Source organism: Nostoc sp., assembly GCF_036917455.1.
In the GTDB taxonomy this organism is placed as follows: Bacteria; Cyanobacteriota; Cyanobacteriia; order Cyanobacteriales; family Nostocaceae; genus Nostoc.
In genome coordinates this window covers 1-53900 of sequence record NZ_JBALDK010000124.1, presented here as the reverse complement: position 1 = coordinate 53900, position 53900 = coordinate 1, and the positions used below count along the sequence as shown (strand labels likewise).

The following is a 53900-nucleotide window of genomic DNA, read 5'->3' as shown; positions in this document are numbered from 1 at the left end:
TTGCATAAAGTATTAAAATTAACTATTGTAATTATATTTGATTTATGAAAATTGAAAGTGACAGATCCCCTACTTTTTAAAGAAGTCGAGGATCTTATCCCTCAGTAACGATCTAGGATTGCTATAGCAAAATCTAGTTTGAAACTCGCTATTCAGAATAAGAAGATTTGATGAAACAAAATGTTTTCTCCGGTTATGAAAAACCATACTAAGAAATTGTATTTATACAAAGATAGTTCTACTTTTTCCGTAGAACTCTAAGGTAAAATTATTTCTTCTTGAGGTCAAGTAATGCAGGTGGTGTCAACTAGAGATATTACAGAGCAAAAGTACGCCCAAGAGGCTTTACAAATTAGAGAAAATAGTCGGCGAAAACAAAGCAAAACACTGGTGCAACTGGCAAGAAGCAAGACTTTTCAACAAGGAAATCTTAATGCAGTATTAAGAGAGATTACAGAAACTGCTGCTCAGACACTCTTAGTAAAGCGAGTCGGGGTGTGGTTATATAATGAAGAACGCTCAAAAATTGAATGTATTGACTTATACGACACAAGCACCAAAGAGCATAGCTTTGGTAACTCGCTTTCACAAGAAAATTATCCAGCTTATTTCCAGGCTTTAGAAGAGGAACGCACTATTGCCGCAGATGATGCCAGAAACGATACAAGAACCCAAGAATTATCCAAGTCTTATCTTTCTGTTTTGGGCATCACATCCGTGCTAAATGCAGCGATTTGGCTAGAGGGTCTTTTAGTAGGCGTAGTCTGCCACGAACATATAGGCGAAAGTCGCCAATGGACTTCAGAAGAAGAGACTTTTGCTGGCTCAATAGCAGATTTCGTGACTTTGGCTATAGAAGCAAGCGAGCGAAATATTGTACAGGAAGCATTGCGACAGAGTGAGGCGCAATTCCGAGCGATTTTTGAGCGTTCTTCTATCGGTATTGGACTTATAGATATGAAAGCCCAGATAGTTGATACCAATCCGGTACTGTGTGAGATTTTAGGATACAGCCGGGAAGAACTATATGGCAAGCGCTTTACAGATTACATTTCTATACAAAAGGGGGATTTAAAACTTTACAAACAACTAATGTCAGGAATTCGTACAAACTCAGCGAAAACTTCCAAGTTAGGCTTCCAATCCTCCAAACATCAAGAACAGTTTGTCGAAAGACATCACATTGAGATGGAAAGACGCTGCTTGCATCAAAATGGTAGCTTAGTTTGGACTCATATCTCTGTTTCTGTTATACCAGACAGCAATGGTGAACCTGAGTTTTTTCTAGCGATGATTGAGGATATTACTGAACGCAAGGAAACAGAGTTGAAACTGCGTGCCTCTCAAGAAGTAGCAGAAGCTGCTAGTCGGGCAAAAAGTGAATTTTTAGCAACTATGAGCCATGAGTTGCGGACACCTCTGAATGCGATTATGGGCTTGTCACAACTACTGCAACAAGAAATAGTTGGCTCTCTCAATGAAAAACAGAACGAATATGTAAGTTGTATATATAGTAGTGGTGAGCATTTGCTGGCAATGATTAACGATATCCTTGATTTATCTAAGGTAGAAGCAGGTAAAGAGGAATTGTTACTATCACCTTTGCCAGTGTCAGATTTATGTAATTATGCCATCTGGACAGTGCGCGATCGCGCCGCAGAAAAGGGGTTACAACTTACCTGTAAAATTGATCTCCCAGAGAATATTTGTATTGCTGATGAGCGGCGCAGCAAGCAAATGCTACTAAATTTGCTCACCAATGCGATTAAATTCACTCCCGTCGGCAATATATCGCTAGTAGTGAAAAAAGTCCCATCAGGAATAACCTTTACAGTTTCAGATACTGGAATTGGTATAGAACCAAGTCAGTTTAAATTTATATTTGAACCATTTAAACAGCTTGACAGTAGCTTAAATCGGCAGTACGAAGGCACTGGTTTGGGTTTAGCTTTAACACGCAAATTAGCGCGTTTGCATGGTGGCGATGTGACCTTTACATCTATTTTGGGAAAGGGTAGTCAGTTCACTCTATTTCTACCAAATCCAGTGCTTTCAGAAGCTGGGGAGGATGAAGAAGATGAAGAATTTCAAATCAACCAAACACCACTTTCGATGTTAAGCGATCTGTAAAGCTGCGCCAATTTCTTCATCTGTCCATTTTCCTATCAGCTTGTTTCCCTTCATCACACATCAGAAAAATACGAGCGTGTAGGATTTTTTTGGCACTTGCATAACCATTACGACTGATTTGTTCTAGGTTTTCTCTTTGTGCCACTGTTAGATGAACTTTCTCTAGCCGACCTCTTCCCATGTAGATGTCCTCATCTGGGCTGTTCTATTGCCCTATTTTAGCTGAAACACTCCAGTAGGTGCGTTAGCCAGAGGTATAACACAGCATCTAATGGTTATGGTGCGTTATGCTACGCGATAACACACCCTACACATACTTGATTTTTTCATAAATCAAATCGGATTCCTATATTTTATTTCCAAATTAGAACTTACTGTAACCGATAAGAGTTACCAACATACACGTAATTAAACTGAAATTAGTACTCGTTTATCTAACGTGAACTATCAACAAAAAGAATTTGTTGGGCCTTAAAAAACTATAAATTTAGGTATAAAATATTACAATTAATATGTAAATACTTGAACAAATATCATGTTTTAGTTTGCGATCGCTAAAATTCAGTACCCAGAAGTTTATTAACACGAGATAATAATAAACTCACACCACCCTTAGCTGTTGTCCCATCAACCATTACAGAACTTGTTCTGGCTTGGTTTAGAGTCACAGGCTCGAATTTTGCAACTAGTTCTGAACCAAATCATGAAAACATCTACCGAATTGCTAGCTCGTCTGGACTATTACTACCAGCAAATCAAGACAATTATCCTGACTCGGCAGAATCCGATTACGGGTTTACTACCTGCAAGTACTGCGATTACAGCCCACGGCGATTATACTGATGCCTGGGTGCGAGATAACGTTTACAGCATTTTGGCAGTTTGGGGTTTAGGACTGGCATACCGCAAGATTGACAACGATGAAGGACGCACTTATGAACTAGAACACAGTGTCATCAAATTGATGCGCGGGTTGTTGTTTGCGATGATGCGACAGGCTCATAAAGTAGAGACATTTAAACATACTCAGTCGCTACTAGATGGACTGCACGCCAAATATAATACCGCAACTGGCGACATTGTTGTTGGTGATGACGAATGGGGACATTTGCAACTTGATGCCACATCTATATTTTTGTTGATGTTGGGGCAAATGACGGCTGGGGGATTGCAAATCATTTATACCATTGATGAAGTGAATTTCGTCCAAAATTTGGTTTACTACATTGGACGAGCTTACCGCACACCAGATTACGGCATTTGGGAACGTGGTAATAAAATTAATCGTGGTAGTGCTGAATTAAATGCCAGTTCTGTAGGCATGGCAAAAGCGGCTTTAGAAGCTATCAACGGACTAGATTTGTTTGGTGTGCATGGTAGTCAAGCATCGGTAATTCACGTATTACCAGATGAAATCGCCCGCGCCCGGATTACTTTAGAATCTCTATTACCGAGAGAATCTGGTTCCAAAGAAATTGATGCGGCATTGTTGAGTATTATTAGTTATCCTGCCTTTGCAGTGGAAGATTTGGAGTTACGCGATCGCACTTTAAACGATATCATCAACAAACTCGCAGGTAAATACGGCTGCAAACGCTTCCTGCGTGATGGACACCAAACCGTTTCAGAAGATAATCATCGCTTACACTACGAACCGTGGGAACTCAAGCAATTTGAGCATATTGAATGCGAATGGCCGTTATTTTTCACTTATTTAGTTCTAGATGGATTATTTCGCGGCGAACAAGAACAAGTTGAAAAATACCAACAACTTTTAGAATCATTACTTATAGAACAAGATGGTTTGCATTTACTGCCAGAACTTTATTACGTCCCAGCCGAAAACATAGAAGCCGAAAAGTTAGCACCTCAAACCCAACTCCGTTTGCCTAATGAAAATATTCCCTTGGTGTGGGCGCAAAGTTTATACTTTCTCAGTCAAATGTTGAGTGAAAGGTTACTGGCGGTTGGTGATATCGACCCTTTAGGAAGACATTTGTGTGTAGGAAAACAGCGTGAATCGTTAGTACAAATTGCTTTATTAGCAGAAGATGAAGATTTACAGAAAAAACTAGAAGTTCACGGTATTGAAACACAAACGCCTACCCAAGTCGAACCGATTCAGGTGAGAAAAGCGGGAGAATTCTCAGCTATTTATACCCAAATTGGACGTAATGACAAACTTAGTTTAACTGGGCGGCCTGTGCGACGGCTGCGAAGTTTAACAACATCGAGAATCTTTCGGATTCGCGGTGAAACAATTGTGTTTTTACCTTCATTCTCCGACTCTCAACAGTTTTACTTAACCCTTGATTACCATTTTCTGCTGGATCAAATTAGAAGCGAACTAGCTTACATTCAAAAATATTGGAGCGATTTAGGCCGTCCGACTTTGACTTTAATGTTGACGCACACCATGTTAGAAGTCGGTTCGGAAGCATTACTAGAATTGATGCAAGAACTGAAAGATGGTGTTTGTAACGGAGTGCGGGTAAAATTAGGGCGGCTAAATCAATTAATGCTGACGGCTGGAATCCAAAGAATTGATTTTCTCCCAAATGCAGAATTTTTGCGATCGCCAGTCAAAAATGCTAGCCCACGTTGCTATTATTTGGCTCATCATCCTGAGAAAAACTGGCGCTTAGGACATACTCAAGAATTTCAGATGGAGTATGAAACCAACTTTGGGTTATTACTTTCTTATTTGCGTGGATCAGAGAATATTTACGAGCAAATTGAGTTATTGCAAACTTTAACTCGCTTGCAGGGAATGAAATTTGATACTGGGTATGGTGGTCCAGGATATCCTGTCACTGTAGGCGATTTACTCGATGAAGTTTACACAAAAGCTGGAGATTTAGGTATTTGGGCGGTAGTGCGTCGGGCTGCGGGGTTACGCCAAATGGTTGATATCAGCCTATCAGATGCAGTAACGAGTATTTTGGTGCGGGGTAAGCAAATTGCTGTAGGTAAAGCTTACAGTGAAGCGTCCTTGATTACCGTACCCATGTCTCACGATGAAATTGCCGATAAAATTAATCACTTTTGTCGTGAGGATATCCGCGATCGCGTCCTCACTCAAGAGATTTTAATCTATGTTGGCATCTTAATTCACTCGGAACCCGAACTATTTCAAGGACTACTAACGTTGAGAGTCGGCTATCTCATCTTATTAATAACCAGCGAACTAGCGCGGGATTTACACGTCACTCAAGATGAAGCTTATGATCACTTAATGCAACTTTCACCCTTTGAAGTCAAAATGCGCTTGCGTCAAGTATTAACTGGATATACTGGCATGAGTAACCTGTTACGCCAGCAAGAATCACTGCACGTCAAACAAAAAGAAAGTGATATTGCTTGGGTGGTTTTACCAGGAATCGCCGAAGGAATAGAAGTCCCACCAGACGGTTGGCGGCGGTTTCGCCAAGCTGAGGGTGTGACGGGGCGCGTACCAAAAGAATTTTTTAAGCAGGTTTGGCTATTAATGCAACATTGCAAAGGTCTAGTAATTGGCGATAAACTAGAGCGGCGCAATCGTTTAGATAGTGAAGTTATGCTGTCAGAAATGACAGCCGGGGAAAGAAATTTTGCTCTGTTGGTTGAGCATTTGCTGAATAAAATCGAAGCCTCAGAATACCGCCAAGTTAATATTGAAGCATTAATCGAATTAGGAGCGATCGCAGCTAATAATCCCAAGCTGCAAATCGAAGAGTATATCGTGTTGGATGTGTTAATCGGCCATGCAGTCCGATTGGCGTGGTTAGAGAATCATACTCATCGCAGCGATCGCTATGATGAAGATAAGGCGAGTGCGTGGCGATCGTTTTACAACACTTCTCCTAGAGATTGTGCTAGTTATATTTTGAAGGCATTTAGATTCTTGACGGAATTTGTGAAAGATTTTTAACCGCAGATGCGCTACACCTTCCCACAGGGTAGAAACGCAGACAATGAGAGAATGCATACTGCTTTGGGCCTGCTTTATTGGAGTCGGCCCATTCTTGTACGTGGTTATTCCAGTTAGCGAATAAATAGCGATCGGGTTTCGCACCGTAGGGACAAATTCATAAATTTCCCCTACCACATAATAAGGGTTTAGGCTATTTTTTGGCGGAAGTTCTGTTAAAAAGAAAAATGGGAATCATAACATAATACAAATACTTGTAGAGATGGCAATTCATAGCATCTCAAAAGCCCAAATCTCAATAAATATCACAAATCAGATGGCACAACCAAAATATGAAGGTTATTGCGAATGCACTCCTACCAAATTAGTCCGAGAAAAGTTTGGAGATGTCAATGTTTATGCACAAAATGCTAAATCACTCTTAACAAAAGCTACAGGCTTTATTGCTGCTTATGATTTTACTCTGAATCCTTATCGCGGTTGTCAATACGGTTGTAGTTATTGCTATGCGGCAGCATTTAGCCCTAATTCGCAAATGCGCCAAGATTGGGGTAAATGGGTAATTTTTAAAGAAAATGCTACTGAAATTTTAGTTAAAGAGTTAGATAAATGGTATCAAAAAAATCCTCATCAGCCTCCTAGAATTTACATGAGTAGCGTTACAGATCCTTATCAACCACTAGAGTCTAAACATCAACTAACTCGTAGCTTGTTAGAAGTCATGATTGATTATCGTCCAACATTAGTAATTCAAACTCGTAGCCCAATTATTGTTAGAGATATTGATTATTTACAACGATTTCAGCGATTGCGAATTAATATGAGCATTCCCACTGGTAGCGAATTAGTGAGAACAGATTTTGAACCGCGATCGCCTAGTATTAAAGCCAGACTAAATGCCATCGCTAAGATTAAACAAAGTATCGATCGTCTCAAAGGTTTTCTTCCTAAAATTTCTATCACTGTTACCCCTCTTCTTCCTACTTTCCCAACTGATGAAGCTGCTTTTATTAAAAAACTAGCCATCGCCGATAGAGTTGTAATTCAAGCTTTCCATTCTACGAGTCAGAATCGTTCTTTTGTAGCATCAACTCGTCAAGAAGCCGAAGAAATTAAGCAAAAATACGCTTGGTGGTATGAGGATGAGAAATTAAGCTATATGAAATTTAAGGAAAAATTAGTTTCTCAGCTTCCCGGTGTAGAAATTATGGAAGGCAAAGAAGGATTTGGTTATGAATAATCCTATCAAAAATTGGTGGCGAAGTCAGCAGTTAAAATTATCTTTAAAACGTGGTGATATCCAACGTGCAGTCCAATTATTACAAGAGATTCAAAAATCAGGTGCAAGATTCTCATGGTTAGAAAAACTATTTAGAGATAAACTTCAACTTGAACGTTATTCCCAAGAATATAAACGGCAAACAGAAACGTTAAGTCAACAACTAACCGAAAAATCCAAGCAAAAAGATAATTTAGTCTTAATGCCAGATGAGGCATTTGTTAAATATATCTATAAATTTTTTAATTTAATCCAGCACGATGAATACAAACTACAATCTACTGGAATTGATGAACGTATATTTGATGACTTTGAATCAAGCCTAGTTGAATATCTCAAAGAAGAATTTAGTAGAATTTCTGACAAAGAGTTATTTATTAAGTTAGAAGATGCTCTTGAGGATATTAATAACTTAAAAATTGGACAAGATCCAGACTATCGTTTTAGTCTAACTCCTCATGTCTATTTTATGAAGTATTTTTTAGAAAATGTATATTGCACATATTTAGCTTGGTTTCTGATTTACCAGGATGCTTTACTACTAAGCAAGGTTAATATCCTTGATATTGCAGCAGGCCCAGGAACTATTGCTTATGGTTTAGCTTTATTTCTCCAAAGTAGTAGCGGTTTTTTTGATATCCCGCAAATGCACATATCATACTACTCTTTAGAAAAACAAGATGCCTTCCAGTTTCGTGGACTTCAGTTTTGGCGACGATATATAGAGTCGCGCCTAACTACAGTGAATGCTTATTTCCGTTTTGTAACTACTGATATTTTTAATTGGAAAAATCAATCAAATAATTTACCTAAAGACTTTTTCGACTTTATCGTAATTTCCCACTGCTTATTTGCAGATCCAGCTAAGAGGTTTGAAGCTAATAATACTTACAAACAAATATTTGCTACTAGCTTAAAAAGCTCAGGTTATATTCTGCTAATTGTGCAAGATAAAAAGTTATTCAAAACTTACGATGTTCACCAAGTTGAAAACCAAGAGCAGGAAGAAAATGTAGTGCATAAAATTCTGGCGGAATTGGGGTTGGAGTTAGTCTGGTATAAATATCTAACTTCAACAGGTTCAAGAAAACCTTTGGCTGTTGCTGAATTTGGTAAGTTTGCTCGAGATAAATTACCAAAACAACTATATATGAGTCCAATAGTCCAACAGTATTTGGGTAAGAAACATCAATTACATTATACATTAGATGATTATGTAATCTTGGCAAAAAAATCATGATAAATTGCAGATAAAGTAGCAAAGAATGCATTAAATACATATAAGGTATCTGAACTTTCATCTTGAATTCATAAATGACCTGCAACTCACAAATAGCAGAAGGTTGGCACGGCAAACTTGATTTAGTCTATGCCAATCACCAAGGTGTAACCCAATTAATTTACGATCGCCACCAAGCGCCCCTGAAGGTACAGCGCCCATTCTATCCAGAAGGGGAAAAAGTTTGTCATAGCGTCATTTTACACACGGCTGGGGGAATGGTAGGAGGCGATCGCTTATCCTCTAACATCCACCTCCAACCCCAAACCCAAGCCTTAATCACTACAGCTGCTGCAAGCAAGATATATCGCAGTAATGGCTTGCAAGCTAGACAAAGCATCCAGATGCAAGTTGATGCTGGTGCTTGTTTAGAATGGTTGCCGCAAGAGACAATTTTATTTAACGGTGCGATTTATCGGCAAGATTTACGGGTAGAATTAGCAACCGGGGGCAGTTGGTTAGGCTGGGAAATTACCCGATTTGGTCGCAGTGCTAGGGGAGAAAAATTCTTACAAGGAGAATGGCGATCGCACACCGAAATTTGGCAAGAAGGTATTCCTTTGTGGATCGATCGGCAATGGTTATGGGGTAGCGAAGACATTTTCTATAGTCCCCACGGCTTGGCTGGAAAACCAATAGTAGGTAGTTTCGTTTGGATTGGTGGTACAGTTTCAGCAGAAATTGTCGAAAAAACGCGCAATTTATGGGATGGGGAAGGGGAAGCCGGTGTTAGTCGATTACAACATGGATTATTGTGTCGATATCGCGGTTCTTCTACATCTGAGGTGAGAAACTGGTTTATTGATGTTTGGCAATTGCTGCGAGTTTATTTTTTGAATCGTGGTAATTGTATACCAAGAGTGTGGCAGGTTTGAATGAACCGCAGAGGCGCAGAGAACACAGAGGAGATAGGAATGCAACTTACGCCCCAGGAAAAAGATAAGCTATTGATTTTTACAGCTGCTTTATTAGCAGAAAGACGTAAGGAAAGGGGTTTAAAACTGAATTATCCCGAAGCAGTTGCTTATATTTCTGCTGCTATTTTAGAAGGGGCGAGAGATGGGCAAACTGTAGCTGACTTAATGAGTTATGGTACAACATTATTAAAGCGGGATGATGTAATGGAGGGGATATCAGAAATGGTGCATGATGTGCAAGTTGAAGCTACTTTTCCTGATGGTACAAAGTTAGTTACAGTACATAATCCAATTCGTTAATTTTTTAATTTATTATGATTCCTGGGGAAATTATCACACCAACAGGTGAAATTGAACTAAATGTTGGTCGTCCAACTGTAAAATTGCAAGTTTCAAATACAGGCGATCGCCCCATACAAGTCGGTTCTCATTATCACTTTTATGAAGTTAACACCGCCTTAAATTTTGACAGAGAACAAGCGCGAGGAATGCGCCTCGATATCCCCGCAGGAACGGCAGTTAGATTTGAACCAGGCGACGAAAAAGAAGTAACTTTAGTCCCCTTAGTTGGTACTCGCCAAATCTACGGCTTCAACGCCCAAATTAACGGAAACTTGCCAATAATCTAAAATAGACTCAGACATTGATTGAGGATTTTATATGTTAACAGCAGAACAACGACGCATCAGCCGTGATTTTAAAACTATATTGAAATCAATGGTGTGTCTGTTTAGAGAACCAACTAATCTAGACTATGTTTATAATCTGGAAGATGAGTTGCGTTACACTCAGGCAAGCTTATTAGCTGTTGAGTGGTTAAAAACTCAACCGCAAGTATCACTGTTGATTAAAGAACGTTATATTGCACCATCTCCTAATATCGAAGTATTACTGCAATATCCTGAAGACTCATTAGGATATACTTACGCATCTTATATTAAAAAATCTGGTTTTGACCCCGCTTTTTATCGTCAAATGCAAGTAGAAGACGATGTGAGTTATGTGCTGTTACGCAGCCGTTAGACTCATGATATTTGGCATGTAGTTACAGGTTTTAAAACTGATGGACTGGGAGAACTAGGTCTTAAAGCTTTTGAATTAGCCCAAACCCGGAGAAATTTAGCTGTTTTCTTAGTAGGAGGTGGGTTATTATCCATCCTCGTAAAAGCGCCAGATGTTCTCCCTAATTTATTAGAACAGATAGCTGTCGGTTACACAATGGGTTCAAAAGCAAAACCATTATTAGCGCAAAAGTGGGAAGAACATTGGGATAAACCTTTATTAGAATGGAGAACTGAATTAGGAATTGATTCAGATATTTTAAATTAAAAGGAATGAGATAATGAGTTACAGAATGGATCGCCGCGCCTATGCCGAAACTTATGGACCAACAGTAGGCGATCGCATCCGACTTGCAGACACAGAATTATTTATTGAAGTTGAACAAGATTTCACCACCTACGGCGATGAAGTAAAATTCGGCGGCGGTAAAGTTATCCGAGATGGAATGGGACAATCCCCCATTTCTAACGCCGATGGTGCTGTAGATTTAGTAATTACTAATGCCTTAATTCTCGATTGGTGGGGTATTGTCAAAGCAGATATCGGCATTAAAGATGGCAAGATTTTCAAAATTGGTAAAGCCGGAAATCCTTATATTCAAAATAATGTAGATATTATTATCGGCCCCGGAACCGAAGCTTTAGCTGGTGAAGGAATGATTCTCACTGCTGGCGGTATCGATGCCCATATTCATTTTATTTGTCCCCAACAAATTGAAGTTGCGATCGCTTCTGGTATTACCACCACGATCGGCGGTGGTACTGGCCCCGCCACAGGTACAAATGCCACTACCTGCACCCCCGGCCCTTGGAATATTTACCGAATGCTGCAAGCTGCTGATGCTTTTCCTGTCAACTTAGGATTTCTGGGCAAAGGTAACACCAGTCAACCCCAAGGACTTGTAGAACAAGTAAATGCCGGTGTAATGGGGTTAAAACTTCATGAAGATTGGGGAACCACACCCGCAGCAATTGATACTTGCCTCAGTGTTGCTGATGATTATGATGTGCAAGTAGCCATTCATACTGATACCCTGAACGAAGCCGGATTTGTCGAAGATACGATCGCAGCATTCAAGAATCGTGTCATCCACACTTACCACACCGAAGGCGCAGGGGGTGGACACGCACCAGATATTATCAAAGTTTGCGGCCAAGCCAACGTTCTACCATCTTCCACCAATCCCACACGCCCTTACACCCTCAACACTTTAGATGAACACCTGGATATGTTGATGGTATGCCATCACCTCGATCCTGCGATCGCTGAAGATGTTGCTTTTGCCGAATCTCGCATCCGCCGAGAAACCATTGCTGCTGAAGACATTTTGCACGACTTAGGCGCATTTAGCATGATTTCTTCCGATTCCCAGGCAATGGGGAGGGTAGGCGAAGTGATAATTCGCACCTGGCAGACATCTCACAAAATGAAGGTACAGCGAGGAACCCTTAACCCACAAGGAAATGAGCAAAAAGCAGACAATTTTCGGGCAAAAAGATATGTTGCTAAATATACTATAAATCCTGCGATCGCTCACGGAATTGCTCAATATGTGGGTTCAGTGGAAGAGGGAAAATTAGCAGATTTATGTTTGTGGCGATCGGCGTTTTTTGGCGTGAAACCAGAGATAGTGATTAAAGGCGGGATGATTGCATGGGCGCAAATGGGCGATGCTAACGCCAGTATTCCCACACCGCAACCAGTGTATATGCGATCGATGTTTGGTAGTTTTGCAGGGGCACGTCATGCCACATCATTAACTTTTGTTTCCCAAGCAGCTTTAGAGAAAGAAATTCCCAGCCAGCTAGGTTTACAAAAGTCAGCAGTTGCAGTTTCTGGGACACGCCAATTGAGTAAGCGGGATATGAAGCTGAATGATGCATTACCTCACATTGAAGTTGATCCAGAAACATATCAAGTCAGGGCTGATGGTGAATTGCTAATTTGTGAACCTGCGACAGTTTTACCAATGGCACAGAGGTACTTTTTGTTTTAATTCATGACCGAGCAACTTACTGATTACGATAGTCCTTGGAAAGAAGTCATTGAGCTATATTTTCCCCGCTTTTTAGAATTCTTTTTCATCCAAGCTTATGCCGAAATCGACTGGGTGCGACCTTATGAATTTCTGGACACAGAACTGCAACAGCTAGAACCAGATGCAGAAATTGGGCGGCGTTTGGTTGATAAAGTCGCAAAAGTTTTGCTACTGGATGGAGAAGAAGCTTGGGTATTGGTTCATGTGGAAGTCCAAGGGCAATATGACAGCCAATTTGCCGAACGGATATACACATATAATTACCGCTTATTTGACCGTCATAAAAAGCGAGTCATTAGTTTAGCAGTGTCTCAATAGTTTGTCTGCTTTGAAGCTGACATTCTTTACTCCAAAACCTGACAATTGTTGAGCAACATATTTCAACACATCTGGCTGTTTGGGTGCTTCTGAGAAATTCTTAAGGGTGATAAATAAGGGAACTCGGTTTGTTAAATACTCTCCTTCAATGCACTGCATCGCCAAATACTTTGAAAATGTCGTCTTACCTGCTCCGGGTTTTCCCAAAACCATCAGCTTATTGTAGCGTTGCACCACTTCCAGCCCCGATATTCGCTTCTCTGTTACTCGGATGAGTCCAAAGTGATCAAAGTGTTCTGGATTAAAGTTTTGCAATAGTTCAGGGATATCTAGTCGCCTACGTCCTGTAATTTTCTCTAGAATGTTGACGTTGGTATAGATACCTCGCTCTCCAGTTAACTCAATCAGTTGAGGCATATCCAACACGCGCATGGTTCCACATTTTTCTTTAATGCTGGGTTTAACCTTTTCGCAGATTTCTTGAACTACAGCATCAATATCATTTTCTGAAATCTCAGCAGTTGAGCTACCAGAAGGTTTCTGCTGAGAATATCGCTTTTGTAGATACTCCCGCAAACGGGTTTCTTTCACAGGCCCGCTGCCACTGATACTGAATTTTTTGTAAATACCTGTCAAGCAACTACTTAGATTGCTCTCAGAGATGTGAAACGCTTGTGTAACTTCAACTCGGCTCTTGCTATTACCAAATATTTCCAGAAAAACTGCCTTTTCTCTATTTGACAATTCGCTGTATTGCTCTAGTTGTGTAAAGAAGTCTTTTGGTAGCGACATATACCTATTGTAAAATCGGCTTCAAGTTCAGTTTAGCGTGCCCTGTGTTTCAAGCGAATTACGGCAAGTCATGAGATGTCAAGACAAGTCACTACAAGTCAAATAAATAACTACAAAACAAAATTGCGACATTGAATTCAGTCAAGCAACTGAGGCGATCGCAATGTTAGAAATATTAATCACTCTGATTCTCAAGAAATCTATTGAAGTTATCCTAGTGCTATTGCTGAAAAAAAATTTGGGCATGGCTGCTGAGGGATGAAAGCTTTCAATGTCTCAACCACTTTCTGAAAATGCAGATTCTCATACTCTATCTTGATTGGATTTTGCTCAAAACATCTCTAAAGTCTCGGACTGAGCCAACAAAAGAGAAGGATTCACACACATATAGCTAGACAAATTGTTACAAATACAGCTAGCCTTATCAAAAATTTACTTTTACCCCGTACCTTGCATCTATATGACTTCACAATCTTCTCGCTCTGACAAAATTCTGGTTGTTGATGACTCTCCTGATAATGTGTTTTTGATTAAAACTATTTTGGAAGAAGAAGGTTACACGATTAGCACCGCAGAAAATGGTATTTCGGCTTTAGCAGAATTGAAAGCTTCTCCTTGTGATTTGGTTCTGCTGGATCTAATGATGCCAGGTATGGACGGGTACGAAGTCACTAAACATATTCGTGGAGAGATGAAATTGCCGCAATACATCCCCATATTGCTAATAACTGCCCACGATGCGCCCAACGTCGCCCACGGATTAGACTTGGGGGCTGATGATTTTATCCGCAAACCTGTAACAGTAGATGAATTGCTGGCACGAGTGCGATCGCTCTTACGTTTGAAGCATAGTATGGATGAACGTGATAAAATTGCCCGTCAGCGAGAAGATTTTGTCTCCCGTCTCACCCATGATTTACGCACTCCCTTAGTGGCGGCCGATCGCATGTTGATGCTATTTCAACAAGGTGCATTGGGGACATTATCACCGCAAATGCACGAAGTAATCACCATCATGGCCCGTAGTAATATCAACCTGCTTACTATGGTCAATACCTTATTAGAAGTTTATCGTTTTGAAGCTGGTCGCAAAAGCTTGGCATTTCAACCAGTTAATCTGGGACGTTTGCTAGAGGAGGTGACTGGAGAATTAGCACCTCTTGCTCAAGATAAAAAACTGTCGCTAAATTTAGATTTTACTGAAGAGTCAAACACAGTGATGGGCGATCGCTTAGAATTACATCGTCTATTTACAAACCTTATCGGCAATGCAATCAAATTTACCGATTCCGGGTCTGTGACTATTCGTTTCACTTCTCAACATCAGTTCACATCTGAAAAACCCAATTCCGTTGAATATATTAGCATTGAGATCGCGGATACTGGCCCAGGTATTCCCAGTGAAGAACAAGCCACCATATTTGAACGATTTCGTCAAGGTAGTCACAAGAGTTCTGGTAGTGGCTTAGGACTCTACCTTGCTCGTCGAATTGTCGAAGCACATCAAGGCATTATTTTGCTGAATTCTGAGTTGGGCAAAGGTAGTGCATTTATTGTCCTTTTACCCACCACAACATGAGAAAATTAGCAATTATAATTTATGAATTACGGAGTATTTTATCCTGATATTTCATAAATTATAACTTTACTAATATCTACCAAGAATTGAAAGTAAATACTCCAATTAGCAAGTCAAACACTAAAAATTGACGGATTCAATCCTCTGAGATAGCAGCACTACATTAAAAAAATAGTTTTTTAGGGTACAAAACAATGATTACCACTGAATTATCTAAGATTGGCGATATTATCCAGAATCAGCGAGAGTTTTTTGAAACAGGTAAAACTAAAGATGTCGCTTTTCGCATTGAACAACTTAAAAATCTCAAGAAAGCAATAATTGAGCATGAACAAGCAATAGTAGAGGCATTGCACGCAGATTTACATAAACCACAATTGGAGACTTACCTTACAGAAATAGGCGTAGTTAAAGAAATTGATTATGCTATAAAACATCTCAATACCTGGACTAAGCCTAAAAAAGCAGCCGTTTCCTTTGATTTTTTTTCTTACTCAGCGATGATTTATCCAGAACCGTTAGGGGTTGTTTTAATCATTGGCCCTTGGAACTATCCATTTCAGTTAATTATCTCACCGTTAGTAGGTGCGATCGCAGCCGGAAATTGTGCAATTATCAAACCTTCAGAAATTGCTTCTCACACGTCTGATGTCATTGCTAAAATTATTGCCAAACATTTTGACCCAGCTTATCTTGCAGTGGTTAAAGGAGGCGTGGAAGCAAGTCAAAAACTACTTGCAGAAAAGTTTGACCATATCTTTTTTACTGGTGGCACAGCCGTCGGCAAAATCATCATGGCAGCAGCAGCAAAATATCTCACACCAGTTACTTTAGAATTGGGTGGCAAAAGTCCTTGTATCGTCGATAGTGATATTAATCTTGAACACACTGTCAGACGAATTACTTGGGGCAAATTTATTAATGCTGGACAAACTTGTATCGCCCCTGACTATCTTTTAGTTAATCAAAAAATAAAAAAAGATTTAATAGATAGACTGAAAAAATGCCTAAAAGAGTTTTATGGTGATAATCCTGTAAGCAGTCCTGATTATGCTAGGATTATCAGTCAAAAACACTTTGATAGATTAGTTAATTTTCTCAAAGATGGTGAAGTTATCATCGGTGGAAAAAATCAACCTTCAGAGCTTTATATCGCTCCCACTGTGATTGATAATGTCTCTTTGAAAGATTCTGTAATGCAGGAAGAGATTTTTGGCCCCATTTTACCCATTATTGAATATACTGACATTGCCGAAGCGATCGCCTTGATTAACTCTAGACCTAAACCCTTGGCGTTATACTTATTTTCTCAAAATAAAAGCCTGCAAAAGCGAGTTTTGCAGGAAACTTCATCTGGTGGAGTCTGTATCAATGACACAGTGATGCAGGTTGGTGTCTCGTCTTTACCATTTGGTGGAGTCGGAGATAGCGGTATTGGCAACTATCACGGAAAAGCTAGTTTTGACACTTTTTCCCATAACAAAAGTGTATTACAAAACTCCTTCTGGCTCGATTTAAAATGGCGATACGCTCCTTATGAGGGCAAATTGCCGCTAATCAAGAAACTTCTGGGTTAAAAAATTTAGGAAGTTAGGAATAAAAATTTATAATTCCTAACTATGCCAATTTTAGATTTTGGGTCGCACCTTTGGTGTGCTTCTAGCGCAATTTGGATTGAAGGAAAAATCTAAAATTTAAAATCAAAAATTGAATAACTCCTAAATCTTAAAATCCAAAGGCATTGCTGTAACGCTCCTCAGCCCAGGGTTCACCACGGCGATGGTAGCCATTGCGCTCCCAAAAACCAAGTTCTTCACCAGCTAAAAACTCTAAACCATTAATCCACTTAGCACTTTTCCAAGCGTAGAGGTGGGGAACAACTAGCCGCATCGGGCCACCGTGTTCAGATAGAAGGTCTTCACCAAAGACTTTAAAGGCAAAGAAGTTTTCTTCACGGACAAAATCTTCTACAGAAATATTGGTAGTGTAGCCGCCATAGCAGTGTTCCATAATGTGGGCTACTTTCGGGTCTAGCTCAATCAGACCTATGAAATCTGTAACTTTAATGCCAGTCCATTTGACATCAAGCTTAGACCAGCGCGTTACACAGTGGAAGTCTGCTGTGAATTCGTGTTGAGGTAGCGCCATAAAGTCTGACCAACTAAAGGTAGCAGGTTTTGACAGACCCCAAACTCGAAACTCCCATTCTTCAGTGCTGACTTGGGGAGTTGCACCGTAAGTTAATACGGGGAAACCTTTAGCCAAGTGTTGACCAGGAGGGACACGTTCCCCCTCTTCTTTCCCTGGTTTGTGAAAAAATTTTCCTTGCATAGTTGGAGAAAACTTATTTTTCTCAAGGTATTTACAAGCTTTTTTGCTGAGTTGCCTACAGTACTAGATGTTTTACTTTTTATATGGTTACTTTATTATCACTCACTAACATAATTACTAATTCGTAATTCGTAATTCGTAATTAAAAACCGGGTTCGAGTCCCTGACTTCTATGGGTTCTAAATTTTCATCCATAACCTAATTACGAATTAGTAATTATGAATTATTAGGTAATGGGTAATGGATCTTCCCAATTACTCACTACCAATTTTTATTGATTTAATGAGCTTGTGTAGAGTATCTATAATTCAAAATGCAATCAGGAAAGCTAATAAAAAGCGTTTATCCAGTGGTAAGAAGATTGGTGCTGTTTATGCTTTACCTGACTGGGAAATTATGATTCTTCTTCCTCTTCTTCAGCCGCTGGATACACAAATGTAGAACGTCCAGTCAAAATTGACTTACCCAGAGAGAGGGCTTTCTGAGCTTCGACGACGGCTTTGTGCCTCCAGGTAGCTCGACGTTTATCTCGTTTTGATTTGGAAGTTTTCTTCTTAGGAACAGCCATGTCAGCAGATATCGTGATTCTTGACAACCTTCTTATTCTAGGCCATTCACTGACGCGAAGAACAACAGGTAAATTGAATTGATCGGTTGAGACTGAAGTAGGACACGAGAACAGAGGGAATTTTTTGAGTATTTCACTCTTTGCGTCTCCGTGCCTAGCTCAACCCGTCATTTTTTGGTTGACACACCGCTAGCTGCTGTAGAGGTATTGTCAAAGAAAAGTAGCGATCGCGCCGTTTTAAAGTAAGTAGCCCAATTTTGAGCATCGGGACGCGATCGCCATTGGGGACGACTCACATCTAACGCCAGAACTGGTGCGATCGCTCCATAATTTTGTACGGAGATAATTATTGAAACATCTGTCACCAAGATATCTTGATCGAAACTCCTCTGAGCAGCTGCCCTAGCGGCCGCTTCCGCCCTCCTGAGAACGGTTTCATAGTTTTCTTCTGGTAGGCGGTCAATAGCTAGATCGACTCTAGCGGTGTAAGCTCGCACAACCTGGGGTGCGATCGCTTCTGTCAAAAACCACGCAGGAATAGTAGATCCAAGCAAAATTAATAAAGGAATTATCCGGATTTGTCTGGTAATTTGGCTAATAACTGAAAAGGGAGCGATCGATGATGGTAGGTGAGCAGCAATCTTGCTCATGACCTTCTATCTCCTTAGTAACGATCTGTTATTGAAATTAGGTAAAAGGTATTTTCCGACTAACTAACGTAATAAAAATTACATTTTAACTTAAGATTCGCTGAGAATCACCTAGACTACAAGACATAGGTTAGCTTTGTTTTTTTGGCAAAGCCAACCGCAATTTTAAGACCACTTACAATAACTGACAAAGAGCGGGATGGCAAATTACTGGGCGATCGCGATTGGCATCAATCACTATCAGTTATTTCAACCTTTAAGTTGTGCCCAAGCGGATGCTGAGGCACTAGAGGATTTTTTGGTGACAGAGGCAGGCTTTATCCCCAAACATTGCCTGCTAATGACGGATACTTCGCCGCCAATTGGAGATAGATCGACTTATCCGACTAAAGAGAATATTCTGCTGCTACTTGAGGATTTGGCAGCGACAAGTTGGCAACCAGAAGACTATCTGTGGTTATTCTTCAGCGGTTATGGAGTCAACTACAAGGGCAAAGATTACTTAATGCCAGCAGAGGGCAATCCCGAACTGGTACAAGAGACTGGCATAGAATTGCGATCGCTAATGCAAAGTCTCCAAATTGCTGATTTGAATGTATTGCTACTACTTGATATCAACCGCGCTTTTGGCACTCAAGCGGATGCTCCTGTTGGTGAAGAAACAATAGAACTAGCTCAAGAACTACAACTTGCGACAATTCTTTCTTGTCAACCAGAGCAATTTTCCCACGAAAGTAGCGAATTAGGTCACGGATTCTTTACAGCAGCGTTGTTAGAAGCTTTGCGTTCTGGTAATGGCAGCAACTTGTCAGATTTAGAAAGCTATCTAAGCCTGATCGTGCCAAAATTATGTCACCACCACTGGCGGCCTGTCCAAAACCCTGCCGCAATCATCCCATCCAGGGTGCAGGTAATCTTGCCAGAATTGGCAATAGAAAGTGTTTTTGAACCAGAATCGGTGATTTATCCAGAAGAATCTTTTGCTGTCGCCCTTGCAGCCCCTGCTCTCGATGATTACCCTAGAACTTCCGCAGAACGGGGCAGATGGGGAGAAGCTACTGTAAACTCCTCCCAGCAAGTAAAGGCTCACAAGGTTGAGAAGCCTAAAAGTCAACCAGTCCAGGAGTCAGCTACTAGCTTAGTTTCCCAGCCAATGGCGGAAACTTCTTTAGGAGGGAATCCGAGGGGAAGATTTATCCCCAATTCTGCCAAAGGTTACGTCTCTCGATTGCCATCGAATCAGCCAAGTATCCCTTTTTGGAAACAGTTTATCTTGTGGGGCGGAGGCAGCTTGCTGGTAGCAGGTTTAATTGCTGTAGTTTTTCTCCGCAATCAAGAAACTTTTAGAATTAAGCAAATATCAAGCACATCGCCAAATGCTGACGATCGCCAGATTATCGAGAATTTACCAAACGATCGCACCCCAATAGTTAGACTTAACAACCAATCTAGCGCCCAAATAACCTCTAATTCCGAGTCTAAAAAGCGGAATCAAGCAGTATTAGACCTAGCAAAAATGTCGCTCAGACAAACTCAGGCTAGCGATTTGAGCGTGGCGATCGCTACAGCCCGGAAAATTAAACCCGGTGAACCACTATACGAACAAGCTCAGGAGAATATTAAGATTTGGAGTCGAATGATTTTAGATTTAGCAGAGGGTCGTGCTAAACAGAGACAGTATGCTGCTGCTATTGCTGCCGCTCGATTAATCGCCAAAGATGAAGCCCCCTACGCCAAAGCACAAGCAGCAATTAACCTGTGGCGGTTAGAGGGCAAGCAGTATGTGAGTAACAAAACTCTTTTAGATGCAGCTAATGGCTTAATTAAGTCTGGACAGGCATCTACCTACAATCGGGCGATCGAAGTTGCCAAGAAAGTACCCGCAGGTCAACCAGGCTTTGATAGTGCCCAAAAATCGATCAATAAATGGAGTGAGAAAATTTTAGACCTGGCCAAGCGTCGCGCCACCGAAGGTGATCGCAATGCGGCGATTGCGACTGCTACTTTAGTGCCAGAAGAAACAGGCGCTTACGAAGACGCTCAAGATGCCATCCAAAAATGGCAAAAGAAATAATAAAAAAATAGTAAAAAATAGCAGGGAGCTAGGAGTTAGGAGTTATATTATTGATCCCTGAACCATTACTCCTAATTCCTAACTTTTCCTTCAACAGTACTGTGATACATCTTCGCCGCATTCATCGGCTAGATAGCACAGCGCTCGGAAACGTAAACCAACCACTTCGTCATATAAGGGGTTGAGTTTGCACATTGGCGGAATGTGAAACAAGGTTTTCCCAAATACTTTGACATCTCGCTCAAAGGGGCACTGAGATGGGATTAGTTTACATAAACGGTGAGCTAGTTGGCGATCGCTGACTTGAATGTTTTCTACACGCTGCCGTAAAGGTCGGAGAATATCCCAGCAAGGCTTAGAAATGGAACGGTTTAGCTGGGTTACTTTGTGTTGACTAGTCTCTGCTTGATTGATTGATACCCAGCTAGCCAGAAAAATCTTTTTTGTGGTATTGTCGAATACCTTCATGGTTTATCCTCTGTATTATTGAGGTTATTCACCTTTTTGATGAATATATACAACGTGGCAACGAACTTTCCCGGAAAAATCGCGTCCTGACTGCGATATAATGTAATACCTGATTAGCCACTTAAGTCAGAACCTAATTTATTACTACGTCAAGTTAATCGCAATTTTCTGGGGATCGGTAGTGTAATATTACGATCTTGTTCATAACTTGACATAATTTAGATTTTAGTAAAGACATCAGTCATTGGATAGGTTTTAGTGTAACATTTACAGAACTTAATATAGGGTCTCTCTAAAAGTTTTTTTGCTAAGTATAAACATCAGTAATACCCTAGAAGGCATTTTTCCGCTCAGTGTTCCCACTTTCTCACGTAAGTGTGTCTTGTTCATTGCTGACTAAATACGGTAGAAATAGTGATTTTTGATCGAGTAGAATCGATTGCATTTCACAAAACTTAGGTTAGTAGTAGTGATTTTAGAATGATAGAGTCTAAAGTATTAAAATCAGATGAACTTGCTTATGGGTGTTTCCGTACTCTACAGCGCAATTCCTCCTTCTAGTCCGCTGTACGCACGCCTTCAACGTGAAAAGGCACTCAGCATCCTTGTAGTTTATCTTTTCCCCTATGGCTGCGGTATTTTCCGCTTTTTTGAGATTGATCCTGAAGAGATTAATGAAATCCTTGCAGATGTTATCGAAACACACCAAGAGACTTTTGGATCTGAGCTAGAAGCAGATCGGGTAATCGCTGAATTACGGTCTGAGTTAAGGCTGACTCGTCAAGCCTATCCAGGGATTGAAGATAGAAGAGCATCACTAGAAAAAACATCTGTTGAGATTGAGAAACGTTTCTCACAGGAGCTATCGAGAAGAAAGTTTGCGAATGCTGATGAGATTATTGAAAAGCTCATGTTTGGAGATCAAACCCTTGCTCCAACTCTGTTGTCAACAGAGGAGTCATTGGGACTTATATCCCGTGAGCTAGTCAGTGAAGGGGCCAGCATTTTTCAACAGATCGATCCTGAAACACTGTTTACAAGAAATGAATGGTGTTTTGAAGACTTTGAGCGGTGGAGAAATCTGTATCTTTTAACAGCCGAGAAAAATGAGGAGATATTGGTTGCAGTTGCTTGAGGCGACAGCAACCTAACAAGTTAGATTCCTATGCCGTGTTGAATATTGCAAGATTTAGGCGATCGCCTCCAATAACTATAGGCAAATACTATACCCATAATAAAAGACCCTATCTCACGCCAAAGCGCAAAGACGTTTAGAAAAACTCTGCGTCTTTGCGCCTCTTTGTTAAATTATTATCTTGCCCTATGATGCTACTTGAGCAGCAGTCCGAGTCCGTCGTCTTCTGCCATCGGCAACTTTTACAGGTGGCTCATCAGGAATTTGCATCAACAAAGTCACAGATGGCTGACATTGCAATTCCCGCCGGATGGAACGTTGCAATTCTCGTTCTAAAGTTCCTTGCAATCCACCCCAGTCAATATCTGCTGCTTCACCTTGCTCAGGAGCAAATTCTGTCCAGCGCACAGTGAGGATTTCTTCAATCCGTTGTTTTACCCAAGTTTGTAGCAGCGATCGCTCTACACTTGTAACTACACCCCGGAGGTGAGTTTCTGGTTTGGCTAACAGTTTACCATTCCAATCAATGGCAGCTGCAATGGTAATAATGCCTTCTGAAGCCATGCGTTGCCGTTCTTGTAAAACTTTGGAACTTACCATACCCGAACTGGTAGTATCCACCAATTCAATACCAGATGGCACTTTACCAGCGACGCGAATGGCATCTTCAGTCAGTTCGACAATATCACCATTCTGGATAATAATCATATTTTCTGCGGGAATGCCCATACTCTGAGCCGTTTCTGCGTGCTTCACTAGCATCCGATGTTCGCCGTGAAATGGCACAAAGAATTTGGGTCGAGTTAAGGCAATCATCAACTTTTGTTCTTCCTGACAGCCGTGACCGGAGACGTGAATCCCTTTATCCCTTCCATAGACCACTTTTGCACCTTGAATCATTAATTTATCAATGGTGTTGACTACAGCGATCGTATTTCCGGGAATTGGGTTAGCAGAGAATACTACCGTATCTCCTTCGCGGATTTTGATGTGAGGGTGTTCTTTGTTGGCGATGCGGGTCATTGCTGCCATCGTTTCACCCTGAGAACCTGTAGTTAAAATTAGTACTCTTTCATCAGGTAGATTGCGGACTGCGTGCAATGGTTGCAGCAGATTATCTTCACACTTGATGTAACCTAAATTACGGGCATGAGCAATCAAATTCAGCATGGATCGCCCCACAATCGTCACTACACGGTTTTGCTTTTTGGCGATATCCAAAATCATGTTGATGCGATGGACGCTAGAAGCAAAGGTTGTGACGAATAATCGTCCAGTGGCTTGACTAAATACTCTCTCCAGATTGGGATAAACTGAACGTTCTGAAGGTGTAAATCCTGGTGTCTCGGCGTTAGTGGAATCACTTAGCAAACAAAGAACACCTTTTTCACCATGTTCTGCTAAACGTTGCAAATCAAATTTTTCCCCATCTACTGGGGTATGATCGATTTTAAAATCCCCTGTGTGAATGACTACACCAAGGGGAGTATGAATGGCAACAGTGAAACTATCAGCAATGGAGTGGGTGTTACGGATATATTCCACTAAAAAGTTTTTGCCAATTCGGACTACATCACGTGGTAGAACTGTTCTAATTTCTGTGCGATCGCGGACTCCTGCTTCTTCTAATTTACCCTCTAACATTGCCATTGCTAGTCTGGGGCCATAAATCACCGGGATATCAAATTGCTTGAGATGAAAAGCAATTCCACCGATATGGTCTTCATGACCATGAGTCACGATCATTCCTTTAATTTTGTGGCGATTTTCCCGCAGATAGGTCGTATCTGGTAAAACAATATTTACTCCATGCATCGCCTCTGTGGGAAAAGCCAATCCTGCATCTAACAGGATAATTTCATCGTCATACTCAAAAAGACAGGTATTTTTCCCAATTTCGTGTAAACCGCCCAAAGGAATAATTTTCAAGGCGGAATTATTAGCTTCGTTTTTAGCCATTTTCTCCTGAGATTGTTACTTGTGGTTAATTAAGTTGATAGTTAACTTTCCTTGTATTTAAGACAGCATCATCTGTCTTTTAAGTCAGTCTGAAAGCAATCAAGTTTTAATTGAAATTCTCAATTTTTTATTCAATAAAATCGACTGTATACTCAAGGATTCATAGTATATATATCAGTCCTAGCACAGGTTTTTAAATTACAACTTATGAACAATTATGGTCATTGTTTATATGTATCTTTAAAAAGTAGTAGTTCGGCAACGCTTAACCAGATGGTGGCTAGATTAAACTAAGTTCTTTCAGAACCGCTTCTAGCTTTTGACTTACTTCTAAATCAGCTTCACATAGCGGCGGACGAGTTGAACCAACTTCCCAACCTTGAAGTTTCAGTGCTTTTTTCACTGGAATGGGATTTGAAGTCAGAAATAAAGCTTTAAACAACGGGAAGAGTTGGAGATGAATGTCGCTTGCTATCTCAATTTTTCCTGCAATAAAAGCTTGGATCATCTGCTGTAGTTGGTTTCCTACAAGATGAGAAGCCACACTAACCACACCCTTTGCCCCGATCGCTAACAAGGGCAAAGTCATGTAATCATCACCAGAATAGATGTGGAATTCTTTTGGTGTCAAGCGACGAATTTCGCTTGCCTGATCTATGTTACCAGTGGATTCTTTAATCCCAACAATATTACTAACCTTCGCTAACCGGGCAACTGTTTCTGGCTGAAGGTTTTGTCCGGTACGACCTGGGACATTGTATAACAACAATGGTAAGTCGGGACAGGCTTGTGCTATTGCCTGAAAGTGCGCTTCCAATCCCGCTTGTGGCGGTTTGTTGTAATAAGGAACAACTTGTAAGGAACCATGTACTCCTATCTTAGACGCTTTTTGAGTGGCAGCGATCGCTTCTTTGGTGGAATTTGAACCACAACCTGCGATTACCTTGGCTTTTCCTGCCACGGACTGCAATACCTCGACAAACAACTGGTATTCCTCATCCCAAGTCAGGGTAGGGGATTCTCCGGTTGTGCCGCACACCACCAATGTATCTGTACCGTTGTTAGCTAGATGCGCTGCCAATTTTGCCGCTACACCATAATCTACACTACCGTCTGCTTTAAACGGCGTAATCATAGCGGTTAAAACATTACCAAAATCTCCCACCCCGTTTTCACTCCTGATTACCCATGTTTTTGTATCTTGGTGGTTTCTTATTTGTAATAACCTATCTGCAAATTGCTTTCAACAGTGATTTGCACATTTGGTCTTTTTCATTAGTTATTTCTTCTTACTAATGACTAGCTTGAAACGTAAGCTTTAGCAGATGTGAGTAGATTTTTTTCTACCAGTAACTCGGCGATTTGTATTGCATTCAGTGCTGCGCCTTTGCGGATTTGGTCGCCGCATAACCATAATTCCAAGCCACAAGGATGAGAAATATCCTGACGGATTCTTCCCACTAATACTTCATCTTTACCAGTTGCTTCAATTGGCATCGGAAAATGATTAGTTTCCCAATCTTCTACCAATTTCACTCCAGGGGAGGAATTTAAAATTTCTCTGGCTTCCTCTGCACTAAAGGGAGTCTCAAATTCTAAGTTAATGGCTTCTGAATGGGCGCGGAGTACGGGAACCCGTATACAGGTTGCAGTAATTCTAATTTGCTGCGTGCCAAATATTTTCCGGGTTTCGTTGACCATTTTCATTTCTTCCTCACAATAACCCAAATCGTTTAATGGTGAGTTATGCGGGAATAAATTAAATGCCAGTGGGTAAGGCAATACCTCAGCAACTGGCGGCTGTCCTTGTAGTATAGCGCTTGTTTGGGTTTTGACTTCTGCCATTGCTCTAGCACCAGCACCACTAGCAGATTGGTAGGTTGAAGCCACGATGCGTTGTACTGGTTTAACTTTATGCAATGGCCATACTGCCACAGCCATTAAAATTGTTGTGCAGTTGGGGTTAGCAATAATGCCTTGATGATTAACTGCGGCTTGGGAATTCACCTCTGGCACTATTAAGGGAACTTCTGGGTTCATCCGAAAGGCACTGGAGTTGTCAATTACCACTGCGCCCTTTTGTACGGCAACTGCTGCCCAAGTTTTAGATGTGGAACCGCCCGCACTAGCTAATACTATATCGACATTTTCAAAAGCGCGATCGCTCACTGCCTCTATTGGGATATTTTCACCTTTAAACTGGAGCGATCGCCCTATACTCCGCTCTGATGCCAATAATTTCAAGTCAGCAATCGGGAAATTACGGCTTTCTAATAACTCCAGCAACTCTGTGCCAACAGCACCAGTCGCTCCCAAAATAGCCAAACGATAGGATTTCGACAAACTTGCTCCTCCTTTAAGAGACTTATCTGCAATTCTTTGGAATAATTGACAATTTGTTTATATTTAAATAGCGATCGCAGTCTTAAAAAAATTTGATAATAGATTTAGATTTCTCTCTAATTTAGTTTATCTTCTTACAGATTTAATAGATAATTTATTTGTTTTGTTATTTAAATTAAGTGAATTAATGTTGCATTTGACAACTGCCATCCCATTTCTTTCATTTACATTTATCTAAACTAGATTATTGTATTATACAACAAAGCAAAAGCGCAATTTACCAGAAAACTTCTAGATATATCTGCACTTAGCTGTTTTATCTGCTATAAGGTGAGTTGCCAGGATGATGAATGTATTATGATGCAAATGTTATAAAATCGGCAAACCATTGAAAAATTAATCTATGTAGCTAGGCAGCAGATTTGCTCCTTGACCACAAGATAGGTAAACTCAATGCTATAACTTTGAAGTACTAAACTAGTGGCTGAAAACCAGGATATCACGGTGTTAGCCCACCGAATCATTAATTCCTGACTTTGCTTTCCAGTACTAAATTCAGACTCACTGAAGATTATGGACTGGAGAATAGGGATAAAAATCTTCTAAATTCGCAATGATTCAGCAATTATTACAAATATTAGGCAAGAAACCCCGGACGCTCTTGGCCCTTGGAATGTCAATAATTGTTATGACGGTAAATTGTCAAGTCCTTGGTCATTGGCAGTAAACTGGATCTTTGTGCCAGGACACACCATCCATCCTTGGATGTCATGAAGCCTTGTGACAACCTCCCATCCTCCCTAAGAGACATCAAGCCATAAACGCGAACAATTATTGCGTCTTGTATGTACTAGGAGATTAAAATACCAGAAAACTAGAGACGAAGCATGAAAGTTACCCAGGAAAAACTTCCCGCCAGCCAAATTGGCCTGGAAATAGAGATTACGCCGGAAATTACCAAGCAAACTTACGAACAGGTCATTAAAAACTTAGCGAGTACTGCCAATATTCCTGGGTTTCGTAAAGGCAAGGTACCTCGGCCGATATTACTACAAAGGCTGGGTACGACTCGTATCAAGGCAGCAGCGCTGGAAGAACTAATTCAAGATGGCATTGAGCAAGCAGTTAAACAAGAAGCTATCCCGGCCATAGGTCAGCCGCAATTGCGCTCCTCTTTTGAGGATTTGATTCAGAATTATGAACCTGGAAAACCTCTGACGATTTCGGCTGCTGTCGATGTAGAACCAGAAGTAAATCTAGTGCAGTACACTGATTTGCTTTTCCAAGCCGAAGAAGTCAAGTACGATCCAGAACAAGTGGAGAGTACCCTCGACAAGGAACGTCAAGAATTAGCGACATTGATTCCTGTGGAAGGACGTGCAGCCCAAATCGGCGATGTTGCTGTAGTCGATTTTAAAGGTTCATTCGCCAAAGCTGAGGGCGAAGACGAAGCAGCAGAACTAGAACCGATTCCGGGAGCCGAAGCGACTGATTTTCAAGTTGAGTTGCAGGAAGATAAGTTTATTCCGGGCTTTATTTCGGGAATAGTAGGGATGAATCCTGAAGAAACCAGAGAAATTGCGGCGCAGTTTCCAGATCCGTATGCTAATGAAGATTTAGCTGGAAAAGCGGCAACTTTCACTGTGACGCTCAAAGAAATAAAGGAAAAGGAACTACCAGAAATAAATGACGATTTTGCCCAGGAAATCAGCGATTTTGAGACCTTAGAGGAGTTACGCGCTTCTTTGGTAGAGCGATATCAAAAAGAGGCGGATGACAAAACAAAAACAAATAAGCAGGAAGCTTTGTTAACGGAACTGCTTAAGCATGTAGAAGTTGACTTACCACTAACCTTGGTTGAGCAAGAAGTGGATGCAATGCTAACCCAAACAGCAATGCGGCTGTCTCAGCAGGGATTGGATGTAAGGAAGTTGTTTACTCAAGATATTATTCCTCAGTTGCGGGAGCGATCGCGTACTGAAGCCATTGAACGTATCAAACGTTCCTTATCCTTACGGGAAGTCGGTAAACGCGAATCCATCGAGGTAACACCAGAAGAAATCGCAGCCAGAGTCAAAGAACTTTTGGAACAGTACTCAGAGGAGCAGGATGTTGATGAAGATAGATTACGCTCAATCGTGGAAAACGAACTACTAACCGAAAAAACCATTGATTGGCTCTTAGAACATTCATCTGTTGAACTTGTACCCGAAGGTTCCTTGAGTCTCGCCGAGGAAGAGGAAGCCGCAGAATCCGATGGTGAGGCTGATGTACCTCAGACAGAGGAAGACAACAGCGAAGCTTCCACAGAAGTCACATAAGAAAAATCCCACAGCCATAAGTTCACCAGTCCTGAGTTCAAGTACTGGTGAAATGGGTAAGGTAAGAGAGGAGGGAGCAGGTAGAAAATAACCAATTCCCACTTGGATAAAGTCAAAATAATTTAAAGAATTAATGAATATTTGGCAAATTGTGACACATGTTATGGACTGAGCTTGATACTGTGTTACACGAGAGGAAGTTATATGAGGCATAATGGTTAACACGTAGCTATAAAAATCCCATTCATCGAAAAGGCAGCATTTGCTGCTGAAACATCTGTCCTAAATTATCGTCACAGAAAGCCTGTATGTTTGTATCGCAGTCGGGAAACTACCCCATCAGCAACCAAAGTCGAGTAAACATTAACTCCCAGTTGAACAGCCCTAGCAACATCGTGCCGATGGTGGTAGAACAGTCTGGTATGGGAGAAAGGGCTTTCGACATCTACTCCCGCCTGCTGCGAGAGCGGATTATATTTTTGGGAACACCAATAGATGATGTCGTAGCCAACTCAATTGTGGCTCAATTGTTATTCCTAGATGCCGAAGACTCAGAGAAAGACATTCAAATGTATGTTAATTCTCCTGGCGGCTCGGTCTACGCAGGGATGGCAATCTATGATACAATACAGCAAATTCGCCCTGATGTTGTTACCATCTGTTTTGGATTAGCCGCGAGCATGGGGGCATTTTTGTTGACAGCAGGGGCTGCCGGTAAGCGAATGTCTCTGCCCGACTCCCGGATTATGATTCACCAACCACTTGGTGGCGCTCAAGGTCAAGCCATTGACATTGAAATTCAAGCCAGAGAAATTCTTTATGTTAAGGGTAAGTTGAATCAGTTAATGGCTCATCACACTGGTCAACCCTTAGAAAGAATTGAAGCAGATACTGAGCGCGACTTTTTCATGTCGGCAGAAGAGGCGAAAAACTACGGTTTGATCGATCAGGTCATTTCCAGGCAAAATCTTCCCACAGCAGGGGAAAACGTCACCATTCTGAAATAAGAGGCTGGTATGTCTAAGTACGACTCCCATTTAAAATGTTCGTTTTGCGGCAAGTCTCAAGAGCAGGTGCGTAAATTAATCGCAGGGCCGGGAGTCTACATCTGCGATGAATGCGTTGACTTGTGTAATGAAATACTAGACGAAGAGTTACTCGATACCAATGGTGCAGCAGCACAACCTGCACCAAGAGCAGAACCACCTCAAAAACGACGGACTCAATCTTCTAGTATTTCGTTTAATCAAATACCCAAGCCAAGAGAGATTAAAAAGTATCTAGACGAACACGTTATCGGTCAAGACGAAGCCAAAAAAGTGCTGTCAGTAGCCGTTTACAATCACTACAAACGGTTGGCGGTTATTCAGTCTAAAGGCAATGGCAAAGGTGGGGCAGATGATGCTGTAGAACTGCAAAAGTCCAACATTTTGTTAATTGGCCCGACTGGTTGCGGCAAAACTCTTTTAGCGCAAACCCTAGCAAAAATTCTGGATGTCCCCTTTGCCGTCGCTGATGCCACAACGCTGACGGAAGCAGGCTATGTGGGCGAAGATGTAGAAAATATCTTGCTGCGACTGTTGCAAGTGGCAGATTTGGATATAGAAGAAGCGCAACGAGGAATTATCTACATTGATGAAATTGACAAAATTGCTCGCAAGAGTGAGAACCCGTCAATTACCCGCGATGTTTCTGGCGAAGGCGTGCAGCAAGCCTTGCTGAAAATGTTAGAGGGAACGATCGCCAATGTACCACCCCAAGGTGGGCGCAAGCATCCTTATCAAGACTGTATACAGATTGATACAAGCAATATTTTGTTCGTCTGTGGTGGTGCTTTCGTAGGCTTAGAAAAGGTTGTGGATCAGAGAGTTGGCAAAAAAGCAATAGGCTTTGTGCAACCTGGAGAAGGCCAAACGAAGGAAAAACGGGCAGCAGATACTCTCCGCCATTTAGCGCCAGACGATCTAGTAAAATTTGGCATGATTCCAGAATTTATTGGGCGCGTGCCAATGGTAGCAGTAGTAGATCCGTTAGATGAAGAAGCGCTGATGGCGATTCTCACCCAACCACGCAGCGCCTTAGTCAAGCAGTACCAAAAACTGCTGAAGATGGATAATGTCCAGTTAGATTTTAAACCAGAAGCTTTACGAGCGATCGCTCAAGAAGCCTACCGCCGTAAAACTGGTGCAAGAGCGCTGCGGGGCATTGTCGAAGAACTTATGCTGGATGTCATGTATGAGTTACCATCTCGTAAAGATGTGACACGTTGTACAGTAACACGGGAGATGGTCGAGAAGCGATCGACTGCCGAACTGATAATCCATCCATCTTCACTACCTAAGCCAGAATCTGCTTAATAGTCATTAGTCATTGGTCATTGGTCAAAAACTAAGGAATAATAACCATGTACAAATGACTAATGACAACTGACAAAGGACAAATGACTAATGCCTTATATTAAAGTTCGTGGCGTTGAGCATTACTACGAATGGGTGAAAAAACCATCTGGCTCTTTGGCAAAACCAGCGATGGTTTTCATGCACGGTTGGGCTGGTTCGGCTAGGTATTGGCAAAATACCGCTAATGCTTTATCAGAGCAATTTGATTGTTTACTCTACGATTTGCGAGGATTTGGCCGTTCTGGTGGTAAGCCAACCATAGCCCAAGCAAGTGAAGCTGTTGCTGAGTCTGAGTCCCTGCAAGAAGAATCAGAGGCAATCAGAGAGTTGACTTATGAATTAGAAGAATACGCCGATGATTTGGCAGCTTTGTTAGATGGGTTGCATCTTCAGCGCGTCTATATCAATGCTCACTCAATGGGCGCTTCTGTTGCCGCTTTATTTTTTAATCGCTATCCCCAACGAGTGGAACGAGGAATTCTAACCTGTAGCGGTATTTTTGAGTACGACGAAAAATCTTTTAGTGCCTTTCATAAATTCGGTGGCTATGTAGTGAAATTCCGTCCCAAGTGGTTAAGCAAAATTCCATTTGTTGACCGGATGTTTATGGCGAGATTTTTATATAGTTCAATACCACATTCTGAGCGTCAAGCTTTTTTAGAAGATTTTCTCGAAGCAGATTACGATGCAGCTTTAGGGACAATTTTTACTTCCGTTAGTAAGGCTCAATCTGAAGTGATGCCGCTTGAGTTTGCCAAGCTGACAGTGCCGACTCTGCTCGTAGCGGGGGAGTATGACAAAATTATTCCAGCCGAGATGGGGCAAAAAGCAGCTGCACTGAATGACAAAGTGGAATTTGTGATGATTCCCAACACAGCCCATTTCCCGATGTTGGAAGATGCTCCAACTTATATGAAATTGGTGCAAGAGTTTTTGCAAATTAATACCCCACAGCCACAAGTTAGATAACTTCTGGCGGTTTTTTAGACAGTTAAATGAACCTGTGTGATCCCTTGACGCATTTTATATTGTCGCGTTAACCAAGACTTTTTAATTGCTTTACTGAGCAAAGGAGTAAGTTTAATCAACAGCGATCGCAGCAGTGCATTTTTTCGCAGTAGTTCGCCTTGTTTAGCTTCCGCTAACTGGAGTTGTTGGGCGCGGATAATTTCTGGCTGACGTTCTGCTTGGATGTGCGATAGTGCCATATCAATGTCTTGGTGTTCGGCTTCTTTGTGCAACAACGGCACAAGATGATTAGCAGCGACAATGACATCACGGAATGCTAGATTAATTCCTTGAGCGCGGACAGGAGACATTGGGTGTGCAGCGTCACCGAGAAGTAATACTCCTGGTGCGTGCCATCGTGGACAATAACCAACCACAACAGAAAGCCGAATGGGAGATTCGATGGTGTCTGCATAATTACGGAAATGCTCTGCTAACCATGAGGGTGATAGTGAGGCAAAAATCTCTGCCCAGTTTGCTTGCTTAGAGTCAGTGTTTTCGGTTGCGGACATCACCCAAGCTAGATGCAGTTTTCCTGATTCTGCTCCATGAAAAATGGTAAATACGCGATCGCCATTTACAATAGTACGAAACACATTATCGGCTGCAAACTCAGGGCTAGCGGCAAGCTTAAACCAGAGAATATCAATATTTTTAGGCTGGCGGACTAATTCTAATCCTATGCGTTGCCGTACAAGAGAATTCCGACCATCTGCCCCAATTACTAAGTCAGCAGTAAGTTCTCTGCCATCGCTCAGTATTACACCTGCGACACGTTCATTACTCCAGCGTAAATCTTTGACGGGAACACCCTGGATAAATTCAAACCCATCCTTGGTTTGAGCTTCCGAAATCAGTGCTTTGAGTAGCGGTGGTTGTGAAACCAGTGTACAGGGTCGGGTTGCTCCCATTGGTTCTTCGACTCGAAACAATTGTTTTCCTCCCAGGATGAATTCCCATGCGTCGAGTTGTCGATGGGGAATATGCTCCAACAATGCTGATAGACCCATTTGGTCTAGTGCATCTAACCCACTGGGCATTAATCCTTCACCGCGAAAAACACGATGCAAGTCTTTTGCTGCTTCAATTAACGTTATAGAAATACCGCGTTGTGCAAGGAGGAGGGCAAGGGTTGCACCTGTTGGGCCTGCGCCTACAATTACAATTTGCATTACGTTAGCCCTGCTGTATTAGTTGTTCTCAAAGGTGTTCTACACTAACTAGTTTCAGAATAATGAACCACAGAGGCGCAGAGAAATGAGAGTTTGAGAGATATTTTACGTAAGTTGTAATTAACTCAAACCCAGTTCTCGTTTTAGTAAGTTAATCGAGTTAGTGCCGATATAATTTTCAACCTTAATCAGCTTTGGTGGACGAATAATATCTTCATCAGATGCTTGCACGGCTGCTTGCACTGCCGCAAAACTGGCTTGATCGCTGATGATTACTTCAGCTCGTTTAACCATTGCTTGAAGTTTATAGGCATCTTTTGGTTGCGAAGTCATCACAAGTAGTTCATCTCCTCGCAGACCGTGGAGGATGACTTCTGCTGCGCGTGCAATACCGGAACTGAGGCTAACTATACCTACACAGTTTTCTTTTGGTAGGGTTTTCAAGAGGCTGAGTTCTTTGCTGTAGTCGTAGATATCCAGGGGAATTACCCGTGCAGCTTTCGGGGCGGCGATCGCTTCCACGTTACTGATAAAATATCGACTTGTGACTACTGTCGCAGAGGTAGTTTTATCTAAGACTGCTGTTAATTCTTCCATTGCTACCAACTGGACTGGGATTTTTAGCGATCGCTCTAATTCATAGACCATCAATTCACCAGCACCCATGTCATAGGATGGCACTGCAACTAGTACCCGCGCACTACAACGCAAGCGCCAGTCAATTTCCGCTAAAAATAGCTCTCTGGCTTGATTGAGCGAACATCCTTGGGTAAGCAGATCGTCAAGTGCTTTCTGGACAACTTGATATGCATCAGGATTTTGTTTGAGAATTGGTGATTGCAGCCTACTACCGCCTTCATGACCTTGGGGACGAACATAAATGCCCGAACCAGCCATACTTTCAACAAATCCGTCTTCCTCCAGTTGACGGTAAACTTTGCTAATGGTATTACGGTGTAATCCAGTTTGCATTGCCAGCGCCCGTGTGCTTGGCAATTTGTAAGCAGGGGGATATTGCCGGGAAGCGATCGCAAATCGGATTTGATTAAACAGCTGGGTTGATGCGGGAATTTCGCTGTCTGGCTGAATACGGAATTGAATCATCACCAAACCTCCTGAATACTAAGTGCTGAGTTTTGAGTTTTGAGTATTAAGTGTTGCTTTTATACCCAGCACTCCTTTTGTGACCAGCTGTATTTGCTACATATCAAATATTTGATTTACATATAAAATTTTTTGGGTAAAAATTTTGACTGCGCTCACTATGGTAATTGATAATTTTATTGAAAATAACTTGGACATACTGGCATAGTTATATCAAACAAACACACCGTTAATCACATAACACTGGTAAAAATTATTATGACAGAGCAAGCAATAATTACCACAACGGTTAATCTTTTGCAAGATAATATTCAAGTGTCTGCTTATGTAGCAGAACCAAAAGAACCTGGATCGTACCCAGGAGTCGTAGTATTACAAGAGATTTTTGGTGTCAACGTTCACATTCGGGATGTTACAGAACGGATTGCCAAACTTGGGTATGTAGCGATCGCACCTGCACTTTTTCAACGCACTGCTCCTGGCTTTGAAACCGGATACACGCCCGAAGATATTAAAATCGGCAGAGATTATGCCGCGCAAACTCAAGCATCGGAGTTATTGAGCGATATTCAATCAGCAATTGACTACCTCAAAAATCTGCCCCAAGTCAAAAAAGATGGCTTTGGCTGTATTGGCTTCTGCTTTGGCGGTCATGTGGCATATCTTGCAGCCACCTTACCAGATATTAAAGCTACAGCTTCCTTCTACGGTGCTGGAATTGCCACTCGCACACCAGGAGGTGGCGCACCCACACTCAGCCGCACCAGAGAAATTCCAGGTACTGTCTATGCCTTCTTTGGTAAAGAAGATGCTAGCATTCCACCCGAACAAGTAGATGAGATTGAAAAAGAGTTAGAAAAATATAAAATTCCTCATCGTGTGTTTCGTTACGATGGAGCTGATCACGGATTTTTCTGCGACCTTCGTGCCAGTTATAATCCTAAAGCGGCAACCGATGCTTGGGAGCAGGTAAAACAACTTTTTGGTCAACTGAACTAAAAACTGTGCAACCAAGTTCGTCATTGGTCATTAGTGATTTGTAAAGGACAACTGACAAATGACAAATGGCAATCTAAACTTCAATGACATTAGCTCAAATAAAAATTAATCTTCAAAAGTCATGAATTCCGAATCGAAACTTTCTCAAACAGCCAATTCGTCATTTACAATGGACGATTTTGCCAAAGCACTAGAAAAACACGACTACCAGTTTCAAAAGGGACAGGTTGTACATGGCAAAGTGTTCCAACTTGACCATGATGGAGCCTATGTTGATATTGGTGGTAAGTCGTCAGCTTTTCTGCCGCGCGATGAGGCTTCTTTGAGAGCAGTTACCGATTTATCGGAGGTGCTGCCATTGCAAGAAGAAATGCAGTTTTTGATTATTCGAGATCAGGATGCAGAAGGTCAAGTCACCCTTTCTCGCAAGCAGTTAGAAATTCAGCACATCTGGGAACGATTGGCCGAAATGCAGGAAAATGCTCAGACTGTGCAAGTACGGGTTATGGGTGTGAATAAAGGTGGTGTCACCGTCGATATTCTTTCTTTGCGGGGGTTTATTCCGCGATCGCACCTGGCAGAGCGTGATAACTTAGAAGCACTCAAAGGTCAAAATCTGACCGTGGGCTTTTTGGAAATTAATAAAAACACCAACAAACTCATCCTTTCTCAACGTTTAGCAACTCGTTCTAGCAACTTCAGCTTATTAGAACTAGGTCAACTAGTAGAAGGCAAAGTTACTGGCATCAAACCTTTTGGTGTGTTTGTTGATTTAAATGGTATGGGGGCTTTGCTTCATATTAAGCAGGTAAGTCAAAAATTCATTGATTCTTTGGAGAAGGTTTTTAAAGTTGGTCAGCCAATTAAAGCTGTAATTATTGACTTGGATGAGGGTAAAGGGCGGGTTGCTCTTTCTACCAGAGTTTTGGAAAACTTCCCTGGTGAAGTGCTAGAAAATATGGATGAGGTAATGGCTTCGGCTGAGGCGCGTGCTAATAGGGCTAATAATAAAGCTTCTGAATAGTTTTGAAGTGGACTGTTTGCATAAAGTATAATAATGCGTCACTGATAGCGCCCAAAAATTGATCAATAATCCAAATTGTGGGTTATTTTCTTAATTCCCCTGTATCTACAAAGATATGGGGGATTTTAAATTGGGAAAACTTTTACTTTTCTTTATCTTTATCTAATGCTTCCTGGATTGCACGACGGCACAATTCTGGAGGCTCATCCTTTGTAGATAGCTCTTCCTTCATCGTTTTGGTAATGCGTAGGTTAATCCTTTCTGTTAATGATTCTTCTCTATTGGTATTTGAACTCTCCCCTGCTCCTCTGCTCCTCTGCTCCCCTGCCCATCCTTCCCTGCTCCCTTGCTCAAGCCCAGGCTTAATCGAGATATGGTGAGAAATCCGGGTAAAACTAATCCCATTTTCCTATCCCCTGCATCTACAAGGATGTGGGGGATCATTGTGAGAGTATTAAGATAAATAAGGTGTGACTTATTGGCTTAGTTGGCGTGAGGATATTTTGAGCATCGTAACAAAGTATAAAAATATGCTCATATCTCTGTTTAAGTATTGCTCAAGGGATTTTGAGCATATATCAAGAATTTCAAGAACTATAAACGCTGAAAGTATTCAATTTAGGTATTTATTTATATGTTTCTAGTAACTGGGGCAACGGGAGGAATTGGTCGCAGAGTTGTGCGACTCCTTCGACAACGAGAACAGTCTGTGCGGGCATTTGTCCGCCTTACCTCGCGCTACAGCGAGTTAGAACACCGGGGTGCAGAAATCTTTATCGGTGATTTGCTGCACGAAAAAGATATTCAAAAAGCTACTCAAGGTGTGAAGTATATTATCAGCGCCCACGGTTCTGATAGCGATGCTCTATCCTTAGATTACCGCGCCAATATTGAACTGATTGACCAAGCAAAAGCCAATGGCGTAGAGCATTTTGTGTTCATTTCTGTACTAGGAGCCGATCGCGGTTATGAAGACGCTCCCGTGTTCAAAGCCAAACGAGCAGTAGAGCGATATTTAGAAGCTAGTGGCTTGAATTACACAATTTTACGCCCAGCTGGATTAGCATCTAACTTGCTGCCACTAGTAGAACGATTTCGGGAAACGGGGTTGTATCTGCTAATTGGCGATCGCAAAAACCGTACCTCAATTGTCAGCACCGATGATTTGGCAAGGATAGTAGTCGATTCTGTGACAGTTGCAGGCGCTCGTAACCAGATTTTACCAGTGGGAGGCCCGGAAATTTTATTACGAGAAGATATTCCCCGGATTTTTGGTCGGATTTTCGTCAAAGAGCCAGTAATAATTAACTCACCACTATTCTTAATTGATGGGTTACAAGGTGCATTGGGTTTATTTAATCCCCAAATCCAAAAAGCTTTGGGAACTTATCGCACATTGCTAGCAAATGAATTTTTCTGTACAAAAGATGAAATTGCCAATTTAGAAGCGATTTTTAACTTCCAATTAGAGACATTAGACAACTTTTTGCGGCGCTATTTAGCAGTTTGAATTAAACACAAGTCATTGGTCATTGGTCATTAGTGAATAACCAAGGACAAAGGACAAATGACAAGTAACAAAGGAAAAAATATATGGTAAATGCTGCTCAAGCACGACAGACAAAAGAGCGATTCGCCCAACCAGAGGAACAACTCACTTATGAATTGGGGAAGGCGGTACAGGAATTGCCACCCCTATACACGAGATTATTAGCGGGAACGATGAGCGTCATCGTATTTGGAGCGATCGCTTGGGCGTACTTCTCGCAAATCGATGAAGTCGCAACAGCACCAGGAGAATTAATTGCTTCCACACAGGTAAGACCGGTGACATCTTTGGGTGGGGGGTCAATTGTAGCTGTGAAAGTGCAAGAAGGCGATCGCGTTACTAAAGGTCAAATTCTGATTCAAAAAGACCCAGACTTGCAGAAAAGCGACGTTTCCCGCCTAGCCAAATCCACAAGATTGATTCAAGACGATTTGCAACGTTTGGATGCAGAACGCACTGGAGGCAAAACTACTGGGACGAAACTGCAAGATGAACTTTTAAACTCCCGCCTGCAAGACTACCAAGCACGTCAAGCAGGGGCGGAAGCAGAAGCAAATCGCCAATTAGCACTCATCGATCAAGCAAAAGTTCGCCTGACTCGATTGCAAGACAACTTAGTTAATGCCAAAAGCAGCGTTGGCAATGCTCAAACCAACCTGGCCAACGCAGATAGCATTCGGATTAGAATTGAAAGTAATTTGGCACTTGCACAAGAAAGGGAAAAAAGCCTACGTACTCTAATTACTCCTGGCGCTGTACCTCGTGTGGATTACTTGGATGCCCAAGAAAAATTAACTCGTGCAAAGACAGAAATCACCAGAGCGCAAGATGATGTTACCAATGGCCAGAATAAAATAACAGAGGCTAAAGATAAAGTCACATCATTAGAAAAAGATATTGCTGCCCAAGCCCAAGAAATTCGCCAAGCACAACAAGCTTACAACGCTGCACGCAGTCAGGCTCAACGTGTATCATCAGAACGCCAAAGTGAAATTTTAACCCAGTTCAACAAGCGTAAAGAAGAACTGACAACTATTCAAGGTCAATTAGAACAGGCGAGAAAGCAGCAAGCTTTAGAAACCATTGAGGCTCCCGTTGCTGGTACGATTTACCGAGTCAAAGCCACCAAGGGGCCAGTCCAATCTGGTGAAGAATTGGTATCAATTTTGCCAGAAGGGGAAGAAATGCTTCTAGAGGTGAAAGTTCTCAACCGCGATATTGGGTTTATTCGTCAAGGAATGAAGGCAAAAGTAAAAATGGCGACTTTCCCCTTCCAGGAATTTGGGATTGTGGATGGCGAAGTTATGCAAGTTAGTCCGAATGCAATTGTTGATAAAGAATTGGGCTTAGTGTTTCCTACAAGAATTAAGCTAAATAAACATTCAGTGAATGTGCGTGGTCAAGAGGTAGAATTTACACCAGGAATGTCTGCTACAGGTGAAATTGTCACTCGTAAAAAGTCAATTTTGACATTCATTACTGAGCCTGTGACACGGCGGTTCAACGAGGCTTTTTCAGTTAGATAAATTTGTAGTGTCTGCTGTCATAGCTATTTCAAAAGCTCTGCCTGGGTTTATCATTTGCTAAATCCAGGCATTCTTTGACGATAGACGAGCGATCGCTAGTTTTTTTAACGAACCGTATACTCCTGCAAGGAAACAAGCTACGCGCAGCGTCTCGTTAGAGAAGGATGCAAAGGTAAAAAAAGAGAGAGATATATACTATTTTTAGTTAATAGGTAAATCGCGGAGAAAGTAAAAGCGATCGCTCTTCCAATCACTGCCTTTTATTCGTCCTAAATAGCCTGTTAAGGGTGAAGAAAGTTCTATAAGAATTTCGTGCATTTCTATTGTTTTTATTGGCTGTGGTGGATATGAACCGAAATATGCACCATGTAGAGATTCAACACCAGCAGATTCTATACCTGAGTTTTGTAGATAATTTTTCACAAGCTGGATAATGTGCGATCGCAATTTAATCTCTCTCTCAGCTTTATCAATATATTCACCAATTTTATAGTCAATTTGCCCAGGTTGTAGATATTGCTGTAATTCAACTAAATTAATAGCACCTGGATATTTTGCTTTGAATTCAACTAACTTTTGTAAAGTCATAGCATTAATAATACTTACTTTCCATTTTTGCGCGGCTTTTAGTATATCTCTAGATGGATTACCTGGGCCAATTACTAATTTTGCTGAATCAATAAATTGATCAGCACCTAAATGCATTCCGCCTAGCTTAATTAATTCCTCAACTGTACCGCTAGGAATAAGTCTACCCGCTTTACACTCGCAAACAATAGGGTAAGGTTTTGAACAATATAAATCTAAGCCTCCAGCACCACCTTTGAAAGCATTTTCAACTTTGAAGCCTAAAAACTCCAGACTTTGACGTGCGATGTTTTCAAAATCTGTACCAGCTTGGTAGTTATTTTTTTTCTCGTCTTGTTCGATGCTGCGATCGCCCAATTTTGTAATATTACTTATCCAAGCTAAATTTACATCGGGTTGCTTGATTAGCCTGTCACTACTCCAACCCAAAAATGCTTTGATATCGTCGTCTAATTGTTTCGCTGCTGGTTGGCTAATAATGAGGGATGCGATCGCACTTTGCAATTCTTCTAATTCAGGGTGTAGTGGCGGCTGTCGGTTTTCCAGTTGATGCTTGCGTTGGGCGAAAGTGCGATCGTTTAATACGGGACTGACTTCGGAAATAGTTAAAGGCTCTCCTAAGTAAACAAACTGGCTGTTTACTTTTATAGAGAGTGTAATTAGTTTGGACAACTGATAAACGCGCAAGTATAACAAAAAAATATTATGTCTTTGCGTTAATATTTCTTGTAATGCTTCTGTAGTCCAAATTGTTAACGGTGATAAAGCAGACAATGATTCCGTATTATGTAGAGGTTCACACTTTTCACACCTTACCCAGGCTTTAACTGATATAGTTTCAGGACTTACTTGGGTAAGAGCAGTTTTAGCAGTAGCCAAGAAACTTGAGTGATAGTACTGCTCAACTGGCAGTATATTAATTGAAGCATCCGTTGGATAAAGGGCAAATTGACGCTCTGGAACAATATAATTTTTGCACATTGCGACAATCGCTCGTCCTTGAATTAATGCCTCAATATCTGGCGCAGGCAAGCAAATAGCAGTATTAATTACAACAGAATTATTCATTATTGCTGAAAAATCCAAACATTGCGGCTAAAAAACCAAGTCTACCTGTACGGGCTTGGTTTTTTTAGCCCGAAGTTTTTCGCTTAAGGGAAATTTATTACCAAAATATATACCTATTTTAAATATTTTCATCAATAGCATCTTCAGGAATTCGCCCAGATGGATCGCTGAGAATTTCACGGATGAGATTATTATCGAGTATTATTCGATTTTCTCTAGCAAAATCAACGATTTGTGCTTCAGTTAATTCATAATCATTTCGGGCTTTCCTGATATAATCAATTGCTAAGAGTGGCTGAATCTCTTCAGATTTTAATAACACCCATTCTCCACCTAGATGTTTTGACAAAAGTTTTTCCAAATACTGTTTTGCTTTACTACCACTGCTAATATTTTTAGAGCGAACTAAGCAACCACGAGTTAAATCAAATTTTTTGTATTCAATTAAGCGCTTCAATCCAGCTTGGAGAAACATACCACTAACTCCTTCAAGAACAGCTATGCCAATTTTTACAATATTAGCGTTCTCCTCACCCACAATTTTAAAATTAATATATCCTTGGTCTACACTACGAGTTTTAACGTCTACAATTTCCATGATTTTGACATTTTCTAAAGTTTGTCCAACTAGGTTAGAAAAGCCAAATCTCAGAGCATTAGCGAGTTTATTGTTATCCTCAATATCATCTTTTATCTTACTTTTAAGCGCTGCCATTTCCTTATTAAAAGCAGATTCTACTGGGTGCTTTAACAGTGGTGGTGTTATTATTTCAGTAGGAATACTCCAGTTTTCTGCACACCATTGTAAAACCTTTCTAACCATTGGTTTTTCCTTTCCAAGTTCTCTCAGTTTCTCTTCATCAAAAGGATAAACTGAATGAGGTGGTGTTACTTCATGTTGGTCATAAAAGTCTTTTAACCACTGGGAAACTAAGGCAATAATATCTTCAGATTTGAGATAAGTTAACTCAATACTTCTTTGAGCGATCCGATCTGTAACTGATTCTGCCTCTTTTAAAGCTCTTATTTGATCAGTCCAGGTTTGAGGAAACATCGCCGTTATAAAAACACCGCGTTTAATTTTATCATATAAATCCTTGGCTAAAATGGCAGTAACTTGTGATGCTGTGAATCCAGCATCATTACACATTAGAATACTTTCCAATTCGTCAAAACAAATGACTATTGGTTTGTAATCACTAATCAAATCGAGAATTTGACGAACTGTGCTGAAAGCTTGGGCTTCTCTATCCTGAGCGCTGGAGTTTGCTAAACCTAATGCATCAGCTCTTGACTGTGGTAGTTCTTGACCAGCAAGCCAGTTTATAGCGTAACGCTCCTCAGATGGATTAGAGGAAAGTGTCCATAAAATTGCAGCGATAATATCAGGGTTTTCAATGTCATGCTTAATTCCCAGAACTCGATCCGTCCAATGCTCAACTACCTTGGAATTTACTTTTAAAACTTCGGAAAAGTGACGAACCATTTGCTCTGGCGTGAAGATTTTGTTGTAAGCTTCATTGAAAATAGCAGTTGCTAATTCCCGCCACTGGCTCATTCCTTGGCTACCGATGTGTTTGAGGCTATTTGCTAAATTTCGTAAAAATTCAGCTTTAATTCGATTTAAATCGTTAATCTCGCTCGTATAAACAAATAAAGCACTACCATCAGTCTGAAGTTGGCGGCGAATTCGACTGATAAGATGGCTTTTGCCTAATCCTCTTTCAGCCTTGATAGTAATGCCTATGACTGGCTGTTGTTTGGTACGAACTTTTTCAATAGCATCAAAAATAGCATCTGAGGCATGGACATTTAAAGAGGGAACGTCAGGAAAACCTGTGACCCAAATATCTTGACTTCTAACTACTAAAGGTCTGTCAAATGGGTTGTGACTTTTGATGGCATTAATTAGGCCGTTGTCGTTAGACATTGATCTAGAGTGAGGTGAATTTTGGATTTTGGATACTAGATTTTGGATGCTAGATTTTGGATTGCTCACTATTTGTAGCTGCACGACATCTAAACTAGCGTTTCAGTGGGTGTGAAGAGCAACCTAAGAATTGGTTTATGAGTTTAAACGCTTGGCGTAGCAGCGTAACCCACTTAATGGGGTAGTTATGGAATCTTCCAGTTTGTCCGGATCGCTATCTGACAAGCTACCGCCTTGGAGTTGCAAAATGTCCTTCTCTTGCATTTCCAGCAGCCACTCATTGAAATATTCACGACTAACCCGATCGCCTATTTCTCTCCTGATACGATAAATTGGCACAAGATCATCTAAGTTGTAGTTTTGGTTCAGCTTGTCGTAGACTTCCAGCGCCACTAATTTAAAATTGTCGTAAGATGCGATCGCACCCTTCCCATTAATTGGTACATCTGCACTAACTACCGCAACATCGATCTGACTAATCCACTTCACCAACGCATTCGCTGCCCAAGTTCCGACAATTGTCCCTTCAAACTTAAACTCGCCAGTCCTCAAACCCTCACCCAATACCTCTAAACCTTTAGGAGATGTCAGAGAATATCCCTTTTTAGAGATTGCGATCGCACCTTGATTCTGCAATTCTTCAAACGAACCCTGATAATCTGCTACTTTCTGACTTTTGGATACAATTCGCTTCGTGAGTTGACCCTTCTTAACTTCCTGTTGCGTTCCTCCCAAATCCCACAAAGCCAAAAGGAGACGAGTGCTAATTTGGGCTACATTTTTTGATGTCATATTGAGTGTATTTTTTGACAAAGATCAGCATAGTAACTGTATCTTTTTAATTTATTTACCGACGAAAAATAACCGAGAAATTGCTGAACATTGCGACGTTTCAGCTAAATTGATTAATCAAAAATCAACAATATATTTCCTTGGGATGAATGCAGTTTCTCTCAAAGGCAGGATGGAAGACTTGAGAAAATCAACGATCATGACAATTAAACGCTGTAGCTGATGCAGTTACAAATCAAGTGGTTTTTTCGATCGCAGGCGAAATAACAGGAATTTCAACTTGGTTTCTGCAACAGCAAGGCTCTTAGCAAATAAAGGTGATAACGAAATCCGATGAATACAATATATAAAGAACGTAAAATAGTTTCGCGTCTATTCGCAGTGCTGCTTTCGGCATTGCTAATGGTACCCTTGCTGAGTAGCTGCGGAGGCGGTTCCCAAAAAGCCTCAGTTCCACCACCTGTTGATGATAGTGTTGGTAGAACAGTGAGCGATCGCAACACAAACCAACCCGAAGCTAAGAAGGGATTGGGTACAGGGCAAAAAGTGGCGCTTTTAGCAGGTGCTGCTGGACTTTATTACCTCTACAATCAGCATAAAAATGCTTCACAAGAAGGAGCGCAAGGTAAGTACTATCTTTCCAAGAATGGGCGTGTATACTACCGTGATGCTGAACATCGCGCCCATTGGGTAACACCCCCAGCAGAAGGAATTCGAGTCCCCGAATCTGAAGCACAAAAATATCGGGAATTCCAAGGCTACAACAGAAGTACTACAGGTCGCGATCTCACTGGTATAACTTCATCCGCAGCACCGCAACTCTAGACCAGCCAAGCGTGTGTAAATCTAAAGCGGGTTTCCAGGAGGATAACGCCGATGGCGCACGTCGGAAACACGAACTCAAATCAGGAGACAGATCATGGTAGATGAATTTTTCCGAAAGGCGAAGGACTTGCTTTTGGGATCGAACAACGATCAAACTGAACAAGATCGCCAATTGCGCGATCGCAATGTCCGCCCAGCCAGTGAAGATCCCTACGGCGATCCCGCAGACCCGGCATCTTACGGCGATGTCCGTCCAGCCAGCGAAGATCCCTATGGCGACCCCGCAGATATCGCATCTTACGGCAACGTTCGCCCAGCTAGTGAAGACCCTTATGGCGATCCCGCAGACACAGGGGAGTTTGGTGATGTCCGCCCAGCCAGCGAAGACCCCTACGGCGACCCCGCAGATCAAGATTCCCGCCGTTAATGCCAAATTAATCTCATGGTGTTGGTTTTCATAGCGCGAGCAATTTTGGAATAACAAATAAGGCAGTGGGTTCAAATCCTCTTGCCTTTTCTTTTTGTTGCTATTTCAAACTTAATCAACGCATTCCAATCATCATCAATGAATCCGATAACTTGTATCTTAAATTAGGAATTATTTGCTCGCTTATTGTTATCCAAAATTTCCTGCGATCGCTCAAGATTTTGACGTACAGATTGAGCCGAAGTATGCAAACACTCTCTTTCTTCATTGCTGAAAGTTAATTCCAATACACGCTTGCAAGCCAAATAAGTCATCGCATCCAACGGATTAGTAAGGACAACAAAATAGCATTGGGAAAAATACCTCTTGCATAAATCAAAAATACAGAACCCCTCCCAAAAAGCGGGGAGGGATTGGCTGTTAGGGACTGTTGCAAAAGGTCTAAGAGGATGTTTGAAAAGTCCTATTGTCGGTATTAAAAGTTTTAGATCCCCCTAAATTCCCCTTAAAAAAAGAGACTTTAAGACTCTTATTCCCCCCTTTTTAAGGCAGAGCTGTTTCATTCCCTAAATAACTCTAAATATCAAGGGTTCTAGCGATTTAAAATTGATTATTTTGTTACCAGCGTGCCAAGAAAATGAATAATTTTACTGTTGTTTAAGTGCTTAAAAGTTCATCTTCTCGTCACCTCACTTAGAGGTAGTTTGAAAAGTATTTGGCTGTGATTTTAGGCACTTAGAGATCCCCCCTAGCCCCCCTTCAAAAGGGGGGAACCGGAATCAAAGTCCCCCTTTTGAAGGGGGATTTAGGGGGATCTGAAATGTTTTGCTACCAACGAGAGGACTTTTCAAACATCCTCTTACAATTTTCTCGCTAACCATCTTGACAAATCCTGTTTGAAATGGAATGAAACAGCCCTGCTTTGTTAAGGGGGGTTATGGGGGATCTAAGAAGTGCCTAAAATCACAGTGAAATACTTGTTCATTCAACCTCTAACAAGCGAAGTCGAAATAAATGCTGTTAGCGGTAGCGAGGCGTTTAGCCCATTCTGAATTCCAACTCCTGAATTCTTTTTTATTATTTAAACTCTTCTAGTTGATCTACACGTAACCAAACGTTTGGTGTCGGCACTTTCCCGAACTTAATCAGGGCGTAATCACCTTTGACATCTAGAATTTCGCCCTTGGTTTCAAACAAATAAGAAGGAAAGCGAGTATCACTAGCTTTTGCTTCCAAACTGTTTTCCAGTTTCTCGCGGATCGCGCGAACCATATCTCCCTTTTTAACTGCCATGAATTTTCCTTTCAAATTTATAGATTGTTTTATCTGCATTTTAGGAGAGTTCCGAATTAAAAGTAAAAATTCTTAACTCCTAACTCCCAACTCCCCCTAAGGTTTGACACTGTAGGCAAAAATGACTAGATCGCCCAGCCAACCTAATCCGTTGAATTGGCTTACCACAAACTCGACAGGGTTCTCCAGCGCGGTTATAAACCCAGGCAACACCACCATAATTGCCGTTGACACCTTTAACACTTAAGAAGTTACTAAAAGTTGTACCGCCAGCCTGAATGCTGGTTTCTAAAACTTGAATTATGGCTGTTCGCAAACGCTCAATTTGCTTTAGCTGTAAATCTATACACAATGTTTCAGGTAAAATTCCACTCTTAAACAGGGCTTCATCGGCATAAATATTTCCTAATCCCGCCACCACCGACTGATCCAGTAGCGCAGTCTTAATTGGACGGCGGCGGTTTTTAAGTTTACTTGCTAGATATTCAACAGTGAATTGCGGTGAAAATGGATCTGCTGCCAGTTTTGCCAAACCAGTCATAATATTTTCTACAGCAACACCAGGCGGAACCCACCAAATTTTACCGAAGGTGCGCTGATCGACAAAACGCAATTCCTGCCGATCCCCAAAGAATAATCTAACCCGCGTGTGCTTATGTAATGGTTCATCTCGATGTAGCCAAAGTAGTTGACCGGTCATTCGTAGATGAACCCCTAGCCAACTGGTTGATGAAGGGGAAGAAAGTTCGGCGAGGAGATATTTACCGCGACGATACCAAGTAGCTATTGTATTCTGGTTAATTCCATCAACAAACTCACTTACAGAAAACGGGTAGGCGATGGTGCGATTGAGCAGCACATCTCCACCCGTAATTTCTTGGTTAAGGGTCAATTGATTTAGACCCTTTCGGACTGTTTCAACTTCAGGCAGTTCAGGCATTCAAGCTGATTAAGCAGACAATTTTAATGTACTTGGGGGTTCAATAAAGAAGAGATGGGGTAGTAACTTACACAGCCGTAGATGGCTCGTTATTATTACCCAAGAGAAACCGTAAATACCCGCAGGGCGGCTCTCATAGATTAGGGTAGGCTAGGATGAAGAATGAATGAACTGAAATTTCAGACTTCATACCTTCAGACTTAAGACTACCCTTCATCATCGCATCAAACAACCCACTTGTAGCTTTGCTGCTATTTTTTAGGTGGTTTAGCCTTTGGTGCTTCAACCTCGACTAATTCATCCTGAGCAAAGTTGTTGGTATTGATACCAGAGTAATTGACCTTATCAAAGCGGACAATTACAGGGTATTTGATGCCGCTTTGGTCAATGGAAGCCACAGTTCCAAGATCCTGAAACCAGTAGGATTCAGGGCGGAGAATACGTACTTTAGAACCACGTTGAACCATGATTATTTTCCCTTTTAGTTATCAATCGCCAATCTAGAGGGCTAATTGATTTCACTCTACAACCTGAAGGTCGCGGCAAGAGTCTTTGTTAAGTTATTTATCTGAATTTGGTGTAGCGCATTGGTCAATGGACATTGAATATTAATTATTCGTATCTCTCTCATCTCGTCCACCCAATACCATATACCAAATTTAAAACTGTATTAAACCCTACTTGACAAGGTAGCCATTATAGCTTACCTTCATTGCGAAACAGTATTTTTGCACAAACTTATGTTTTACTCAATATGAACACGCTCCCCTCGTTACCTCTGCCGATCCGCAGATCGTTATCTATATAAGTGATATCTAACCAGCCTTGCTGTCGATCGCTGTTTATAGCAACATCAATTGCCGGAAATTTTCTACCTTCTTCAATTTGTTGGATAAAAGTTACCGGAGAATTGTATTCTATTAAACGTTGTAAGCCGATAATAGACCGCTCAAATTTTACTTGGACACGTTGACCTGAAACTGGCTCAAATTTAGCAGCAATGCTGACTAATCCTTCCAAATAAGGTAAGCCATAAATCTCAGCTATGTTGTAAACACTGGTAGTCTCTACCCGGATACACTGATAGATTTGACCTAGTTTGCAAAAAGGTAGACGATCTAAATTTAAAAGAGCCTTGCTATTGGTGTATAGTAATCGCCAATTGCCGTCTAGCAAATTACCAGCTTCCACCGGACGGGGTGTAGGATTAAAGTCTTCTAAATTGGCGATCGCTGCTAAGATAGCCTGTTTCTGGGCTTCAGTCGCCAGTAAACCGCGATTAGTACCAGCGATCGCATCTATGAGAGCCGCTTTTCCCATCATCGCCTAGTCACCTCTAAAATCACTCACTTTCCATCAGCATAAACAAGATATTCATAACCTATGTGTAGAACCATAAAATTACTAAGAATCGCTTGACTTAAGCCTAAATAAAAATTTCTATCTGAATGCGGATTTATCAACCAAAGGGTTGAAAAGATAACTAAATTAATCCGTGTCAAGTGATAGACTCTAAATGTCAACTTACGTAAACCTTTTCTTGTCTTCTTTGATATGTTGAACTCTCCATTACGTGAAGAACCCCGTAACCAGCGAGCCCATATCATCCCCATCAAGCCAGAGTCTTCTTTATTAGATTGGTTGGAAAATAAGGGTCGGATAATAACACGTGACGTTCACGAACCTTATTTTCAAGATGGCGAAGAAGAAATAAACTCCCTAATGGGTGTAGAAGATGGAATTGGCTACGACCTTGATGATAATGACGATATAGGAATCGCCGAGGATTAGCCTTTTCAGGCTAGGGACTTGGTAGTATCCCTAGCTATTAGTATTCAATTTAATAAGTGTGGAGTGAAGGGAAACTTCTGTGGACGCTAAATTATCTCCTGAGCAAGGACTAAATATTTCTGGAATCGCGCTAGCCTCTTTGTTAGCCGTTGGTCTAGGTACAACAGCATTTTTCTTGGATTCGATGGCCAACAGACTACCTTGGCAAAGTATGTCGTTAACCCTGCCACTGCTGTTGTGTGCTCTGGGTTCAGGTGCTGTGGGCTATTGGGTAATACCTTTACTTCAAGCACTTAAAACTGGACAAATAATCCGCGAAGATGGGCCCCAAGCTCATTTAAAAAAGGCAGGCACCCCCACAATGGGAGGTATATTTTTTATCCCTGTAGGTGTGATTATTGCTTGCATCTTGTCTAACTTTGCTACAGATGTCCTTGCAGTTTCGGCATTGACAATTAGCTACGGATTGATTGGCTGGCTCGACGATTGGCAAATTCTCCGCCGAAAATCAAATAAAGGTATATCTCCCCGAACGAAACTCGCTTTGCAAGTAGGTTTTGCAGCAGTGTTTTGTCTATGGCTGATGTTTAATCAACCTTCTAATATTACGAATATTGCTTTACCTTGGGTAAGCTTCACACTACCATTAGGATTTTTATTTTGGCCCTTAGCAGGTTTTGTGCTAGTTGCAGAAAGTAATGCGACTAATTTAACAGATGGGATTGATGGCTTGGCAGCAGGAACAGTAGCGATCGCACTTTTGGCATTAGGTGCCTTAATCGCACCCACAGCACCCGGATTGATGGTTTTCTGTGCGGCTTTAAGTGGTGGGTGTTTAGGTTTCTTAGCCCATAATCGTAATCCAGCCCGCGTTTTCATGGGAGATACTGGTTCCCTGGCACTGGGAGGAGCATTAGCTGCTGTAGCGCTATTGACAAACACCTTAGTAGCACTGTTCATTCTCAGTGGTATCTTCTTTGTAGAAACCCTTTCGGTGATGGCACAGGTGAGTTATTACAAAGCCACGAAAGGCCCCGATGGCAAAGGCAAACGCCTGTTCAAAATGGCACCCTTACACCATCATTTAGAACTCACTGGCTGGTCAGAATTGCAAGTAGTTGGAGTATTTTATATAATCGCGGCTATTTTAGCTACCATCTGTTTAGTGTAGGCGCAGCCCACCGCAGGCATAGCTTCATTCTGAATCAAATCATGTTTTGAGAAAATAGTTGAAGACCAAAAAACAACTCCCACATCTTCAGGGAGTTGTTTTTTATAGGGGAAAATCTATTATCCATAAACCTTGTAGAGATGTGAAACTGGATTGGGCTTTCTCCTGCTACGCTGAAGCGTCTCTAGATTCTATTTCACCATTTGCAGTTTTATGAATTACGAATTATTTTAATTGTACCTATTTACATACTCCATAACCCGATTCTTGCCTGTTCGCTTTGCCTCAAGCATCGCTTGATTTGCCCGATTCAGAAAATCCGTAACCGTAATTCCTGGTTCTGAGACAGCTATTCCAAAAGAAGCGGTAATACCTTGAAGAATCCGCTCGCCGTCCTTCAATTGCATTTGTTCAACATCTAGCCTTAGTTGTTCTACTCGCTTCCTGAGCGTTTCCAGCGTCATATTAGGCATTACAATCACAAATTCTTCACCACCCCATCGGCAAGGAATATCAAAAGAGCGAATTGATTTTAACAGCAGTTTTGCTAATCCCCGAATAACAATATTGGCAGTCAAATGCCCATAGCGCGAGTTATAAGCTTTAAAGTTATCAATATCAAGGAAAATAACACTAAGAGGTTGTCCAGACCGTTCAGCCTCCGCTAGCCTTTGTTCCAGTATGGTTTCCATATAGCTTTGATTGAATAGTTGGGTCATCCCATCCCGCAAATTATCATAAGTTAAACGTTTTTTTATCGATAGATTATTCAGTGCAAAGCCTAATGTTCTAGCAATAATCTCAGTAATTTGTTGATCTTCTGAACTGATTTCTTCAAGAGCATAGAGGTGTAGAATCCCAACTACTTCGCCTTGTCCAAACAATGGGAAGCACAAATGTGCGCCATTAATCGGCTGTATTAAGTGGCTGCACATCAGTCCTGAGTTACAAGGCGATAAAAGGTTTAATTTTCCTCTTCGCAATGCCCAGCATTGAGATATTGAAAATATTTCTTTACTGCTTTTTTCATCTCCCCAAGAACTATTCATCTGAACATAATTCTTGGAATTAGCAATTATATAGATACAACCACTCATACCAGGAAACAGCTTGGAACAGGTTAAAGCAACAACTTGGTACACCTCATCTTCAGACTCGCAGCAATAAAGCATATCGGCCATATCTGAGAGATATATAAGTTCCCGTTTTTTTGCCTCTAATTTCAGTGTTCTTTCTGCTAGCTGCTGATTTAGATCGGTGAGCGATCGCTGTGCTTCTATGGATTCTGTAATATCGATACTGATCCCACCGATGCGGTAAGCACCCGTTGCGTAGTCGCTAAACGGAAACTTAAACGATAACCAGTAGCACGGCCGATCGTTATCAGGCATCCTTACCTCTTCAATTAGCTTTAAAGGGCTCAAAGTCTTCAAAACGACTCGATCGTTTTCCATTACCCGCCGCCCCTCTTCTGGATCTGTCAAGAATTCCCTATCCGTTTTCCCCAACAATTCTTGTGAATCTACCGAAAACCTAGACTGTATTTCCTGGTTGTAGTAAAGCACTCTAGATTGCTCATCTTTGATATAGGCTACAAAGGGGCCCTGATCTAGGAATAGCCTTTGTATCTGCTGGCTGCATTGAAGTTCGCGGGTATTTTCTTGAGATTTGGCGATCGCCTCTAAAATTTGATAAGCGCTTGGTATTAGGCATAGTAATACACATAATGAGACAAATGCCATTACATCAAGTACGCCCAAGTACAACAGCGACACTGCCGAATCTAGCTCAAAGACCGCCAAAAGGTGATGAAATCCGCAAAATATTACGAATCCACCTGATAATAAAAACGCTGGCCAAAACTTAGAAGGGATAGTTGCCTTGGTTTTGGCAAAGAAAATCCCTATTAATATAGGGATGCCAAAGTATGAAAATGCAGTGATGCCGTGAGCAATTATGCAGTTCCAGTAAATAGGCTCCATTGCTGACCTGATATTAACATTTCATTCGTTTTACTATAATTCTGGGTTGTCTCAAGATGTAAGCGTAGAAAGGATGATTTCAGTACTTTATTCCTTAATTTTATATAGCTTCTTAAAAGGCTACTCATTTCAATCCCTTATATAGCTGACTTACCAAGTGAGTAAGTTCGGGCACAATTAGTTTTTCCATCGCCAGCCGCACAGCATTACTAGAACCAGGAAGCGAGAAGATTAATTTATCTTGATAAATACCAGCAACAGCCCGAGAAGCGATCGCCCGCGAACCAATTTCTTGATAACTTAAAAAACGAAATAACTCACCAAACCCTGGCAAAGTTTTCTCCAGTAACTTCTCAATGGCATCGTAGGTGGTATCTCTTGGTGCAATACCTGTCCCACCATTAAAAATTACAGCATCCAAATTTGAGCTTTTACCCAGATGTTCTATCTGCTCTTGAATTTGTGTTGGTTCATCTTTGATAATCGTGTAGGCTCCGACAGCATAGTTAGCACCAATGAGTAACTGCTGAATTAGTTGGCCACTTTTGTCTGTTTCGGGCTTGCGTGTATCGCTGACAGTAATCACAGCACAAGTTACCGTAATCCCAGGTGAATCTGGATGGGGCTGTTGTGTCATGGGTTAAGCTTTTAACTTTCTTTTGATAATGGACAATTGGGCACGGAGAATAGCGCATTTTACATGAAAAAATTACCTATGTCCTGTGCCCTATGCCCTATGCCCTATTTTTCCGCCTTACTGAGTCCGAGATCGTTTTCTTCAGCATACCGTTCCATAAAGCGCATAAAGCGATCCCATTCTTGGGCAGATTTCATCACATAAACTGCTTCTAATGCTTCCGGTTTCCCGTTGACAAATTTACCCTTAACTTCACGGGTAATTATCTCCCCTTCTTCGTCAATCAAGTACATCCCGGTAATGTCTTCGGTACTGCCTTGATCTAAAATCTTCGGATTGGTAAAAATAAACGTCGCTGTACCACTTTCACCAGTGCGCGATCGCGTCAACCGCACCTCTGGAGTTACTTCTTCGTCAAGACCTTTAGAAAACTGGATTTTCGCCATGATCAATGAATTTAAACTTTTGTGATGGTTAATTTAATATTCTCTCATCAATTAGAACACCACGGTCTAGAGGCTA

48 protein-coding genes and 1 pseudogene are annotated in these 53900 nt (G+C 41.4%); 27 read left to right on the top strand and 22 right to left on the bottom strand.

The features are described from left to right. Positions 1-291: 291 nt before the first annotated feature. Positions 292-2130, top strand: coding sequence for a sensor histidine kinase (locus V7K42_RS13260; RefSeq protein ID WP_334916825.1), 1839 nt, complete (start codon positions 292-294; stop codon positions 2128-2130). Here the strand turns inward: V7K42_RS13260 and V7K42_RS13255 are convergent. Further along, a pseudogene (locus V7K42_RS13255) lies at positions 2122-2311 on the bottom strand (IS630-like element ISMae25 family transposase); the annotation flags it as partial. The gene V7K42_RS13260 and the pseudogene V7K42_RS13255 sit on opposite strands and share 9 nt — an antisense overlap. A gap of 522 nt (positions 2312-2833) precedes the next feature. On the opposite strand from V7K42_RS13255, the gene V7K42_RS13250 reads away from it, so the two are divergent. The 10 genes from V7K42_RS13250 (at position 2834) to V7K42_RS13205 (ending at position 12933) form a co-directional block, all read left to right on the top strand. Further along, positions 2834-6040 carry a glycoside hydrolase family 15 protein gene (locus V7K42_RS13250; protein WP_334916823.1) on the top strand — a complete coding sequence of 1069 codons (3207 nt, stop codon included), beginning with the start codon at positions 2834-2836 and terminating at the stop codon, positions 6038-6040. A gap of 316 nt (positions 6041-6356) precedes the next feature. Continuing rightward, positions 6357-7280, top strand: a complete 924-nt coding sequence (locus V7K42_RS13245; RefSeq protein ID WP_334916821.1) for an SPL family radical SAM protein — start codon at positions 6357-6359, stop codon at positions 7278-7280. Then, positions 7273-8559, top strand: coding sequence for a photosystem II assembly protein (locus V7K42_RS13240; RefSeq protein WP_334916819.1), 1287 nt, complete (start codon positions 7273-7275; stop codon positions 8557-8559). Before V7K42_RS13245 ends, V7K42_RS13240 begins: the two co-directional genes overlap by 8 nt. Before the next feature lie 74 nt (positions 8560-8633). Continuing rightward, complete coding sequence (locus tag V7K42_RS13235) at positions 8634-9473, top strand: urease accessory protein UreD (RefSeq protein ID WP_334916817.1); 840 nt, start codon at positions 8634-8636, stop codon at positions 9471-9473. A gap of 39 nt (positions 9474-9512) precedes the next feature. Beyond that, positions 9513-9815: an urease subunit gamma gene (gene ureA, locus V7K42_RS13230; RefSeq protein WP_334916815.1), complete on the top strand. Its 303-nt coding sequence runs from the start codon at positions 9513-9515 to the stop codon at positions 9813-9815. A gap of 14 nt (positions 9816-9829) precedes the next feature. Then, the gene (locus V7K42_RS13225) at positions 9830-10144 is read left to right on the top strand and encodes an urease subunit beta (RefSeq protein WP_334916813.1); all 315 of its coding nucleotides are present in this window, start codon (positions 9830-9832) and stop codon (positions 10142-10144) included. Between the two features lie 31 nt (positions 10145-10175). After that, positions 10176-10538, top strand: a complete 363-nt coding sequence (locus V7K42_RS13220) for a hypothetical protein (protein ID WP_334916811.1) — start codon at positions 10176-10178, stop codon at positions 10536-10538. Between the two features lie 9 nt (positions 10539-10547). Continuing rightward, the gene (locus V7K42_RS13215; protein WP_334916827.1) at positions 10548-10844 is read left to right on the top strand and encodes a Coq4 family protein; all 297 of its coding nucleotides are present in this window, start codon (positions 10548-10550) and stop codon (positions 10842-10844) included. Positions 10845-10857: 13 nt separating this feature from the next. Further along, complete coding sequence (gene ureC, locus V7K42_RS13210) at positions 10858-12573, top strand: urease subunit alpha (protein WP_334916809.1); 1716 nt, start codon at positions 10858-10860, stop codon at positions 12571-12573. Between the two features lie 3 nt (positions 12574-12576). Then, positions 12577-12933, top strand: coding sequence for a hypothetical protein (locus tag V7K42_RS13205; RefSeq protein WP_334916807.1), 357 nt, complete (start codon positions 12577-12579; stop codon positions 12931-12933). Here the strand turns inward: V7K42_RS13205 and V7K42_RS13200 are convergent. Next, positions 12916-13725, bottom strand: a complete 810-nt coding sequence (locus tag V7K42_RS13200) for an NACHT domain-containing protein (protein WP_334916805.1) — start codon at positions 13723-13725, stop codon at positions 12916-12918. The two genes, V7K42_RS13205 and V7K42_RS13200, sit on opposite strands and share 18 nt — an antisense overlap. A 460-nt stretch (positions 13726-14185) precedes the next feature. Between V7K42_RS13200 and V7K42_RS13195 the strand changes: the two genes are divergently transcribed. Both V7K42_RS13195 and V7K42_RS13190 read left to right on the top strand, forming a co-directional pair. Next, positions 14186-15304, top strand: coding sequence for a hybrid sensor histidine kinase/response regulator (locus tag V7K42_RS13195; RefSeq protein WP_334916803.1), 1119 nt, complete (start codon positions 14186-14188; stop codon positions 15302-15304). Positions 15305-15498: 194 nt separating this feature from the next. Further along, positions 15499-16881, top strand: a complete 1383-nt coding sequence (locus tag V7K42_RS13190; protein WP_334916801.1) for an aldehyde dehydrogenase — start codon at positions 15499-15501, stop codon at positions 16879-16881. Between the two features lie 148 nt (positions 16882-17029). On the opposite strand, the gene V7K42_RS13185 is transcribed toward V7K42_RS13190, so the two are convergent. From V7K42_RS13185 to V7K42_RS13175, 3 genes are all read right to left on the bottom strand, one after another. Then, positions 17030-17635 carry a sulfite oxidase-like oxidoreductase gene (locus tag V7K42_RS13185; protein WP_334916799.1) on the bottom strand — a complete coding sequence of 202 codons (606 nt, stop codon included), beginning with the start codon at positions 17633-17635 and terminating at the stop codon, positions 17030-17032. Between the two features lie 394 nt (positions 17636-18029). Beyond that, positions 18030-18203, bottom strand: a complete 174-nt coding sequence (gene rpmF / locus V7K42_RS13180; protein WP_094328804.1) for a 50S ribosomal protein L32 — start codon at positions 18201-18203, stop codon at positions 18030-18032. 167 nt (positions 18204-18370) lie between these two features. Continuing rightward, entirely contained in the window at positions 18371-18853 is a 483-nt protein-coding gene (locus V7K42_RS13175; protein WP_334916797.1) for a hypothetical protein, read from the bottom strand. Between the two features lie 199 nt (positions 18854-19052). Here V7K42_RS13175 and V7K42_RS13170 point away from each other — a divergent pair, with 199 nt between their 5' ends. Next, positions 19053-20927, top strand: a complete 1875-nt coding sequence (locus V7K42_RS13170; protein WP_334916796.1) for a caspase family protein — start codon at positions 19053-19055, stop codon at positions 20925-20927. Positions 20928-21017: 90 nt separating this feature from the next. Here V7K42_RS13170 and V7K42_RS13165 read toward each other — a convergent pair whose 3' ends face one another. Further along, positions 21018-21395, bottom strand: a complete 378-nt coding sequence (locus V7K42_RS13165) for a Mo-dependent nitrogenase C-terminal domain-containing protein (RefSeq protein ID WP_334916794.1) — start codon at positions 21393-21395, stop codon at positions 21018-21020. 520 nt (positions 21396-21915) lie between these two features. On the opposite strand from V7K42_RS13165, the gene V7K42_RS13160 reads away from it, so the two are divergent. Further along, positions 21916-22530, top strand: coding sequence for a hypothetical protein (locus tag V7K42_RS13160; RefSeq protein WP_334916792.1), 615 nt, complete (start codon positions 21916-21918; stop codon positions 22528-22530). Between the two features lie 186 nt (positions 22531-22716). Here V7K42_RS13160 and V7K42_RS13155 read toward each other — a convergent pair whose 3' ends face one another. The 3 genes from V7K42_RS13155 to V7K42_RS13145 form a co-directional block, all read right to left on the bottom strand. Further along, complete coding sequence (locus tag V7K42_RS13155) at positions 22717-24489, bottom strand: ribonuclease J (protein WP_094328810.1); 1773 nt, start codon at positions 24487-24489, stop codon at positions 22717-22719. Between the two features lie 280 nt (positions 24490-24769). Then, complete coding sequence (gene dapA, locus V7K42_RS13150) at positions 24770-25654, bottom strand: 4-hydroxy-tetrahydrodipicolinate synthase (RefSeq protein ID WP_334916790.1); 885 nt, start codon at positions 25652-25654, stop codon at positions 24770-24772. 134 nt (positions 25655-25788) lie between these two features. Next, positions 25789-26832, bottom strand: a complete 1044-nt coding sequence (locus tag V7K42_RS13145) for an aspartate-semialdehyde dehydrogenase (protein ID WP_334916788.1) — start codon at positions 26830-26832, stop codon at positions 25789-25791. An 887-nt stretch (positions 26833-27719) separates the two neighbouring features. On the opposite strand from V7K42_RS13145, the gene tig reads away from it, so the two are divergent. The 4 genes from tig (at position 27720) to V7K42_RS13125 (ending at position 32521) form a co-directional block, all read left to right on the top strand. Next, positions 27720-29153 carry a trigger factor gene (gene tig, locus V7K42_RS13140; RefSeq protein ID WP_334916786.1) on the top strand — a complete coding sequence of 478 codons (1434 nt, stop codon included), beginning with the start codon at positions 27720-27722 and terminating at the stop codon, positions 29151-29153. A 308-nt stretch (positions 29154-29461) separates the two neighbouring features. Next, positions 29462-30160: an ATP-dependent Clp endopeptidase proteolytic subunit ClpP gene (clpP, locus tag V7K42_RS13135; protein ID WP_334916784.1), complete on the top strand. Its 699-nt coding sequence runs from the start codon at positions 29462-29464 to the stop codon at positions 30158-30160. A 9-nt stretch (positions 30161-30169) separates the two neighbouring features. Further along, positions 30170-31510, top strand: a complete 1341-nt coding sequence (gene clpX / locus V7K42_RS13130; protein ID WP_323234302.1) for an ATP-dependent protease ATP-binding subunit ClpX — start codon at positions 30170-30172, stop codon at positions 31508-31510. 90 nt (positions 31511-31600) lie between these two features. After that, on the top strand, positions 31601-32521 hold the full coding sequence (locus tag V7K42_RS13125) for an alpha/beta fold hydrolase (RefSeq protein WP_334916779.1): 921 nt from the start codon (positions 31601-31603) through the stop codon (positions 32519-32521). Positions 32522-32535: 14 nt separating this feature from the next. On the opposite strand, the gene V7K42_RS13120 is transcribed toward V7K42_RS13125, so the two are convergent. Further along, a complete protein-coding gene (locus V7K42_RS13120; protein ID WP_334916777.1) occupies positions 32536-33732 on the bottom strand; it encodes an FAD-dependent oxidoreductase in 1197 nt (398 codons plus the stop codon). 120 nt (positions 33733-33852) lie between these two features. Continuing rightward, on the bottom strand, positions 33853-34836 hold the full coding sequence (locus V7K42_RS13115; protein WP_334916775.1) for a GntR family transcriptional regulator: 984 nt from the start codon (positions 34834-34836) through the stop codon (positions 33853-33855). Positions 34837-35094: 258 nt separating this feature from the next. On the opposite strand from V7K42_RS13115, the gene V7K42_RS13110 reads away from it, so the two are divergent. From V7K42_RS13110 to V7K42_RS13095, 4 genes are all read left to right on the top strand, one after another. After that, positions 35095-35835: a dienelactone hydrolase family protein gene (locus V7K42_RS13110; protein ID WP_334916773.1), complete on the top strand. Its 741-nt coding sequence runs from the start codon at positions 35095-35097 to the stop codon at positions 35833-35835. 121 nt (positions 35836-35956) lie between these two features. Continuing rightward, entirely contained in the window at positions 35957-36859 is a 903-nt protein-coding gene (locus V7K42_RS13105) for a S1 RNA-binding domain-containing protein (RefSeq protein WP_334916771.1), read from the top strand. Positions 36860-37493: 634 nt separating this feature from the next. Next, positions 37494-38369 carry an SDR family oxidoreductase gene (locus tag V7K42_RS13100; RefSeq protein ID WP_334916769.1) on the top strand — a complete coding sequence of 292 codons (876 nt, stop codon included), beginning with the start codon at positions 37494-37496 and terminating at the stop codon, positions 38367-38369. 83 nt (positions 38370-38452) lie between these two features. Continuing rightward, positions 38453-39934, top strand: coding sequence for an HlyD family efflux transporter periplasmic adaptor subunit (locus V7K42_RS13095; RefSeq protein WP_334916767.1), 1482 nt, complete (start codon positions 38453-38455; stop codon positions 39932-39934). A gap of 201 nt (positions 39935-40135) precedes the next feature. Here V7K42_RS13095 and V7K42_RS13090 read toward each other — a convergent pair whose 3' ends face one another. The 3 genes from V7K42_RS13090 to V7K42_RS13080 all read right to left on the bottom strand — a co-directional run bounded on the left by V7K42_RS13090 (position 40136) and on the right by V7K42_RS13080 (position 44312). Beyond that, a complete protein-coding gene (locus V7K42_RS13090) occupies positions 40136-41590 on the bottom strand; it encodes a DUF1802 family protein (protein ID WP_334916765.1) in 1455 nt (484 codons plus the stop codon). Positions 41591-41708: 118 nt separating this feature from the next. Further along, the gene (locus V7K42_RS13085) at positions 41709-43520 is read right to left on the bottom strand and encodes a P-loop NTPase fold protein (RefSeq protein ID WP_334916763.1); all 1812 of its coding nucleotides are present in this window, start codon (positions 43518-43520) and stop codon (positions 41709-41711) included. 135 nt (positions 43521-43655) lie between these two features. Continuing rightward, positions 43656-44312, bottom strand: a complete 657-nt coding sequence (locus V7K42_RS13080) for a hypothetical protein (protein WP_334916761.1) — start codon at positions 44310-44312, stop codon at positions 43656-43658. 333 nt (positions 44313-44645) lie between these two features. Between V7K42_RS13080 and V7K42_RS13075 the strand changes: the two genes are divergently transcribed. Together V7K42_RS13075 and V7K42_RS13070 are read left to right on the top strand one after the other, a co-directional pair. Then, the gene (locus V7K42_RS13075) at positions 44646-45137 is read left to right on the top strand and encodes a hypothetical protein (RefSeq protein WP_094328829.1); all 492 of its coding nucleotides are present in this window, start codon (positions 44646-44648) and stop codon (positions 45135-45137) included. Positions 45138-45231: 94 nt separating this feature from the next. Next, entirely contained in the window at positions 45232-45564 is a 333-nt protein-coding gene (locus V7K42_RS13070) for a translation initiation factor (RefSeq protein ID WP_334916759.1), read from the top strand. A 164-nt stretch (positions 45565-45728) separates the two neighbouring features. Here V7K42_RS13070 and V7K42_RS13065 read toward each other — a convergent pair whose 3' ends face one another. The 5 genes from V7K42_RS13065 to V7K42_RS13045 form a co-directional block, all read right to left on the bottom strand. Beyond that, the gene (locus tag V7K42_RS13065) at positions 45729-45878 is read right to left on the bottom strand and encodes a hypothetical protein (RefSeq protein ID WP_334916757.1); all 150 of its coding nucleotides are present in this window, start codon (positions 45876-45878) and stop codon (positions 45729-45731) included. A 763-nt stretch (positions 45879-46641) separates the two neighbouring features. Continuing rightward, the gene (locus V7K42_RS13060; RefSeq protein WP_094332783.1) at positions 46642-46857 is read right to left on the bottom strand and encodes an NAD(P)H-quinone oxidoreductase subunit O; all 216 of its coding nucleotides are present in this window, start codon (positions 46855-46857) and stop codon (positions 46642-46644) included. A gap of 79 nt (positions 46858-46936) precedes the next feature. Next, the gene (locus V7K42_RS13055; protein ID WP_334916756.1) at positions 46937-47797 is read right to left on the bottom strand and encodes a DNA-formamidopyrimidine glycosylase; all 861 of its coding nucleotides are present in this window, start codon (positions 47795-47797) and stop codon (positions 46937-46939) included. Between the two features lie 251 nt (positions 47798-48048). Continuing rightward, positions 48049-48264, bottom strand: coding sequence for a photosystem I reaction center subunit IV (locus V7K42_RS13050; protein ID WP_094332781.1), 216 nt, complete (start codon positions 48262-48264; stop codon positions 48049-48051). Between the two features lie 271 nt (positions 48265-48535). Continuing rightward, positions 48536-49120 (bottom strand): PAP/fibrillin family protein, encoded by a 585-nt coding sequence (locus V7K42_RS13045; RefSeq protein WP_334916754.1) that lies wholly within the window; start codon positions 49118-49120, stop codon positions 48536-48538. Between the two features lie 231 nt (positions 49121-49351). On the opposite strand from V7K42_RS13045, the gene V7K42_RS13040 reads away from it, so the two are divergent. Further along, on the top strand, positions 49352-49588 hold the full coding sequence (locus V7K42_RS13040; RefSeq protein ID WP_334916752.1) for a DUF3134 domain-containing protein: 237 nt from the start codon (positions 49352-49354) through the stop codon (positions 49586-49588). Positions 49589-49667: 79 nt separating this feature from the next. After that, a complete protein-coding gene (gene mraY, locus V7K42_RS13035) occupies positions 49668-50759 on the top strand; it encodes a phospho-N-acetylmuramoyl-pentapeptide-transferase (RefSeq protein ID WP_094341349.1) in 1092 nt (363 codons plus the stop codon). 230 nt (positions 50760-50989) lie between these two features. Here mraY and V7K42_RS13030 read toward each other — a convergent pair whose 3' ends face one another. The 3 genes from V7K42_RS13030 to psb28 all read right to left on the bottom strand — a co-directional run bounded on the left by V7K42_RS13030 (position 50990) and on the right by psb28 (position 53824). Next, a complete protein-coding gene (locus V7K42_RS13030; RefSeq protein WP_334916750.1) occupies positions 50990-52741 on the bottom strand; it encodes a diguanylate cyclase in 1752 nt (583 codons plus the stop codon). A 124-nt stretch (positions 52742-52865) separates the two neighbouring features. Beyond that, positions 52866-53378 carry a MogA/MoaB family molybdenum cofactor biosynthesis protein gene (locus tag V7K42_RS13025; protein ID WP_094341347.1) on the bottom strand — a complete coding sequence of 171 codons (513 nt, stop codon included), beginning with the start codon at positions 53376-53378 and terminating at the stop codon, positions 52866-52868. 104 nt (positions 53379-53482) lie between these two features. Continuing rightward, entirely contained in the window at positions 53483-53824 is a 342-nt protein-coding gene (gene psb28, locus V7K42_RS13020) for a photosystem II reaction center protein Psb28 (RefSeq protein ID WP_334916748.1), read from the bottom strand. Between the last annotated feature and the right edge of the window lie 76 nt (positions 53825-53900).

Excerpts from the sequence above, each read along its gene's own strand:
- V7K42_RS13235 (WP_334916817.1), top strand. The coding sequence starts at position 8,634 with ATGACCTGCAACTCACAAATAGCAGAAGGTTGGCACGGCAAACTTGAT.
- V7K42_RS13220 (WP_334916811.1), top strand. The coding sequence starts at position 10,176 with ATGTTAACAGCAGAACAACGACGCATCAGCCGTGATTTTAAAACTATA.
- V7K42_RS13070 (WP_334916759.1), top strand. The coding sequence starts at position 45,232 with ATGGTAGATGAATTTTTCCGAAAGGCGAAGGACTTGCTTTTGGGATCG.
- V7K42_RS13050 (WP_094332781.1), bottom strand. The coding sequence starts at position 48,264 with ATGGTTCAACGTGGTTCTAAAGTACGTATTCTCCGCCCTGAATCCTAC.
- V7K42_RS13030 (WP_334916750.1), bottom strand. The coding sequence starts at position 52,741 with ATGGAGCCTATTTACTGGAACTGCATAATTGCTCACGGCATCACTGCA.
- rpmF (WP_094328804.1), bottom strand. The coding sequence starts at position 18,203 with ATGGCTGTTCCTAAGAAGAAAACTTCCAAATCAAAACGAGATAAACGT.
- V7K42_RS13075 (WP_094328829.1), top strand. The coding sequence starts at position 44,646 with ATGAATACAATATATAAAGAACGTAAAATAGTTTCGCGTCTATTCGCA.
- V7K42_RS13160 (WP_334916792.1), top strand. The coding sequence starts at position 21,916 with ATGGGTGTTTCCGTACTCTACAGCGCAATTCCTCCTTCTAGTCCGCTG.
- V7K42_RS13175 (WP_334916797.1), bottom strand. The coding sequence starts at position 18,853 with ATGAGCAAGATTGCTGCTCACCTACCATCATCGATCGCTCCCTTTTCA.
- V7K42_RS13195 (WP_334916803.1), top strand. The coding sequence starts at position 14,186 with ATGACTTCACAATCTTCTCGCTCTGACAAAATTCTGGTTGTTGATGAC.
- V7K42_RS13100 (WP_334916769.1), top strand. The coding sequence starts at position 37,494 with ATGTTTCTAGTAACTGGGGCAACGGGAGGAATTGGTCGCAGAGTTGTG.
- V7K42_RS13190 (WP_334916801.1), top strand. The coding sequence starts at position 15,499 with ATGATTACCACTGAATTATCTAAGATTGGCGATATTATCCAGAATCAG.
- V7K42_RS13120 (WP_334916777.1), bottom strand. The coding sequence starts at position 33,732 with ATGCAAATTGTAATTGTAGGCGCAGGCCCAACAGGTGCAACCCTTGCC.
- V7K42_RS13060 (WP_094332783.1), bottom strand. The coding sequence starts at position 46,857 with ATGGCAGTTAAAAAGGGAGATATGGTTCGCGCGATCCGCGAGAAACTG.
- V7K42_RS13115 (WP_334916775.1), bottom strand. The coding sequence starts at position 34,836 with ATGATTCAATTCCGTATTCAGCCAGACAGCGAAATTCCCGCATCAACC.
- V7K42_RS13040 (WP_334916752.1), top strand. The coding sequence starts at position 49,352 with ATGTTGAACTCTCCATTACGTGAAGAACCCCGTAACCAGCGAGCCCAT.
- clpP (WP_334916784.1), top strand. The coding sequence starts at position 29,462 with ATGTTTGTATCGCAGTCGGGAAACTACCCCATCAGCAACCAAAGTCGA.
- V7K42_RS13170 (WP_334916796.1), top strand. The coding sequence starts at position 19,053 with ATGGCAAATTACTGGGCGATCGCGATTGGCATCAATCACTATCAGTTA.
- V7K42_RS13095 (WP_334916767.1), top strand. The coding sequence starts at position 38,453 with ATGGTAAATGCTGCTCAAGCACGACAGACAAAAGAGCGATTCGCCCAA.
- V7K42_RS13260 (WP_334916825.1), top strand. The coding sequence starts at position 292 with ATGCAGGTGGTGTCAACTAGAGATATTACAGAGCAAAAGTACGCCCAA.
- psb28 (WP_334916748.1), bottom strand. The coding sequence starts at position 53,824 with ATGGCGAAAATCCAGTTTTCTAAAGGTCTTGACGAAGAAGTAACTCCA.
- tig (WP_334916786.1), top strand. The coding sequence starts at position 27,720 with ATGAAAGTTACCCAGGAAAAACTTCCCGCCAGCCAAATTGGCCTGGAA.
- V7K42_RS13025 (WP_094341347.1), bottom strand. The coding sequence starts at position 53,378 with ATGACACAACAGCCCCATCCAGATTCACCTGGGATTACGGTAACTTGT.
- V7K42_RS13085 (WP_334916763.1), bottom strand. The coding sequence starts at position 43,520 with ATGTCTAACGACAACGGCCTAATTAATGCCATCAAAAGTCACAACCCA.
- ureA (WP_334916815.1), top strand. The coding sequence starts at position 9,513 with ATGCAACTTACGCCCCAGGAAAAAGATAAGCTATTGATTTTTACAGCT.
- V7K42_RS13125 (WP_334916779.1), top strand. The coding sequence starts at position 31,601 with ATGCCTTATATTAAAGTTCGTGGCGTTGAGCATTACTACGAATGGGTG.
- V7K42_RS13080 (WP_334916761.1), bottom strand. The coding sequence starts at position 44,312 with ATGACATCAAAAAATGTAGCCCAAATTAGCACTCGTCTCCTTTTGGCT.
- V7K42_RS13245 (WP_334916821.1), top strand. The coding sequence starts at position 6,357 with ATGGCACAACCAAAATATGAAGGTTATTGCGAATGCACTCCTACCAAA.
- V7K42_RS13055 (WP_334916756.1), bottom strand. The coding sequence starts at position 47,797 with ATGCCTGAACTGCCTGAAGTTGAAACAGTCCGAAAGGGTCTAAATCAA.
- V7K42_RS13065 (WP_334916757.1), bottom strand. The coding sequence starts at position 45,878 with ATGACTTATTTGGCTTGCAAGCGTGTATTGGAATTAACTTTCAGCAAT.
- V7K42_RS13155 (WP_094328810.1), bottom strand. The coding sequence starts at position 24,489 with ATGGCTAAAAACGAAGCTAATAATTCCGCCTTGAAAATTATTCCTTTG.
- V7K42_RS13240 (WP_334916819.1), top strand. The coding sequence starts at position 7,273 with ATGAATAATCCTATCAAAAATTGGTGGCGAAGTCAGCAGTTAAAATTA.
- clpX (WP_323234302.1), top strand. The coding sequence starts at position 30,170 with ATGTCTAAGTACGACTCCCATTTAAAATGTTCGTTTTGCGGCAAGTCT.
- V7K42_RS13105 (WP_334916771.1), top strand. The coding sequence starts at position 35,957 with ATGAATTCCGAATCGAAACTTTCTCAAACAGCCAATTCGTCATTTACA.
- V7K42_RS13225 (WP_334916813.1), top strand. The coding sequence starts at position 9,830 with ATGATTCCTGGGGAAATTATCACACCAACAGGTGAAATTGAACTAAAT.
- V7K42_RS13185 (WP_334916799.1), bottom strand. The coding sequence starts at position 17,635 with ATGCAAGGAAAATTTTTTCACAAACCAGGGAAAGAAGAGGGGGAACGT.
- V7K42_RS13200 (WP_334916805.1), bottom strand. The coding sequence starts at position 13,725 with ATGTCGCTACCAAAAGACTTCTTTACACAACTAGAGCAATACAGCGAA.
- ureC (WP_334916809.1), top strand. The coding sequence starts at position 10,858 with ATGAGTTACAGAATGGATCGCCGCGCCTATGCCGAAACTTATGGACCA.
- V7K42_RS13045 (WP_334916754.1), bottom strand. The coding sequence starts at position 49,120 with ATGATGGGAAAAGCGGCTCTCATAGATGCGATCGCTGGTACTAATCGC.
- V7K42_RS13250 (WP_334916823.1), top strand. The coding sequence starts at position 2,834 with ATGAAAACATCTACCGAATTGCTAGCTCGTCTGGACTATTACTACCAG.
- V7K42_RS13165 (WP_334916794.1), bottom strand. The coding sequence starts at position 21,395 with ATGAAGGTATTCGACAATACCACAAAAAAGATTTTTCTGGCTAGCTGG.
- V7K42_RS13110 (WP_334916773.1), top strand. The coding sequence starts at position 35,095 with ATGACAGAGCAAGCAATAATTACCACAACGGTTAATCTTTTGCAAGAT.
- V7K42_RS13205 (WP_334916807.1), top strand. The coding sequence starts at position 12,577 with ATGACCGAGCAACTTACTGATTACGATAGTCCTTGGAAAGAAGTCATT.
- V7K42_RS13090 (WP_334916765.1), bottom strand. The coding sequence starts at position 41,590 with ATGAATAATTCTGTTGTAATTAATACTGCTATTTGCTTGCCTGCGCCA.